General features: G+C 63.1%; 53 protein-coding genes, 1 tRNA gene and 1 rRNA gene (1 of these 55 cut by a window edge). 31 read left to right on the top strand and 24 right to left on the bottom strand.

The window, feature by feature from the left end; genetic code table 11:
• The first annotated feature begins 208 nt into the window (after positions 1-208).
• Positions 209-325: ribosomal RNA gene (gene rrf, locus HAV21_RS05700) — 5S ribosomal RNA — on the top strand.
• A 163-nt stretch (positions 326-488) separates the two neighbouring features.
• Here the strand turns inward: rrf and HAV21_RS05705 are convergent.
• From HAV21_RS05705 to HAV21_RS05720, 4 genes are all read right to left on the bottom strand, one after another.
• The gene (locus tag HAV21_RS05705; protein ID WP_166840948.1) at positions 489-1382 is read right to left on the bottom strand and encodes a glucose 1-dehydrogenase; all 894 of its coding nucleotides are present in this window, start codon (positions 1380-1382) and stop codon (positions 489-491) included.
• Positions 1383-1560: 178 nt separating this feature from the next.
• On the bottom strand, positions 1561-2394 hold the full coding sequence (locus tag HAV21_RS05710; RefSeq protein WP_166840950.1) for an alpha/beta hydrolase: 834 nt from the start codon (positions 2392-2394) through the stop codon (positions 1561-1563).
• Positions 2395-2465: 71 nt separating this feature from the next.
• On the bottom strand, positions 2466-3320 hold the full coding sequence (locus HAV21_RS05715) for an alpha/beta hydrolase (RefSeq protein ID WP_166840952.1): 855 nt from the start codon (positions 3318-3320) through the stop codon (positions 2466-2468).
• A gap of 9 nt (positions 3321-3329) precedes the next feature.
• Entirely contained in the window at positions 3330-4241 is a 912-nt protein-coding gene (locus HAV21_RS05720; protein WP_166840954.1) for an alpha/beta hydrolase, read from the bottom strand.
• A 75-nt stretch (positions 4242-4316) separates the two neighbouring features.
• Between HAV21_RS05720 and lysS the strand changes: the two genes are divergently transcribed.
• The 6 genes from lysS (at position 4317) to HAV21_RS05750 (ending at position 12949) form a co-directional block, all read left to right on the top strand.
• The gene (lysS, locus tag HAV21_RS05725) at positions 4317-5846 is read left to right on the top strand and encodes a lysine--tRNA ligase (protein WP_166840956.1); all 1530 of its coding nucleotides are present in this window, start codon (positions 4317-4319) and stop codon (positions 5844-5846) included.
• Positions 5847-5848: 2 nt separating this feature from the next.
• On the top strand, positions 5849-6022 hold the full coding sequence (locus HAV21_RS05730) for a hypothetical protein (RefSeq protein ID WP_011772935.1): 174 nt from the start codon (positions 5849-5851) through the stop codon (positions 6020-6022).
• A 128-nt stretch (positions 6023-6150) separates the two neighbouring features.
• Entirely contained in the window at positions 6151-6477 is a 327-nt protein-coding gene (locus tag HAV21_RS05735) for an Lsr2 family protein (RefSeq protein ID WP_014920382.1), read from the top strand.
• A gap of 362 nt (positions 6478-6839) precedes the next feature.
• Positions 6840-9332 carry an ATP-dependent Clp protease ATP-binding subunit gene (locus HAV21_RS05740; RefSeq protein WP_026541632.1) on the top strand — a complete coding sequence of 831 codons (2493 nt, stop codon included), beginning with the start codon at positions 6840-6842 and terminating at the stop codon, positions 9330-9332.
• Between the two features lie 167 nt (positions 9333-9499).
• Positions 9500-10717, top strand: a complete 1218-nt coding sequence (locus tag HAV21_RS05745) for a glycosyltransferase (RefSeq protein ID WP_166840958.1) — start codon at positions 9500-9502, stop codon at positions 10715-10717.
• A 129-nt stretch (positions 10718-10846) separates the two neighbouring features.
• Entirely contained in the window at positions 10847-12949 is a 2103-nt protein-coding gene (locus HAV21_RS05750) for an alpha/beta fold hydrolase (RefSeq protein ID WP_208096345.1), read from the top strand.
• A 51-nt stretch (positions 12950-13000) separates the two neighbouring features.
• On the opposite strand, the gene HAV21_RS05755 is transcribed toward HAV21_RS05750, so the two are convergent.
• Positions 13001-13867 carry a hypothetical protein gene (locus HAV21_RS05755; RefSeq protein ID WP_142937171.1) on the bottom strand — a complete coding sequence of 289 codons (867 nt, stop codon included), beginning with the start codon at positions 13865-13867 and terminating at the stop codon, positions 13001-13003.
• Positions 13868-14014: 147 nt separating this feature from the next.
• Here HAV21_RS05755 and HAV21_RS05760 point away from each other — a divergent pair, with 147 nt between their 5' ends.
• From HAV21_RS05760 to HAV21_RS05800, 8 genes are all read left to right on the top strand, one after another.
• Positions 14015-14524, top strand: a complete 510-nt coding sequence (locus HAV21_RS05760; protein WP_166840962.1) for an amino-acid N-acetyltransferase — start codon at positions 14015-14017, stop codon at positions 14522-14524.
• Between the two features lie 169 nt (positions 14525-14693).
• The gene (locus tag HAV21_RS05765; protein WP_166840964.1) at positions 14694-16142 is read left to right on the top strand and encodes an FAD-binding oxidoreductase; all 1449 of its coding nucleotides are present in this window, start codon (positions 14694-14696) and stop codon (positions 16140-16142) included.
• Between the two features lie 376 nt (positions 16143-16518).
• Positions 16519-17520: a dihydroxyacetone kinase subunit DhaK gene (gene dhaK / locus HAV21_RS05775; RefSeq protein ID WP_142937167.1), complete on the top strand. Its 1002-nt coding sequence runs from the start codon at positions 16519-16521 to the stop codon at positions 17518-17520.
• Positions 17521-17522: 2 nt separating this feature from the next.
• Positions 17523-18185, top strand: a complete 663-nt coding sequence (dhaL, locus tag HAV21_RS05780) for a dihydroxyacetone kinase subunit DhaL (RefSeq protein ID WP_166840966.1) — start codon at positions 17523-17525, stop codon at positions 18183-18185.
• The gene (gene dhaM, locus HAV21_RS05785; RefSeq protein WP_166840968.1) at positions 18182-18874 is read left to right on the top strand and encodes a dihydroxyacetone kinase phosphoryl donor subunit DhaM; all 693 of its coding nucleotides are present in this window, start codon (positions 18182-18184) and stop codon (positions 18872-18874) included. Before dhaL ends, dhaM begins: the two co-directional genes overlap by 4 nt.
• 90 nt (positions 18875-18964) lie before the next feature.
• Positions 18965-19141, top strand: coding sequence for a CsbD family protein (locus HAV21_RS05790; protein ID WP_035760998.1), 177 nt, complete (start codon positions 18965-18967; stop codon positions 19139-19141).
• 104 nt (positions 19142-19245) lie between these two features.
• Complete coding sequence (locus tag HAV21_RS05795; protein ID WP_142937164.1) at positions 19246-19506, top strand: DUF4235 domain-containing protein; 261 nt, start codon at positions 19246-19248, stop codon at positions 19504-19506.
• A gap of 3 nt (positions 19507-19509) precedes the next feature.
• Positions 19510-19869 carry a VOC family protein gene (locus HAV21_RS05800; protein ID WP_166840969.1) on the top strand — a complete coding sequence of 120 codons (360 nt, stop codon included), beginning with the start codon at positions 19510-19512 and terminating at the stop codon, positions 19867-19869.
• Positions 19870-19898: 29 nt separating this feature from the next.
• Here the strand turns inward: HAV21_RS05800 and HAV21_RS05805 are convergent, their stop codons facing one another.
• Positions 19899-20411, bottom strand: a complete 513-nt coding sequence (locus HAV21_RS05805; protein ID WP_142937162.1) for a VOC family protein — start codon at positions 20409-20411, stop codon at positions 19899-19901.
• Positions 20412-20489: 78 nt separating this feature from the next.
• Between HAV21_RS05805 and HAV21_RS05810 the strand changes: the two genes are divergently transcribed.
• Complete coding sequence (locus HAV21_RS05810; protein WP_166840971.1) at positions 20490-21302, top strand: helix-turn-helix domain-containing protein; 813 nt, start codon at positions 20490-20492, stop codon at positions 21300-21302.
• Positions 21303-21441: 139 nt separating this feature from the next.
• On the opposite strand, the gene HAV21_RS05815 is transcribed toward HAV21_RS05810, so the two are convergent.
• Together HAV21_RS05815 and HAV21_RS05820 are read right to left on the bottom strand one after the other, a co-directional pair.
• The gene (locus HAV21_RS05815; protein WP_166840972.1) at positions 21442-21924 is read right to left on the bottom strand and encodes a hypothetical protein; all 483 of its coding nucleotides are present in this window, start codon (positions 21922-21924) and stop codon (positions 21442-21444) included.
• Positions 21925-22047: 123 nt separating this feature from the next.
• Positions 22048-22998 carry an A/G-specific adenine glycosylase gene (locus HAV21_RS05820; protein WP_166840974.1) on the bottom strand — a complete coding sequence of 317 codons (951 nt, stop codon included), beginning with the start codon at positions 22996-22998 and terminating at the stop codon, positions 22048-22050.
• Between the two features lie 135 nt (positions 22999-23133).
• Here HAV21_RS05820 and HAV21_RS05825 point away from each other — a divergent pair, with 135 nt between their 5' ends.
• Positions 23134-23817, top strand: coding sequence for a hypothetical protein (locus HAV21_RS05825; protein ID WP_166840975.1), 684 nt, complete (start codon positions 23134-23136; stop codon positions 23815-23817).
• A gap of 39 nt (positions 23818-23856) precedes the next feature.
• On the opposite strand, the gene disA is transcribed toward HAV21_RS05825, so the two are convergent.
• The 6 genes from disA to HAV21_RS05855 form a co-directional block, all read right to left on the bottom strand.
• A complete protein-coding gene (disA, locus tag HAV21_RS05830; protein ID WP_011772955.1) occupies positions 23857-24933 on the bottom strand; it encodes a DNA integrity scanning diadenylate cyclase DisA in 1077 nt (358 codons plus the stop codon).
• A gap of 233 nt (positions 24934-25166) precedes the next feature.
• Positions 25167-27011 carry an allophanate hydrolase gene (atzF, locus tag HAV21_RS05835; protein WP_166840976.1) on the bottom strand — a complete coding sequence of 615 codons (1845 nt, stop codon included), beginning with the start codon at positions 27009-27011 and terminating at the stop codon, positions 25167-25169.
• The gene (gene uca / locus HAV21_RS05840) at positions 27008-30682 is read right to left on the bottom strand and encodes an urea carboxylase (RefSeq protein ID WP_166840977.1); all 3675 of its coding nucleotides are present in this window, start codon (positions 30680-30682) and stop codon (positions 27008-27010) included. The genes atzF and uca overlap by 4 nt, the downstream gene beginning before the upstream one ends.
• Complete coding sequence (locus tag HAV21_RS05845) at positions 30679-31335, bottom strand: urea amidolyase associated protein UAAP2 (protein ID WP_166840979.1); 657 nt, start codon at positions 31333-31335, stop codon at positions 30679-30681. Before HAV21_RS05845 ends, uca begins: the two co-directional genes overlap by 4 nt.
• Positions 31332-32216 (bottom strand): urea amidolyase associated protein UAAP1, encoded by an 885-nt coding sequence (locus HAV21_RS05850; RefSeq protein ID WP_243753149.1) that lies wholly within the window; start codon positions 32214-32216, stop codon positions 31332-31334. The genes HAV21_RS05845 and HAV21_RS05850 overlap by 4 nt, the downstream gene beginning before the upstream one ends.
• Positions 32217-32279: 63 nt before the next feature.
• Entirely contained in the window at positions 32280-33821 is a 1542-nt protein-coding gene (locus HAV21_RS05855) for an amino acid permease (RefSeq protein WP_166840981.1), read from the bottom strand.
• Positions 33822-34048: 227 nt separating this feature from the next.
• Between HAV21_RS05855 and HAV21_RS05860 the strand changes: the two genes are divergently transcribed.
• Complete coding sequence (locus HAV21_RS05860) at positions 34049-34750, top strand: TetR/AcrR family transcriptional regulator (protein ID WP_166840983.1); 702 nt, start codon at positions 34049-34051, stop codon at positions 34748-34750.
• Here the strand turns inward: HAV21_RS05860 and HAV21_RS05865 are convergent.
• The 5 genes from HAV21_RS05865 to HAV21_RS05885 form a co-directional block, all read right to left on the bottom strand.
• Positions 34747-35655, bottom strand: coding sequence for a zeta toxin family protein (locus tag HAV21_RS05865; protein WP_160147618.1), 909 nt, complete (start codon positions 35653-35655; stop codon positions 34747-34749). The genes HAV21_RS05860 and HAV21_RS05865 overlap by 4 nt on opposite strands.
• The gene (locus HAV21_RS05870) at positions 35579-36106 is read right to left on the bottom strand and encodes a hypothetical protein (RefSeq protein ID WP_142937150.1); all 528 of its coding nucleotides are present in this window, start codon (positions 36104-36106) and stop codon (positions 35579-35581) included. Before HAV21_RS05870 ends, HAV21_RS05865 begins: the two co-directional genes overlap by 77 nt.
• 133 nt (positions 36107-36239) lie before the next feature.
• Positions 36240-36863, bottom strand: coding sequence for a Pr6Pr family membrane protein (locus HAV21_RS05875; protein ID WP_142937149.1), 624 nt, complete (start codon positions 36861-36863; stop codon positions 36240-36242).
• 56 nt (positions 36864-36919) lie between these two features.
• A complete protein-coding gene (radA, locus tag HAV21_RS05880) occupies positions 36920-38293 on the bottom strand; it encodes a DNA repair protein RadA (protein WP_166840984.1) in 1374 nt (457 codons plus the stop codon).
• 50 nt (positions 38294-38343) lie between these two features.
• Positions 38344-39471, bottom strand: coding sequence for an FUSC family protein (locus HAV21_RS05885; protein WP_142937147.1), 1128 nt, complete (start codon positions 39469-39471; stop codon positions 38344-38346).
• A gap of 237 nt (positions 39472-39708) precedes the next feature.
• Between HAV21_RS05885 and pstS the strand changes: the two genes are divergently transcribed.
• The 4 genes from pstS to pstB all read left to right on the top strand — a co-directional run bounded on the left by pstS (position 39709) and on the right by pstB (position 43852).
• Positions 39709-40830 (top strand): phosphate ABC transporter substrate-binding protein PstS, encoded by a 1122-nt coding sequence (gene pstS, locus HAV21_RS05890; RefSeq protein WP_166840986.1) that lies wholly within the window; start codon positions 39709-39711, stop codon positions 40828-40830.
• A 138-nt stretch (positions 40831-40968) separates the two neighbouring features.
• The gene (gene pstC / locus HAV21_RS05895) at positions 40969-41901 is read left to right on the top strand and encodes a phosphate ABC transporter permease subunit PstC (protein ID WP_024819033.1); all 933 of its coding nucleotides are present in this window, start codon (positions 40969-40971) and stop codon (positions 41899-41901) included.
• Complete coding sequence (pstA, locus tag HAV21_RS05900) at positions 41902-43005, top strand: phosphate ABC transporter permease PstA (RefSeq protein WP_166840987.1); 1104 nt, start codon at positions 41902-41904, stop codon at positions 43003-43005. It begins immediately after the preceding gene.
• A gap of 67 nt (positions 43006-43072) precedes the next feature.
• On the top strand, positions 43073-43852 hold the full coding sequence (gene pstB / locus HAV21_RS05905) for a phosphate ABC transporter ATP-binding protein PstB (protein ID WP_017197024.1): 780 nt from the start codon (positions 43073-43075) through the stop codon (positions 43850-43852).
• A 112-nt stretch (positions 43853-43964) separates the two neighbouring features.
• Here pstB and HAV21_RS05910 read toward each other — a convergent pair whose 3' ends face one another.
• Both HAV21_RS05910 and HAV21_RS05915 read right to left on the bottom strand, forming a co-directional pair.
• Positions 43965-44981: an inorganic phosphate transporter gene (locus HAV21_RS05910; RefSeq protein ID WP_166840988.1), complete on the bottom strand. Its 1017-nt coding sequence runs from the start codon at positions 44979-44981 to the stop codon at positions 43965-43967.
• Position 44982: 1 nt separating this feature from the next.
• Positions 44983-45600 (bottom strand): hypothetical protein, encoded by a 618-nt coding sequence (locus HAV21_RS05915; protein WP_043469600.1) that lies wholly within the window; start codon positions 45598-45600, stop codon positions 44983-44985.
• A gap of 211 nt (positions 45601-45811) precedes the next feature.
• On the opposite strand from HAV21_RS05915, the gene HAV21_RS05920 reads away from it, so the two are divergent.
• Complete coding sequence (locus tag HAV21_RS05920) at positions 45812-46522, top strand: hypothetical protein (RefSeq protein ID WP_166840990.1); 711 nt, start codon at positions 45812-45814, stop codon at positions 46520-46522.
• A gap of 234 nt (positions 46523-46756) precedes the next feature.
• Here HAV21_RS05920 and HAV21_RS05925 read toward each other — a convergent pair whose 3' ends face one another.
• A complete protein-coding gene (locus HAV21_RS05925) occupies positions 46757-47416 on the bottom strand; it encodes a hypothetical protein (RefSeq protein ID WP_142937142.1) in 660 nt (219 codons plus the stop codon).
• Between the two features lie 240 nt (positions 47417-47656).
• Between HAV21_RS05925 and HAV21_RS05930 the strand changes: the two genes are divergently transcribed.
• Positions 47657-47729 (top strand) — tRNA-Lys (locus HAV21_RS05930).
• 235 nt (positions 47730-47964) lie between these two features.
• Entirely contained in the window at positions 47965-49491 is a 1527-nt protein-coding gene (locus HAV21_RS05935) for an alpha-N-arabinofuranosidase (protein WP_166840991.1), read from the top strand.
• Positions 49492-49507: 16 nt separating this feature from the next.
• Here HAV21_RS05935 and HAV21_RS05940 read toward each other — a convergent pair whose 3' ends face one another.
• On the bottom strand, positions 49508-49882 hold the full coding sequence (locus HAV21_RS05940; protein ID WP_166840993.1) for a hypothetical protein: 375 nt from the start codon (positions 49880-49882) through the stop codon (positions 49508-49510).
• A gap of 173 nt (positions 49883-50055) precedes the next feature.
• Between HAV21_RS05940 and HAV21_RS05945 the strand changes: the two genes are divergently transcribed.
• The 3 genes from HAV21_RS05945 (at position 50056) to HAV21_RS05955 (ending at position 54147) form a co-directional block, all read left to right on the top strand.
• Complete coding sequence (locus tag HAV21_RS05945) at positions 50056-51060, top strand: LacI family DNA-binding transcriptional regulator (protein ID WP_166840994.1); 1005 nt, start codon at positions 50056-50058, stop codon at positions 51058-51060.
• A 33-nt stretch (positions 51061-51093) separates the two neighbouring features.
• Positions 51094-52194, top strand: a complete 1101-nt coding sequence (locus tag HAV21_RS05950) for a D-TA family PLP-dependent enzyme (protein WP_166840996.1) — start codon at positions 51094-51096, stop codon at positions 52192-52194.
• A gap of 132 nt (positions 52195-52326) precedes the next feature.
• Positions 52327-54147, top strand: a complete 1821-nt coding sequence (locus HAV21_RS05955; protein WP_166841353.1) for a sugar-binding domain-containing protein — start codon at positions 52327-52329, stop codon at positions 54145-54147.
• 51 nt (positions 54148-54198) lie between these two features.
• Here HAV21_RS05955 and HAV21_RS05960 read toward each other — a convergent pair whose 3' ends face one another.
• Positions 54199-54720 carry a flavin reductase family protein gene (locus HAV21_RS05960; protein ID WP_166840997.1) on the bottom strand — a complete coding sequence of 174 codons (522 nt, stop codon included), beginning with the start codon at positions 54718-54720 and terminating at the stop codon, positions 54199-54201.
• A 194-nt stretch (positions 54721-54914) separates the two neighbouring features.
• Between HAV21_RS05960 and HAV21_RS05965 the strand changes: the two genes are divergently transcribed.
• The 3 genes in view from HAV21_RS05965 to ureC are tightly spaced (at most 8 nt apart) and all read left to right on the top strand, a layout consistent with a single transcriptional unit that may run on beyond the window.
• Positions 54915-55217, top strand: coding sequence for an urease subunit gamma (locus HAV21_RS05965; RefSeq protein WP_142937136.1), 303 nt, complete (start codon positions 54915-54917; stop codon positions 55215-55217).
• 8 nt (positions 55218-55225) lie between these two features.
• Positions 55226-55594 carry an urease subunit beta gene (locus HAV21_RS05970; protein ID WP_166840999.1) on the top strand — a complete coding sequence of 123 codons (369 nt, stop codon included), beginning with the start codon at positions 55226-55228 and terminating at the stop codon, positions 55592-55594.
• Positions 55591-56536, top strand: the 5' portion of a protein-coding gene (ureC, locus tag HAV21_RS05975) for an urease subunit alpha (RefSeq protein ID WP_166841000.1). Its footprint extends 785 nt past the window's final position; the window shows 946 of its 1731 coding nt (coding positions 1-946); its start codon is at positions 55591-55593; the stop codon falls past the right edge of the window. Before HAV21_RS05970 ends, ureC begins: the two co-directional genes overlap by 4 nt.

Raw genomic sequence — 56536 nt, forward strand, 5'->3', positions numbered from 1 at the left:
GCGAGGACTAAAGACTCGTGAAGCTGACCGGTACTAATAGGCCAACAACTTACACCACACAACACACACTGCACGCGTCCACTATGTGGTTCCCGAACAACAACCGTTCGAACCAGGAACCAACAACTAAATAACAACACCACAGTTGTAACCACAGTCTTCCCACCCCCACCCCAGAACAACCTGGACGGGGGACGGGTAACAGAGTTACGGCGGTCATAGCGTGGGGGAAACGCCCGGTCCCATTCCGAACCCGGAAGCTAAGACCCACAGCGCCGATGGTACTGCACCCGGGAGGGTGTGGGAGAGTAGGACACCGCCGGACAACCATTCACGGAGGAGCCCCGACCAACACGGTCGGGGCTCTTCGACTTTAACCGACCCACAACCAGGCTGAGCAGCCCGCCCCGGGAGCGAGCCTGCCCCGAATAGGCGGTGACAAGCTCGCCCCCTAAGAAGCCGCACCCGAATAGGTGAGCGGCCGCTAATTATGGCGTGGGGCTGCCGCCGTTGACGTTGAGCGTTTCACCGACAACGTAGCTGGATTCCGCTGAGGCAAGGAACACGTAGGCCGGAGCCAGTTCGGCGGGCTGGCCTGCGCGGCCCAGGGGTGTGGATTGCCCGAATTCCGGAAGTTCTTCCTTCGGCTGACCACTGCTGACCTGTAGGGGGGTCCAGATAGGGCCGGGTGCTACGGCATTGACCCGGATGCCTTTGGGCGCCAGCTGCTGCGCGAGTCCCTTGGTGAAGTTGTTGATGCTCGCCTTGGTGGTGGCGTAGTCCACCAGTGTTGGTGACGGGTTGTAGGCCTGGATGGATGTGGTGTTGATGATGGTGGATCCGGCAGGCAAGTGGGGGAGCGCTGCCTTGGTCAGCCAGAACATGGCGTACACGTTGGTCTTCTGCGTGTGGTCGAACTGTTCGTCGGTGATCTCGGTGAGATCTTCCTGCGCCACTTGCTTGCCTGCGTTGTTGACCAGGATGTCCACACCGCCGAGGACAGCAATTGCGGTGTCCACCACTTCCTGGCACATGGCAGAGTCTTTGAGGTCTCCGGGCACCTTCACGGCCTTGCGGCCTGCGGCCTCGATGATGCCGGCAATTCGGGCTGCGTCTTCTTCCTCTTCGGGCAGGTACGAAAGAACGACGTCTGCCCCTTCCCGGGCAAAGGCGATGGCCGTGGCGGCACCAATTCCCGAGTCCGCGCCGGTGACGATCGCCTTCCGGCCTTCCAGCCGTCCCGTTCCGCGGTAGCTTTCTTCACCCAGGTCGGCTTGGGGCGTCAGTTCAGCGTCGAGGCCGGGCTCGGGCTGGTGCTGTTTGGGTGGTGAGATTTTTTCGTAGGCCGTGACGGGGTTTCGGAATGTGTACTGATCAGTCATGGTGGTCCTCCTGTTGCCGAGGTCTGGAACACGTCATGCAGCTGCCGGGAATCTGAACCGGTCAACGCACGCCCCATAAAAGGTAAGGGGGCTTAGTATTAACAGCCTAAGCGGGGGACAAGTTTCTGCCAAACCACGGTCCAAGGACGTAGAGCCCGCCCGAATGCCGGCGAAGGTCCTAGCCCGAGAAGAACTCTGACAACTCCGAGATCAGCTTTTCCGGAGCCTTGATAGGCCCGTCATGCCCCGAGCCGGGCAGGATGGTGTAGCTGGATCCGGAAAGGATGTCGTGGATCTGGCCGCACGCAACGCCGAAGTATGCGGGGCTCTTTTCGCCCACCACAATCAAGGTCTCCAAAGGCAGTTCAACGAACGGCTCGGCCGGCATGTCCGCAGCGATGACCGCCTTGATCTCGCGGACACCGCAGCTCATCAGCTCACGCATCTGCTTGCCCAGTGGCGTTCCGGCGGCAAGTTTGTTTGCCAAGGTCAGCATGGACAGGGGCATGCGGGCGAAGGCGCCGCCGGTCTCAACTCCCTTGATGAGGATGGCGAGGGCGCGATCATAGTCACCGGCCGCCGTCGCGCGTTCATAATCCGGTGTCCAATCAGCTTTGACACTGTGGTTAACGGACACGGCGGGGTCGTACACCGCCAGGCGTTCCACCGGAAGGGTCCGGGCCGCGTGCAGCGCCACTGCGCCGCCGAAGCTGTGACCAAACACATCAGTGCTGGACGTGTGCTTCATGACGTCGTGGAGGTCCCGGATATCCGCTTCAAGCGTGTAGTCCTCCGACTGCGGGGACGAATCCCCGCGCCCACGGCGATTGAACGTGTGGACCGGGCGGCCAAGGGCCTCGCTGAGTTTCTGAGCGAAACGCTGGTAGTCAGTGGCAGTCACCATTGATGCAGGAACGACGACGACGCCGGAGCCTGCTGCTGCCAGTTCACCGCCGGTGGTGAGTACTTCGAGGTGTCCGCCGTCGTGGGTCATGATGATGTCGCGCGTCATAACTCGAGCCTAACCGAGCGACCTGAATGCAGGCAGCATGCCGCCCCTTATGTGTATAACCAGGGAACGGATCAGCTCTTGAAATAGTCCGAGATGTCGGAAACCAATTCATTGACCGCGGCCGGAACAGAGCCGTGAAAGCCTTTGGGCGAGACTTCCAAGGTGCTGCCTGGAACGGCCCTGTTAAGGCGCGCTGCGGTGACCTTATAGAATTGCGGGCTCTTCTTACCCACCATGAAGTGCGTGTTGGGAGGAAGGACGGAGAAATCCCGCGGAGTGTCGGACTCATCGAAGGCTGCTTTGAGTTCCCCCACGCCAGTGGGCAGCAAGTCGCGGAAGAGCTTGTTGACTTTGGTTCGTGACACCACGGCCATGAGCCCGACCAGAATGGGTTCCGGTACGCGGGCAAGTGCTGTACCAGCCTCCATACCCCGCTTCACCTTTGCCATGGCCTGATTGATGTCACCGGCATTGACGGAGTCCTCGAACCCTTTGATCCAACCGGTGTCCATGCTGCCGTCAATGTTTACGGCGGCGTCGTACACGGCAAGTTTGTCCGGCTGGTGGGGCGTGCCTGCGAAGGCTTGGGCTGCGTTGAGCGCCACGGCGCCGCCCAAACTATGGCCCATGATGTTACGGGCGCCCGTGGCGTCCATGATGGTGCGGACATCGGCGATTTCCGTCGCCATGGAGTAATTGTGGGGTTGCTCGCTTGACTGGCCCCGGCCGCGGCGATCGTACACATCCACGGCCCAGCCTTCGCCCAGTCCCTTGGATAGAGCTATGGAAAAAGGACGGTAGATCTGAGCAGTGAGGAATGCGCCTCCAATGAGCACCACACGGCGCTCCCCGGGCGCTTCTTCCGTGCCGTAGCTGTACAAGGCGAGATTGCCGCCGTCGTGCGTTTTGATGTCCCGTTCCCTCACCGGAACATCCTAGGGGGCGCTGTCGGTTTCGTCCTCCACGGGACTACCGGGACTACCCGACAGGAACCGGGCGATCCGCGACGCGAGCCGTTTCCCGGGCCGGAGCGGACCCTCATGGAACTGAAGCGGCACCACCGCGAAGGTGATGGCCGGCACGGCACCGGCCAGAATCCGGCCGGTCTCGGCGAAATACGACGGACTCCACCCACCGCTGAGCATGAGAGTAGGGGTGGAGAGCTGCATGAAATCGTGAAGGTGGGCGTCCGCGTCCAGTACCGCACGCATTTCCGTGACGGCGGTGGGTAGGAGGGAGCGCATCTCCAAACCCAGCCGGGTCCGGGCGGAGAGGACACTGAGCGCACGCAGCGCACCCATGGGCAGATAGGAAATCGGCCCCGCCGTTCCCAGTCCTTGCACCAGGTGGGCCCAAGCGTGATCCAGCTGGCCGGAGGTTACAGCTTCCTCGAGCTCGGGCCGCCACCGGCTGCTGAGGTTGCCTGAGAGCGACACGGCGGCGTCGTACGTCACCAGCTTGTTGATTCTGGCTTGGCGCGCGGCCTGCAGTGCTACGAATCCGCCATAGCTGTGTGCCACCACATCCGTGGAGCCGGTGCGTTCCATGACGGTTTGAAGGTCCGCGATCTCAGTGCCCACAGAATAGTCGGGCGGCTGCGGTGTGGAATGTCCCCTCCCGCGCCGGTTATAACTGTGCACCGGACGTCCCAGCATGACGCTCAGCGTCCGCGCGAACGGCCAGTACAGGGCGTCAGTCACCAAGGTGCCATGAACAAGTACGACGCCGGCTGGTTCAGCAGGTGCCTTCGAACCCGGAAGGGAAGCACCTGCAGAATCGGCAGGCCGAAAGGTGTGCACCTCAAGCTGCCCGCCGCCGTCGTTCGTTTCAACCGTCCACGTTTCCACAGCCTGAGTCTATGCGTTTCCCCGATCTGGGCCCCCGGAAGTAAAGGCCCGTAATCACCGGTAAACTTAAGGATTGTGACTTCCGCAAACACCCCCGCCCAGAACACCTCCGCAGAGCCCATCGATGCCAGCGAGCAAATGCGCATCCGTATGGAGAAGCGCGCCAAGCTGATGGAGCGCGGCACCGAGGCCTATCCGGTGGGTGTTGAACGGACCCATTCCCTCAGCGAGATCCGCGAGAAGTACGCACACCTTGAAGCCGATGAAACCACGGGAGACACCGTGGGCATCACCGGCCGCGTCGTCTTCGTCCGCAATACCGGCAAGCTGTGCTTCGCCACGCTCCAGGAGGGCGGGGTGGACGGCAAGGGGGTGCGCCTCCAGGCAATGCTGAGCCTGGCCAATGTCGGTGAGGAAGCGCTCGCTGACTGGAAGGCCCTTGTTGACCTTGGAGACCACGTCTTTATCAAGGGCGAGGTCATCTCTTCCCGCCGCGGTGAGCTGTCTGTCATGGCCGACTCCTGGTCCATGGCATCCAAGGCCTTGCGCCCGCTCCCGGTCCTGCACGCGGAACTGAATGAGGAAACCCGTGTTCGCCAGCGCTACGTTGACCTCATGGTCCGCGACGAAGCCCGCGAAATGGTCTACAAGCGTGCAGCCATCACCCGCTCGGTCCGCGACACCCTTGACCGCCACGGTTACGTGGAGGTGGAGACTCCCATCCTGCAGCTGGTCCACGGCGGAGCTACCGCACGTCCGTTCGAGACGCACATGAACGCTTTCGACCAGAAGATGACCTTGCGCATCGCCACTGAGCTCTTCCTCAAGCGCGCTGTTGTTGGCGGCATTGACCGCGTCTATGACATGGGCCGGGTCTTCCGCAACGAAGGCGTGGACTCCACGCACAGCCCCGAATTCACCACCCTCGAATGCTACGAAGCGTGGGCGGACCAGTTCGTCATGGCCGAGCGCATGAAGGAAATCATCCTGAACGTGGCCGACGTCGTGGGGACGCGCACCATCCAGACGGACGCCGGGGAAATTAACCTCGACGGCGAATGGGCGTGGATTTCGGTGTACCCGGGTATTTCCGAAGCTGTGGGGATTGAAATTACTCCGGACACCACGGTGGATGAACTGCTGGCAATTGCTGCCAAGCACGAGGTCAAGGTGGACCCCAAATGGGACGCCGAGAAGATCGTTGTGGAACTGTTCGGCGAGATCGTGGAACCAACCCTGCTGAACCCCACATTTGTTTACGACTACCCGCCGTCCGCCCAGCCGCTGGCTCGCCCGCACCGTGAAGACGGCCGGCTCATTGAGGCCTGGGACCTGATTATTGGCGGCATGGAGCGGGGAACGGCGTTCTCTGAGCTCATTGATCCCGTGATCCAGCGTGAGCGCCTCACAGAGCAGTCCCGTCGCTCCGCTGCAGGCGACGAGGAAGCCATGCAGCTGGACGAGGACTTCCTGAGGGCCCTTGAATACGGTGCACCACCCATGGGTGGCATCGGGTTGGGTATTGACCGCCTGGTGATGCTGTTTACCGGTGCTGGTATCCGCGAAACCATCCTGTTCCCGTTGTTGAAGCCTGAAGGTCACTGATTATGGAGTACATCGCAGTCCTGGCGCCATCCATTGTGGTGGGATTGATCTTCTGGTTTGCCATGAAGTCGATCTTCAATGCGGACAAATCAGAACGTCAGGCGGAAGCCAAGGCGCAGGCCGAAGCGAATTTGAAAAACTCGGGACCTGCCTCCGAGGGGCCGGCAGCTAAATAGCTCAATTGGGTTCAGCTAACTGAAGAGAATCCAATTACGCTTTGACGTGCATGCTTGCCGTGAACGATAATCATCAAAGGAATCCGGGGAATTTCTGAATATCCAACCCTCCAAATGAGAGGCACCTCATGGCACAGAAAGTAAAAATCATCCTCGTCGATGACCTGGATGAAGGCGCCGCGGACGAAACTGTCCGTTTTGGCCTCGATGGCGTGAGCTACGAGATGGACCTGTCCACTGCCAACGCAGCCTCGCTGCGCAAGGCATTGGAGCCCTACGTCGCAAAGGCTAGGAAGACTTCTTCCGGCCGCGCAACCAGGGGCCGTGCAACAGCCGCACGTAACCAGGATTCCGCGCAAATCCGCCAGTGGGCCCGTGACAACGGCTACACCGTCAACAGCCGCGGTCGTATTCAGGCTGAAATTCAGGAAGCCTACCAAAAGGCCAATTCCTGATTAACCGCTGCAATGCCCCGGCAGTCTCTTGCCGGGGCATTGGCGTTTAAGTCGGAAGTTTGCGGGAGTCCCTCCCAAGCCTTGGAATATCCTGTGAATCCCCAGGAGTAGCAAGGTTCGAATACCGGCATGAATGGGGTTTCAACTAACTCGCGGCCAAGGGCGGCCGGAAATGCTTCCGGCCGGCGCCACTGTGTGATGCCCGGCAAGGCGACAGGGTGACACCGGCGGCTGGCCGAGGTCAAGGGCTGGAGCCGGATTTATTCCGCAATCACGTCATGTTTCCCCTGTGGCGAACACGCCCCAAAAGTGCTTCTCAGACACGTAGCATCAAAGTACGTCGTAGCTAGGAGTGTGGCGAAATGTTTGAGAGATTTACGGACCGTGCCCGTCGCGTGGTCGTCCTTGCCCAAGAAGAGGCACGGATGCTCAACCACAATTACATCGGTACCGAGCACATCCTCTTGGGTCTTATCCACGAGGGTGAAGGCGTTGCTGCCAAGGCGCTCGAGTCCCTGAGCATTTCGCTCGATGGCGTTCGTGAGCAGGTGCAGGAGATCATCGGTCAGGGCCAGCAAGCCCCGTCCGGTCACATCCCCTTCACGCCGCGCGCCAAGAAGGTGCTCGAGCTTTCCCTCCGCGAAGCACTGCAGCTCGGCCACAACTACATCGGTACTGAGCACATCCTGCTCGGCCTCATTCGCGAAGGCGAAGGCGTGGCCGCCCAGGTGCTGGTGAAGCTTGGGGCGGACCTGAACCGGGTCCGTCAGCAGGTTATCCAGTTGCTCTCCGGCTACCAGGGCAAGGAGACCGCTGGCAGCGGCTCGGGCCAGGGCCAGCCGGAAGGTACTCCTGCCGGTTCGGTGGTGCTTGACCAGTTCGGACGCAACCTCACCCAGGCTGCCCGCGAGAACAAGCTCGATCCCGTGATCGGCCGCGAGCAGGAGATGGAACGCGTCATGCAGGTCCTCTCCCGCCGTACCAAGAACAACCCGGTCCTGATCGGTGAGCCCGGCGTCGGTAAGACTGCCGTCGTCGAAGGCCTCGCCCAGGCGATCGTTCGCGGCGATGTCCCGGAGACCATCAAGGACAAGCAGCTGTACACGCTTGACCTCGGTTCCCTTGTTGCCGGTTCGCGCTACCGCGGTGACTTTGAAGAGCGCCTGAAGAAGGTTCTCAAGGAAATCCGCACCCGCGGCGACATCATCCTCTTCATCGACGAGATTCACACCCTCGTTGGTGCAGGTGCTGCCGAGGGTGCCATCGATGCTGCATCCATCCTCAAGCCGATGCTGGCCCGTGGTGAACTCCAGACCATCGGTGCTACCACCCTTGACGAGTACCGCAAGCACATTGAGAAGGACGCTGCGCTTGAGCGTCGTTTCCAGCCCATCCAGGTCAAGGAACCCTCTGTTGCGCACGCGATCGAGATCCTCAAGGGCCTGCGTGACCGCTACGAGGCACACCACCGCGTAACGATCACCGACGGCGCCCTCGCCTCGGCGGCGCAGCTGGCCGAGCGTTACATCTCGGACCGCTTCCTTCCGGACAAGGCGATCGACCTCATCGATGAAGCCGGCGCACGCCTGCGCATCCGCCGCATGACCGCTCCGCCGGAGCTCAAGGCCATGGACGAGCGCATTGCTGACGTCAAGATGGAGAAGGAATCGGCAATCGACGCCCAGGACTTCGAGGGTGCTGCCTCGCTGCGCGACAAGGAGCAGAAGCTCATTGCCGAACGCGCAGAGAAGGAACGCACGTGGAAGTCCGGCGGCATGGACGACATCTCCGAGGTTGACGAGGACTTGATCGCGGAAGTTCTTGCGAACTCCACGGGCATTCCGGTCTTCAAGCTCACCGAGGAAGAGTCCTCGCGCCTGCTCAAGATGGAAGACGAACTGCACAAGCGCGTTGTGGGCCAGGACGAGGCCATCAAGGCTCTGTCCCAGGCCATCCGCCGTACCCGTGCAGGCCTGAAGGACCCCAAGCGTCCGGGTGGCTCGTTCATCTTCGCCGGCCCCACCGGCGTCGGCAAGACCGAGCTCGCCAAGGCCCTTGCCGAGTTCCTGTTCGGTGAAGAGGACGCCCTCATCACGCTGGACATGTCCGAGTACTCCGAGAAGCACACGGTTTCGCGTCTCTTCGGTGCACCTCCGGGCTATGTCGGCTACGAAGAAGGCGGCCAGCTGACCGAGAAGGTCCGCAGGCGTCCGTTCTCCGTGGTCCTGTTCGACGAAGTGGAAAAGGCCCACGCGGACCTCTTCAACTCACTGCTGCAGATTCTGGAAGACGGCCGACTGACCGACTCCCAGGGCCGAGTGGTGGACTTCAAGAACACGGTGATCATCATGACCACCAACCTTGGTACCCGCGATATCTCCAAGAGCGTGGCCACTGGCTTCCAGTCCGGTACAGACACCCAGACCGGCTACAACCGGATGCGGGCCCGCGTGACGGAGGAGCTCAAGCAGCACTTCCGCCCCGAGTTCCTCAACCGTGTTGACGACGTCGTGGTGTTCCCGCAGCTGACGCAGGACGAGATCATCGAGATCGTGGACCTGTTCGTGACCCGCTTGGAGCGTCGCCTCAAGGACAAGGACATGGGCATCGAGCTCACGCCCGCCGCCAAGGTTCTCCTGGCCACGCGTGGTTACGATCCCGCCATGGGCGCCCGGCCTCTGCGCCGGACCATCCAGCGCGAGATCGAGGACCAGCTGTCCGAGAAGATCCTGTTCGGCGAACTCCACTCCGGCGACATTGTTGTGGTGGACGTTGACGGCGAAGGTGACGACGCCAAGTTCACATTCGAAGGCAACGCCAAGCCGCGAATCCCGGAGATCGCTCCGACCGCGTAGTCTCTACAGCACAAAGCGCACCAGCACTAAGCCCCGCCCGCTCCAACAAAGAGCGGGCGGGGCTTTTGCGTTGGCGCGTGCCGAGTTTTTGTACAGATAATGCCCATAAGGTGGCTTCATAAGGGCGTTATCTGTACAAAAACTCCGAAGAAGGGAGGTGGGACCGCATGCGCGTTCTCATGGTGGCTCCGGGGACTCGGGGAGATGTCGCGCCCATGGCGGGGCTGGGAAACCGTCTACAAAACCTGGGCTATGAGGTGGCCATCGCGTCCAACCCTGCCTACGCCCCTCTTGTTGTCGAGTCCGGCTGCGAGTTCAGGCCGCTGCCCGGGGATCTGGCCGGGTTGATCAGGCAACCAGCCCCCGGCGCCAAGGCGTCATCCGCGGGCGTGCCCACTTTCTGGCGAAAGCTCACTGAATACATGGATGACGCCGCCACCGGAACCCTGGCTGCGGCTGAGGCCGGGGCTGACGTGATCTTGGCCAATTCGGTGGCGCCCTATGCGTACGACATCGCAGAAGCATTGGGCATTCCGGCCATCGGCGCACATTTGCAGCCCACGGAGCCGAGCGCGGCATATCCGCCGGTTCTCATGAATTCTGCCCGGAGCCTTGGCGCTCTGGGAAACAAGATCATCGGTGAGCGCGCAGCTGCGGGTCCAGCTCCCTATGACGCGCCCAGTGCACGCTTGCGCAAGGAGTTGGGGCTCGGCAAGCAGAGTCGCGCGGCCGGTGAGCGCCGTCGTCGAAAAGCGCACGCCACTATTCTTCACGGCATCAGTCCTTCAGTTCTGCCAAGGCCTGCAGATTGGCACTCGGGCTTGGTGATGGCTGGATACTGGTGGCCGGCCGTGAAGGCGGACTGGCAGCCTTCGGCGGAACTCGTGGCTTTCCTTGCCGCAGGCCCACCGCCCGTTTTTGTCGGTTTTGGAAGCAGCGCCCACATCGATCCCGCCTTCATCCTCGAGGCCACCCGCCGTGCCGGAGTGCGGGCTGTTGTACAGGGAGCGGACGGAGCCCTGGGTGACGATGCGATTGGCATTGGGGGCGTTCCGCATGAGTGGCTGTTCCCGCAGATGGCGGCAGTGGTACATCACGCCGGGGCGGGAACCACGGCGGCCGGCTTTCGTGCAGGGGTGCCTGCCATCGGCGTCCCGGTCTACACGGACCAGCCGCTGTGGGCGGCCCGCATTGCATCACTCGGAGCGGGTCCCCAGCCGATGCCCTATAAGAAGCTGACTCCGGAGCGCCTTGGTGACGCGATCACTCAAGCCGTCAGCACGCCGTCGTACGCGCACCGCGCCGCGGAAGTGGCGGCGGCCATCGCAGCGGAGGACGGAACCGCGCCTGTGCTCGGAGCCCTGGAAGACCTCCCAAGTAAGTAGCAGCAGAGCGCGTTTTGAGCGTTCAAAACGCGCTCTGCTGCGACTCAGTTGGGTGAATATGTGAAAGTACTGTTTCACTGTGAGTGAACCACTCTGTGATCTGGTGCACAATCCGTGTTGAATCGGACCATGGACTCTGCTGACACTCATACACGGGCCGAGCAGCCCGAAACCCCGTTCCATGACATTGACCACTACCTCGCCATCCCCCGGGTCGGTGGCCTCACCCTCAGTCCGGACGGCAAGCGACTGGTCACCACCGTGACCACGCTAAACGGCAAAGGAACCGAGTTCGCCACTGCGCTCTGGGAGCTGGACCCCAGCGGCCGGAAACACGCGCGCCGCATCACCCGCAGCTCAAAAGGCGAATCCGGTGCCGTCTTCGCTGCCAACGGCGACCTGTACTTCACCTCGGCCCGTCCCGATCCGGAAAGCCCCGACGCGGACCCCGTGAATGCACTGTGGCTGCTGCCCGCGGACGGGGGAGAGGCCCGCGTGGTCCACTCACGTTCGGGTGGCATCGGCTCGGTCATGGCCGCCCGGGACGCCCATGCCACCTTCGTCAACGCTGAGGTCCTGGCTGGATCCGCGGACGAGGAGAACGACGAGGAACGACGCAAAGCCCGCAAGGACAACAAGGTCTCGGCCATTCTGCACAGCGGCTACCCGGTCCGCTACTGGGATGCCGACCTCGGTCCGGCCGAGCCGCGGATCTTCGCTGTGGAGCAGGGTGAAGACGAAGCCCCCGGTAAGCCGTCCACCGTGGATGCGTCAACGCCGCTGCACCTCCGGAACTTGACACCCGGGGTCGGCGGATCGCTGCGCGAAGCCAAGACAGTGGTGAGCCCGGACGGCAAGACCATCTACACCAGCATGACCAAAGCGCTCGCTAAGGCTGACAGCCGCGAGGTGCTTGCCGCCGTCGACGTCGCGACCGGGACAGTCAAGGTCCTGCTGGACCACCCGGGAATGAGCTACTTCCCCGGTCCGGTGAGCCCGGACAACCGGACATTGGTGGTGCAGAGCGAGAGCGACACAACACCCGCGCAGGCTCCCCAAGTGAAACTCCACATGCTCAACGTCGCCGGCGGCGAGACCATCGACTTGGAGCCGCTCGCGCACCAATGGGACCGCTGGGCCAACCCCGTCGCCTGGCTCCCCGACGGCAGCGCCGTGCTGGTAACAGCGGACGACGACGGCGCGTCGCCGGTTTTCCGGATCAGCGTCGCGGATGGAGCAGTCACTCGGGTGACGGAAGACGCCTCCGCCTATTCCGACGTCGTGGTTTCCCCGGACGGAACCACGGCGTATGCGCTCCGAAGCTCGTACGAGTTCCCCGCCGAGGCTGTACGGATTAATGTCTCCACCGGTGAGGTGGTCCGGTTGCAGGCGCCGGCGGAGCGGCCGGTTTTCAAGGGCAAGTTGGAGCGCGTGGAAACGACTGCCGAAGATGGCTCCCGTATTCCTGCATACCTGGCGCTCCCTGAGAGCGCGTCCAAGGACAACCCGGCACCGCTCCTGCTGTGGATCCACGGCGGGCCATTGGGTTCGTGGAATGCCTGGACGTGGCGCTGGAACCCGTGGCTGCTTGTAGCCAAGGGCTATGCCGTTCTCCTTCCCGACCCCGCCCTGTCCACCGGGTACGGCCAGGAGTTCATCCAGCGCGGGTGGGGCGAATGGGGAAAGAAGCCCTTCACGGACCTCATGGCCATTACGGACGCCGTGGCTGCCCGCCCGGACGTTGACGAATCGCGGACCGCGGCAATGGGCGGGTCCTTCGGCGGATACATGGCCAACTGGGTTGCCGGGCAAACCGACCGCTTCAAGGCAATCGTCACCCACGCCAGCCTGTGGGCACTGGACCAATTCGGCCCCACCACCGACGCCGCCCAGTACTGGCTCAAGGAAATGACCGTGGAAATGGCGATGGAAAACTCGCCGCACCGGAACGTGGGCAATATCAACACTCCCATGCTGGTCATCCACGGTGACAAGGATTATCGCGTTCCCATCGGCGAAGGCCTCCGCCTCTGGTACGAGCTACTGTCCTCATCCCAGCTGCCGGCCGATGAGAACGGCCAAAGCCCGCACCGCTTCCTGTACTTCCCCGACGAGAACCACTGGATCCTGCAGCCTCAGCACGCGAAGGTTTGGTACGGAGTGGTTGAGAGCTTCCTGGCCAAGCAGGTGCTGGGCGAGGACGTTCCTTTGCCGGTGGAGCTGGGAGTGTAGATCCGGTGACGCGGGAACCCTCATTGGCCGCCGCTACCGTTTGTCTTGGTGTTATCGGGACAGGATTCTGCGCAGGTCCCCGTTGAAATCGCCGCCGTAGACAAACCGGGCAAGCCATGCGATCGGCCCGATCGCTTGTGCCTGAGCGATGACATGCGAGGGTGTCCCTTGTTGCTCCAGCTGCTTCAGTTGTGCCTTCCATGCCGCTGATACCGAGCCGCTGGCTCCTCGGTCCCAATGTTCAACCGACGTTGCCGCAAGGTGTTCAGCCGCCGACCGTAAGTTTCGCATAGCCTCTTTGCGAGCTGCGGGACTGAGGTCCCGCTGGAGTTCCAGCAATCGTTTGCGGTTCAGGCGCCAAGCGAGGAGGGCCAGGAGTGCAAGTGTCAGCGTCATCTTGATGAGCCACGGTGCGACCTGCCCGGTATCAAATCCTCGATCATCGGCGACGCCCGTGGCAGCCCTGAAGGTCACGAGGCCGACGACGAAAAGTCCCACAATCAGTGTGCACACGGTTCCGTATCGTGCTGCCGGCCTTGCGGGCACCGGGAGGAAGAGTGCAACTGCCAGGAGCACGATTCCGATCACCGCGGCAGGGGAGGCTACCGAAGCTGCCTGCTCCGCGGTGATATAGGTGCTCTTGCGATCTGAAGGACCGAACATCACGGCTGCTGTCAGTGCGGCCGACAAGCCGGCGCTGAGGAGGAAGCCCCACAATGCCTGCCACAGGATTCGCTTTCGTCCCCTCGTAATGTCGGGGGCTTTTGCTAATGCACCACGACGCTCGTGCAGCCTATGCAACTCGCGGTACAGCCGCTGCCGAACCCTGTCATTTACGGCAATGGCCTTCGCTGCCGCTTCCGAGACGGCGACAACATCGCTGAGGGTGCCCTCCAGAGTGAGAACGGCCTTCTTCATCTCAATACCTTTCCAGTTGGGTGGCACCACTTGAGACTAGTTCCTCCCTGGCGTCCTGTCCGACGACCGGACTCCGGATCATCCGTTCGCGAACCATGTGGTGCTGTGTGCGCGGCCGGGACCTGTTTGCCTCGTTAGGATGGGGGAGTGAATTCGACCTTCAGCCTCCGCCCTGCCCGCACCAGCGACGTGGCGGCGATCAAGAGGCTTGTGGCCCCCTTGGCCGAGGAGCGGATCCTCATGGCCAAGGAGACTGTGGCGTACTACGAGAGCCTCCAGGAATTTCGGATTGCTGAATCCGACGATGGCGAAGTGATCGGCTGCGGGGCCCTGCACGTCATGTGGGAAGACTTGGCGGAAATCCGCACCCTTGCCGCAGCCGACTCCTGGCGCGGGCGCGGAGTGGGTCACGTCCTTGTGGAGAACCTGCTGGAAGAAGCGCGGGCGCTTGGCGTGAGCCGTGTGTTCTGCTTGACCTTTGAAGTGGACTTCTTCAGGCGCCACGGATTCGAAGTCATGGCGGACCAGTCGGCCGTGGATCCCCAGGTGTACTCGGAGCTGCTGCGCTCGCATGACGAAGGCGTTGCCGAGTTCCTTGACCTTGCCCGCGTAAAGCCCAACACCCTGGGCAACACGCGCATGATCAAGCAGCTCTAACACCCGCCGCAGCACTCTTGCGGTTTAATTTTCGCCACCAAGGCCAAGTGGCTCAGGCCTGCCCGATTATGCGTGATTTATTTTCCCTTCTCTTATATCCACTTGATGGATAAACTGATGGTGGCTTGCTGGGGAAGCTTCCACCACATCGGTCAATTGAGAGAAGATCATGCAGTCCCTCGCGTCCTTTTCAGATGTTTCAGAACTCCAACTCAGCGTGCACGGCCCCGTGTTCACGCCTGCCGATCCGGGGTTCGCTCCCGAAGTAGCGGCTTTCAACCTCTCTACACAGCACCAACCTGATCTTGCCTTCGGCGCCCTCGATGCTGAGGACGTTTCCGCGGCTGTTCGCTGGGCGGCTGAGCGCGGTATGCCCGTCTCCGTCCAGTCCACCGGTCACGGCGCCACCAATGCCATTGAGGGCGGCCTGCTCATCAGCACCCGCCGGATGCTGGAGCTGAGCATTGACCCCATCGAGAAAACTGCCCGCGTTGGTGCGGGCGTCCGTTGGAAGGCCGTGGTGGATCTCGCCGCGACCTTCGGTTTGATGGGCCTCTGCGGTTCCACTACCGACGTTGGGGTGGTGGGCTACACCCTGGGCGGCGGCCTGCCCATCCTGGGCCGCAAATATGGTTTCGCCTCAGATCACGTCATTGCCTTTGAACTCGTCACCGCCGACGGCACGCAGCGCCGGGTGACCAAAGACGAGAACCCGGAGTTGTTCTACCTTCTCCGTGGCGGCAAAGGAAACCTTGGCATCGTCACGGCCATGGAATTCCATCTCTTCCCGGCGGACGATCTTTACGCCGGCGGGTTGTACTTCGACGGCGGACATGCGCCTGAGGTCCTGCGGGCATTCCGGGAGTGGGTGCCTTCGCTGCCGGTGGAGGCATCAGCGTCCATGGCGTTCCTGCGCCTCCCGGAGATGGAAATGATTCCGGAGCCACTGCGTGGAAAGTTCGTCATCCATCTCCGCTACGCCTATCAAGGTGATCCGGCAACCGCCTCGGAAGTCCTGGAGCCAATGCGCACTTGCGCACCCTTTATGATGGACGCCACCGGGCCTTTGAGCCCCACCCAATTCGACACCATTCACCAGGACCCGGACCAGCCGGTGCCTGTGCGGGAGCATGGCTTCCTGCTGGATCGTCTGGACGAACAAACCGAAGATGCCCTGTTGCGGCACTTTGGTCCCGGGGTGGACAGTCCTGTGTTGTTGGCGGAACTGCGGCTCCTGGGCGGCGCCCTGGCAAAGAGTGCGGACGGAGAAGACATTGTGGGTGGCCGTGACGCAGCGTTCAGCTTCTTTATGGGAGCCATTGCTGTCCCGCCGGTCCTGGACATCCTGCCAACAGTCTTTAGCTCGGTTCATGAAGACCTTCGTCCGGCTGCCAATGCGGGGACGTTCGTGAATCTGCACGGCCACTTTGTGGATGCTGAGGACAGGGAAAGGCCGTGGCTGCCCGGTGCACGCGAACGGCTCAGGAAGGCGAAAGCGGAGCTGGATCCGAAGAATATGTTTAGCTTCGGTCACGTTGTAGGGCTTCCGGTCATCGATCAGACGGTGCTGCTGCAGGACGTTGTCTCTACCGGCGGCGACGCCGTCCTGAATAGCTAAGGGGGATGCGAACAATGGACCCCAGGGTCACGTTCCCCGATTTCTCCGCATTCCAGATCGATATGCCTTACGGATCATGGCCCCACGAAACCTCTTGGCAGGACGCGGGCCACTCGAACCCTGATCTGTACTCTGCCTTCTGGCCCGAGTATCAGGCCGGAAGTAAACCCGAGGCGGTGACAACCCAAGCGGCCGAGGATTAGCGGACCGAAAAGCAGCATCACCGGAAGGGACAGTCATTGGGGGCTGTCCCTTCCGGTCATTAAGAGGGTGATCCTAGCGCTATTTATGCACAACCGGCGCTTCAGGCCTACCGTGCCAACAGCCCCCGGTAGTAGGGTCAGAGCACCAGCCACAGCACGCCCAGGAGCATCACATGAAAAAGCTCATTAATGATCCACGCGCCGTGGTGGACGAGTCCGTCGAAGGTTTCGGCATGGCCCATGCCGACATCGTGGACGTCCATCCCGACCCCAAATACGTCGTCCGGAAAGGCGCTCCCGTAGCGGGCAAAGTAGCCCTTGTCTCCGGTGGCGGCAGTGGCCACGAGCCCCTGCACGCGGGCTTCGTAGGCCTCGGCATGTTGGACGCCGCGGTCCCCGGCGCAGTTTTCACCTCGCCCACACCGGACCAAATCATCCCGGCAACCGTCGCCGTGGACTCAGGCGCCGGCGTCGTCCATATTGTGAAGAACTACACCGGCGATGTCCTGAATTTCGAAACGGCCGCCGAAATGGCGCAGGCTGAAGGCGTGCGCGTTCGTTCAGTGTTGGTCAACGACGACGTCGCGGTGGAAGACTCGCTGTACACGGCTGGCAGGCGCGGGGTTGGTGGAACGGTCCTGGTGGAGAAGATCGCCGGTGCATCCGCCCAGCGAGGCGACGACCTTGACGCTGTCACCGCCATCGCTGAGCGCGTAGTGGCCAATGTGCGGACCATGGGTGTTGCCCTGTCCGGCTGCACGGTTCCGCACGCCGGTACGCCGAGTTTTGAACTCGCGGAGAATGAGATTGAGATCGGCATCGGCATTCATGGCGAACCTGGACGGCACAAGATTGCGATGGAAAGTGCTGACGCCATCACGGACCGCCTCCTGGAGCCTGTGCTGGAGGACCTGGCCCTCGCGTCAGGCGAGAAGGTCCTGCTCTTCGTCAATGGCATGGGCGGCACCCCGCAGAGCGAGTTGTACATCGTGTACCGACGCGCTGCCCAAGTTCTGGCCGAGCGCGGCGCCACCGTGGAGCGCTCGCTGGTGGGGAACTACGTGACCTCCCTGGAGATGCAAGGGTGCTCAGTGTCCGTGCTGCGCCTCGATGACGAACTGACCAGGCTGTGGGACGCGCCCGTCCACACTGCAGCCCTGCGGTGGGGAGCCTGAGCATGGGTTTGGACGTTCAGTGGGCGCTGGAATGGTTGAAACTCTCCGCTAAAGCCATGGACGAACATCGGGTTGAGCTCATTGAGCTGGACCGGGCGATCGGCGACTCTGATCACGGCGAGAACATGGACCGGGGATTCCAAGCTGTGCTACAGAAGCTCGACGAGACCCCGCCCGATACTCCTGGAGCGGCGTTGAAGGCTGCAGCGATGGCGCTCATGTCCAAGGTGGGCGGAGCTGCCGGACCGCTTTACGGCACGGCGTATCTGCGGGCAGCAACCTCCCTGGGGGACGCGAACGACATTGAAGCGGAGGCGTTAGCCGCAGCCCTCGTGGCCGCCCGTGATGGCGTGGTGGCCCGGGGCAAAGCCGAGCTCGGCGACAAGACAATGATCGACGCCTGGACGCCGGCGGTTGAAGCTGCCCAAAAGGCGGCCGCGAGCGGTGCAGGCGTGCTGGCGGTTCTGGAAGCGGCTGCGGACGCTGCCGAAACCGGGGCCGTGGCCACCGATCCTTTGGTGGCACGCAAGGGGCGGGCCAGCTACCTGGGGGAGCGCAGTGCAGGCCATCGCGACCCCGGCGCCGCTTCCACCGCGCTGCTCCTCCGCGCGGCCGCAGCAGCTGCCGCCGGTTCCACTGGCGATACAGGAATCGACGCCGTATGACCGTGGGGATTGTGGTGGTGTCGCACAGCAGCAAGATTGCTGAGGGTGCGGTGGAACTCGCCGCGCAGATGGCACCCGACGTCGAACTCGCCGCCGCCGGGGGAACTGACGACGATCGAATCGGAACCAGCCTGGAGAAGGTGCTGGCCGCCGTCGAGCAGTCCCTGGTTGATTCCGGGGGTGACGGCGTGGTGGTGCTGACCGATCTTGGTTCTGCTGTGATGACAGCCGAGTCAGCGGTGGAGTTCGCCAGCGATCCCGATGCTGTCCTCCTCGCCGATGCGCCGCTGATTGAGGGGCTCGTTGCTGCGGCCGTCGCCGCTCAGGGAGGTGCCGGCGTCGAGGATGTCCGCAAAGCAGCCGAAGCTGTGGCGTTCGGCAACACGCCCGCAGGTGATGCGGGCCCGGAGGCCCCTGATGTCAAGGATGAGCCGGATGCAAGCGGTGAATTCGAGCTCATCAATCCCTTGGGAATGCATGCCAGGCCGGCGGCTAAAATCGCCGGCGGGCTGTCCGGGCTGGATGTGGAGGTGACGGTCAACGGCGTTGATGGCATGTCCATCATGGCGCTCATGGCATTGGCCGCCGGCAAGGGTTCCACCCTGCGCGTTGAAGCGAGCGGCAAGGACGCTTCGAAGGCCGTGGAGTACGTGGGGCGGCTTGTGGAGGAAGGGTTTGGAGAACTCTAGGTTCTGACAATTTTCTCCGAAATATTGCTAAGTACACTGATTAGTGATGTTGTAGAGGTACAGGTTCACTACAAGGAAGAGGTACGAAACATGGGTGCTGACGACAAGATGGAGAACGCTGGCGAGAAGCTGGGCGGCAAGGCTAAGGAAGCTGCCGGAAAGCTGACGGACAACGAGCGTCTGGAAGCCGAAGGCAAGGGCGACCAGACGAAAGCCGACCTCAAAGGTGCCGGCGAGAAGCTGAAAGATGCCTTCAAGAAGGATTAAGAATCCAGGCAGGGCCGCTGCAATTGCAGCGGCCCTGCCTTGTTTCTGAGGCGGTTGTTGTGTGAGACGTCGCTTGGCGGCGCCCTATCTTATGGAGGATCTTGGTGAACATACTGGTAAAAGTGTTTGGCCTGGCAATTGGCCTTGGAGCCGGCACGCTCGCAAACAAAACGCTCGAAGGCCTCTGGGAGAAGAAGACCGGCAAACCTGCCCCCAAAGACAGCACGGACCTCAACGATTCACTACCGGGCGTGCTTGTGTTCGCCGTTGTTTCCGCAGGCGTGGGCGCAATAGTTCACGTTCTCACCCAGCGCGGCACCAAGAGCGCCATTGCCCGCATGAAGAAAACTGCTGACGAGGTTTAACACATGGCTATAGCTAAATACCCGAGTGTGGTTATCGATTGTCCTGATGCCGGCGCCTTGGCCGCCTTTTATGGCGAGCTCTTCGGCTGGGAAGTGGAGGACAAAGGTGACTGGTTTGATATCCGACCCAGCGATGGCAGCAACTGCATCTCCTTCCAACAAGTGGAGGTGTACCAGGCGCCCAAATGGCCCGGCCAGACCATCCCGCAGCAAATGCACCTGGACATGATCGTGGAGGACTTGGACAAGGGCGAGGAAGTTGCCCTTTCCCTAGGCGCCAGCAAATCCGACCACCAGCCAGGCGAAACGTTCAGGGTACTCCTTGATCCGGCCGGGCACCCTTTCTGCCTCTGCCTCACATAAGGCATTCACGAAAGCCGGGCCTCCAAGGCTCAGCCCTGCTGCGCGGCCCATTCATCAACGCGGCGGTTGCTCTCCTCCTCGGAGATGTCCTCAACCCGCGTCATGATGGACCAGCGCACGCCGAACGGATCGCGGATGCTCGCGTAACGGTCACCTGAGACGAACGTGGACAGCGGCTCGCGGATAGTTGCCCCAGCATGTTCGGCCTTCTTGACCAGTCCGTCCGCGTCCTGGCAATACAGGCCGAGGGAGTAGCAATCGTCCTCGCCGCTTGGCGCCGGCACCAGATGGTATTCCGGGTTGGGCTCGCCGAGTTGAAGGTGGCCGTTGCCGAAGTCGAGTTCGGCGTGGACAACCACCCCTCCCATCTCGGTCTCGCCCACAACCCTGGCCCCGAACACATCACGGTAGAACGCAATGGCTTCCTTGGCGTTGGGCACCGAGAGGAACGGCGTCAGGCTTGTCAGGCCGATCGGGATGCCATGTGTGGTGTGCTCGCCGTGGGCTGCTGTGATGGACTCTGTGCTTGTAGTATCTGTCATGGTTATGACGCTACGGGCACCTTGCCCTGTTGCGCTTGGAGATTTGCGACAGCTTTGATCCTCAGTGGAGAGGCTCCAATGGAAGGTTCGTTCAAGGGCATCCTGTATCCGGCGCGACTGCCCACCTTCCATCGCATCCCGGCTCCGGCTTCTGTGTCCCATTTGGTGCAGTGGTTCTGGATTCCGGAGTGGGACATCGAACCCGGCCGGTCATCACGGCAACATGTGATCGCCTACCCCACATCCAACCTGGTGGTGCAAGGCGATGCGGTGGAGTTCTCCGGGCCAACCACCCGCGCCGCCTACCGCGACCTGACAGGCCAGGGCTGGGCCGTGGGCGCACTACTCCGGCCCGCAGCAGTGCCGCTTTTCACCGACAACCCCGCCGCTCTCCGCGATCAGGAAGTGGTGCTGGACTTCGCCCACCTTCAGAAGGCAGTGTCGGCAGCCATGACGGCCACTTCAGGTGGCAACACGCACGACGGCGGCGCTCGCCGAGAGCGGGCAGTGGAAGCCTTTGTTGCGTGGCTGGTTTCGCGGGAGTGCGTTGCTGACGAAGAAGCCCTGCTCGCGAACCGGATGATGGATGTGATCGCATCCGAGCCCGATGTGTTCTTGATTGAGGATGTGGCGTCCCGTCTTGCCGTATCACCCAGAACCCTGCAAAGAATCGCTGCAAAGTACGTCGGGTTGAGCCCTTCCGCCCTCATACGGCGCCGCAGATTGCAGGATGCCGCAGAGCGTGCCCGGTCCAACCCAACAGCGGACCTTGCGGCGATCGCCGTCGAACTTGGCTACGCAGATCATGCGCACCTAACGAACGACTTCCGTAAGTACCTGGGGTTCACGCCAAGTGGTTACCGGAAGGCTGTTGGGGGACCACCGGGCTAGTCTTCGCCCGATCCCGGCTCGCTCATGGTGACTAGGAGCCGGTTCACGTGGCAGCTGCAGGCGCTGCACACGTTGCGGGAAGGACGAAGACGACTCCGGCGGTTCGAGGCTCATCATCGACGCAGGTGCATAGCCAGCACTACCGCTGCCGCAAACCTGCTCCGTCCAGCGTCAGGCCAGCCGAAATGACCCGCCCACACTGCTCGCCGTAGGGGTACTCACCTCGGGGAGTGAAGGTCAGGGTACGCGTCGGCAACGCGACACCGGCCGGGGAAAAGCCAGTCACGGTTGCCTCAAGAGGACTTTCGGACAGTGCGGGGAGCTCCATAAACCCGTGAAGCGTCCCGTCAGGCGAGGATGTCGCGGAGCACACGCCATCCGGGGTGCAGCCCTGGTCCACGGAGGTGGCCCCGGGGTTCAGCATCAGTTCCTTTTCAGTGCAGATGCCATCCTGGCATGCCTTCAATCGAAGCGAAGCGACGTCCGGGGCATAGTCCGCCGCCACGGTCAGGGATACGCCGGCCACGTGTCCGATCGCCGGGCAGCCCACTGGTTCGGCCAAGCAACCGGGAAGCAATGCTGCGGTCCCGGCAAGGGTCAACGCCAATCCGATTCTGCCCATGCTTCAGGGTAGTGCTGCACTTAGTGGGTGTCGCGGGAATGCCGCCGCAGCAGCGCAAAAGGCGCCTGCATTGTTATTGATCCTGGAAGCCTGTTGCCCAACCGATACCGCACCCGGCCAAAGCTACGCCGGAAGCCGCAAACCGCCGTCGTGCATTTCAGCCAGACCGTCCAATAACAGGCCCTCAAGGGCGCGCTCGAGTTGCTCGGGCGCGGAGTTGAGCCGGTGCAGTGCGGCGAGCGGGATTCCGACGCCGGACGGCGCGAACCCGAGATCCGCCGGTGCTTGCTGGAACATTTCGCGGGGCACCGGGGTGGCCGCCTCGCGGAGGACGGCCATCACGGCACCGCGCACCTGGCGGTCCGTGCCGTGCCAGGACTGCCCCTTTGGAGTGTACGACGGCGGCGGCTCGCCGGCGGCGAGCCAGGCGCAACTGGAACGGACCGGGCATTCAGCGCACTTGGGACTGCGGGCGGTGCACACCATGGCGCCGAGTTCCATGACCGAAGCGTTCCAGTGCACGGACAACTCCTGGTCCTCGGGCATGAGGGCCGCGGCCAGCCGCATCTCCGCAGCGGTCAAGGCCGGCGCCGGGAGCGCGCTGCCGGAGATGAGCCGCGCGTGGACGCGCCGGATGTTGGTGTCCACCACTGTTTCGCGCCGGCCGAACGCAAAAGCCGCGACGGCGGCCGCCGTGTAGTTGCCTACACCCGGCAAGTCCAGGAGCTCGTCAAAAGTGTCAGGAACCTTGCCGCCGTGCTGATCACGGATTGCGACGGCGGCCGCGTGCAGCCGCAGAGCCCGGCGTGGATAACCGAGCCGCCCCCAATGGCGGACGGCTGCGCCCGACGGTTCGTCGGCAAGGTGGGCGGGTGTGGGCCAGCGTTCCATCCAGTCGAGCCAGACCGGCAGCACGCGGACAACGGGTGTTTGCTGAAGCATCACTTCGCTAACCAGGATGCCCCACGCGCTGCAATCCGGCTCGCGCCACGGGAGGTCGCGGGCCGTCTCAGCGAACCACTGATCAAGGGCTTGGTGGAGGCCTGCCAGCTGGCCTGAATCGGGAAGTGTCATGCTGCCATCCACTGTAGTGGAATCCGGAGGTAGGGCCGTCCGGGAGTGCCCATGGCCGACGTCACACAGGCCGGCATGAGGCTCTTTCGGCGTGGAGGTTAGGTCCCCATGCGGCTGCGAGCCTAGCCTAGAACCATGGCCAACAAGGGTAAGCAGACGCCGACCGCGCGCACATCAGCGGCGGCGAAGGGCGCTTCCCCCAGCGCAAAGCGACGGCCGAGCCCTGCCGTGTACCGGCGTCGTCGGCAAGTGTTTTTCGGCGCCCTGCTGCTGGTTATCGTAGTGGTTATCGGCGGCGTCGTGGCCCTCACCGGCGCGCTTTCCGGGAGTCCGGAGCCGCAGGCCGTCAGCACGTCCCAGGCATCAACGGCGCCGACGCCGGGAAGTACACCGACGGGCACAGCGGCGGCATCGCCGTCGCCCACACCCGTATGCGACTTGAACTTGATGACTGTCGCCGCCAAGACCGATAAGCCCGCTTACGGTCCGGAGGAAAAGCCGCTGCTGACCATGACCATCACCAATGGCGGCACGGCCCCGTGTGAGGTCAACGTGGGCACCTCCCAAATGGAGTACCTGCTGATGAGCGGCTCGGACCGGATCTTCTCCTCCAAGGACTGCCAGACGGGCGGCGAGGATCTCATCAAGACCATCCAGCCCGGCAAGAGCGAGACGGCGAACTTCCCGTGGCAGCGCAACCGGACGCTGGAAGGCTGTGCCAGCATCGCGGCCACGCCGGGCGCGGGCGGCGCCTACTACACGTTCGAAGCTCGTCTGGGGAACAAGGCGAGCCCCAAGGTCGCGTTCCAGCTGAATTAGTTTTCGTCCGAAAATAGGGCGCGACGGCGGCAGTCGCCTTTAGAGGAAACGGTCCAGCAGGCTCGCTTCGGCCATGCGGCTCAATCCTTCGCGGACTGTGCGGGCTCGCTGATCGCCGATTCCGTCCACGGTCATGAGGTCGTCAATGGTGGCAGCCATGAGGTTCTGGAGTCCGCCGAAGTAGTCCACCAAACGGTCGGCCACTGCCTTGGGAACGGACTTGAGGCCGGACAGGAGGCGGTACCCGCGCGGCTGAACCACGGCGTCCAGCTGCTCTACTCCGCCGGCGAAGCCAATGATGTGGGCAATGCGGCTGAGGTCGATAAGCTCCGTGGGGCCAAGGTTGAGGAGAGCCTGGACGGCTTCCTCGATCTGCTCAGGAGTGGCGTCGGGATCGGAGTAGTCGCGGATGATGACTTCGCTCCCCGGGCCGCGGCCTACGGTGAGTTCTTCCACCTGGAGGGAGAGCAGTCGGCCGTCTTCACCGAGTTCCAGCACGTACTGGGCGATTTCCTCGGAGATACGGCGGACCATTTCCTGGCGCTGCAGGGTGACCGCAACGTCCCTGACCGTGACCAGTGCTTCGATCTCCAGGGCCGAAAGTGAGCTGGTGACCTGGTCCAGTCTGGCGCTGTACCGCTCTAAGGTTGCCAGGGCCTGGTTTGCGCGGGCGAGGACCTTTTCGGAGCCTTCCAGGACGTGGCGCAAACCGTTTACGTAGAGGGCGATGATTTGCATGGATTGGCTGACGGAAATAACGGGTACGCCGGTCTGGATGGCTACACGTTCTGCGGTGCGGTGCCTGGTGCCTGATTCCTGGGTTTCGATGCTGGAATCGGGAACCAACTGCACGGCGGCCCGGACAATGTTGCTGGCATCCTTGTCACAGATGATGGCGCCGTCCATCTTGGCCAGTTCGCGCAGACGTGTTGGGGAGAAATCGATGCCGATGTCGAATCCGCCGGAACAGATGGAGTCGATGGTGCGGTCGTAGCCGAGCACGATCAACGCACCAGTGCGTCCACGAAGAATGCGTTCAAGGCCGTCACGCAGCGGAGTTCCGGGTGCGACTCTGGCAAGGGTCGCCTTGAGCGACTCTTCCGGGCTCCGGGCCATAGGGTTTCCCTTCGAAGGTGCAAGCCATGGCTCACAGACAAGCTGAATCCGGCGTCAGTGCGCTCAACAAAAATGCCCACATGACGACAAGCACAATGATAGGGCTTCCAGGCGCCGTTAACCGCACCAGCAAGCCCCAAAGTGGGTCATTTCGTGATGTTCAGCTGTGCCTTGAAAGTGCTTTGGCGGCCGTTTGTTGGAAACCCTATTTCCCTCAACCGGCCGCCATGGCGCTAGCGCTGGCCGCGGCCAAGGCCTGTCAGCAAGGCGCTGCCCGCCTCCCGCCACAGTCCTTGGTTGCCCGGCAAGGAGGTACTTTCTTCCAGATATTTAATCCAATCGCCGTATTCGCTGATGTCCCGCGCGCTTGCCGCAGCTACGGCATCGCATGCGAATCCCACTGCCGTGCTCCTATCGTCCAAGGTGATGGACCCCAGCAGCATGGGTTCGGGCAAGTCAGCGAGGAAAGACCCTAGGGCGGACTCGGACAGCAACCACCTCTCTGCAACCAGCCCGGTTCCCTGTTCAGATCGAACTACGCCCGGCTTAGGGGGTGTGGTTTCCAGAGCCACCATGCGGTACCTCGCCGCAGTGGCTACCAGGCCATCCCAGAAAGCTCCACGCCGCTCAAGTTCCGCCGCCAACGGCTGGCCCTTCCGGTGGGCGCCCACCACCACAAGAGGTACGACGGCGGCGCCCGCGGCAACCGGCCAGGGAACCTTTGGCTCGGCGTCGTTGGCAGCGGCAGCTCCGGCGGCGAACAGTTCGGGGTGCTCGGGGGTCAGTTCGATTCGCCGGGCAATGTCCGCGGCCACGCCGTCCTCGAAAGTTCGGGCCACCACAGTGAGGCCGAACTGGGAGATGCCGTCTGTGTCACGAACAGTCCCGGCCGGCACTGCCACAGCGCTGAGGTCGAAAAGGTTGCAGAAATTGGTATACGTACCCATCCGGGAATTGACCCCCACGGGATCGGCCGCGACCTCGGCCAGTGTTGGATGGAAAGGTGCGGTTGGCACGATCAGGGCATCGAAGCCCTCCAGTCGCAGCATGGCCTCACGGCGGAGCTTCTCCAGGGCCCCGGTGTCAGTCAAGTATTTGTGCGCAGGGACCTTGCCCGCGGCTGTGATGATCCCGGCCACGGTGGGGTCGAGCGTGGCGGAAACCCCTCCGTCCTGCACCGTGTCAACAAAGCTGCCAACGGCGGCATAGCGTTCGGCCACCAATCCGCCGTCGTACAGCAGCCGTGCAGCCTCAAGGAAGACGTCCAGCTCGATGGCTTCGGCCACCACGCCCGTGGAGCGCAGCCGTTCGATCTGTGCCTTGAACTCGAGCGCCCACGCGTCCGGGAGGGCAGGCAGGGCAGCGGGGTAGGCCACCCGCGGTGTGGCTGGCGCAGCGAGCTTGACGTCCGCGGGCCAGCTGCGCCCCTCACCGGCCATGATGCCCATGGCGAGCTCGGCCGTGGCGAGGTCGCGCGCGAAAATCGTGGCGGTGTCCCAGGAACGGCACGCCGGAACTACGCCGTCGGTGGACACCACGCCTAGGGTTGGTTTGATCCCCACAATTCCTTGCAGCGCCGCGGGAATCCGGCCCGAACCGGCGGTGTCCGTCCCGATGGCAAGGTCCACCAGGCCCAAGGCCACTGCCACGGCAGAACCCGAACTCGAACCGCCGGAAATCCGCTCAGGACGCCGCGAATCGCGCACAGCTCCATACGGGCTGCGGGTACCCACCAGTCCCGTGGCGAACTGGTCCAGGTTGGTAGCTCCCAGCACCAACGCCCCCGCAGCGCGGAGCCTCGCAACCGGCACCGCATCCCGGGCGGGCACCTCGCCAAAACCGGGGCACGCCGCCGTCGTCATCACACCGGCAACGTCCACGTTGTTCTTCACGGCGAGCAGGAGACCCGCAAGCGGCAGGTCCTCCCCGGCGGCAGTCGCGGCGTCGATCCGTGCCGCCTCTGCGAGCAGTTCATCCCGCCCGCGGAGGTGGATCCAGATTTCGGGACGGTCGACGGCGTCAATCGCCTCAAGCGCGGCAAGGACGCGTTCCGCAGTGGTGACTTTGGGGCTGATCATAGTGCGCTTCCTTCCAGCACAAGTGCCGGTTCCCGGACATCCACAGGCTCAAGCACCACCAAAGCCTCGCCTGCTACCACCTGCGCGCCGGCCGTGGGCAGGACTCGTTGGACCACACCATCCACCGGAGCCTGGATGACCGTCTCCATCTTCATGGCCTCCAGGGAAACCAACGACTGGCCGGCTACCACCACGTCGCCGGGTTCCACGTCCACTTTCCACACACTCGCGGCGAACGGGGACGTGACCAAGGTGCCGCCGTCGGGAATCACCACGTCGTCCGCCGGCGGGGCCAAAGAAACAGCCTGCTCTGCGCGATCGAACTCGCCGGCTTCCTCCCACGCCTGACGTTCAACGGCAAACGCGGCCGACTGTGTTTCACGGAACTCCGCTATGGAGACGCTGTTGCGTTCCAGGAATTCCTCGTGCTCGGCCAGCGAGAAGGTGCCGTCCTCAATCTCCACTCCCCGGCCCCTGCCAGCCGCCATGTCCGCCCGCAGATCCAGGAGTTCCTCAGGGCTGACGGGGTACCAGGAAATACGGTCGAAGAACCGGAGCAGCCACGGGGAGCCCGGCTCAAAGGGTGCGGCGTCCGCGTAGCGTGACCAGACTTGCGTGGTCCGTCCAACAAACTGGTAACCGCCAGGACCTTCCATGCCGTAAATGCACATGTAGGCACCGCCAATGCCCACGGCGTTCTCCGGGGTCCACGTGCGGGCGGGGTTGTACTTGGTGGTGACCAGCCGGTGCCGCGGATCCAAGGGCGTTGCCACCGGAGCTCCCAAGTACACGTCGCCCAGTCCCAACACGAGGTACTCGGCGTTGAAGACGGTATCAAAAACGTCGTTCACGGAGTCCAAGCCGTTGATGCGGCGGATGAACTCGATGTTCCACGGGCACCATGGGGCGTCGTCGCGGACACCGGCCATGTACCGCTCAATGGCTTCACGGGTGGCGGGATCATCCCAGGACAACGGGAGCCGGACGCTGCGGCTGGGCACCACCAGCTCCGAACTAGCAGGCAGTGAAGCATCCACCTCGCGCACCAGGCCCAGCAGTTTGGACGTGGGCAGGAGGGACGGATCGGCCTTGATCTGCAAGGAACGGATGCCCGGAGTCAGATCCACGATGCCAGGAACACCAAGGCGTTCGAGTTCCTGGTGCAGGGCGTGGACGCGGGCGCGGAGGCCCAGGTCCAGCACCATATCCCCGTACTCCACCAGAAGGTTGTCATCACCCGAACGGCGGAAGGTGACCGCAGGCCGGCCCTCGCCTTCGGGCACCCGGCCCAGCACGCCGTCGTCGCCGTCTCCGCGCAGCACCCCGGCGGCGCTGCTGCTGAAGTCCGTTCCGCCCGGCAGAATCAGCTGCCGCGCAGCGCCGAGTTCCTTCACGGACGGCGCCTCAACCGAGCGGATCGGCGCGAAACGGACCTTGTCGCCGGGCCGCAACTGCCCCAACTTCCAGCGCTCGCCGGTCACCACGGTGACGGGGCAGACAAAACCGCCAAGGCTGGGACCATCCGGGCCCAGAAGGATGGGGGTGTCACCGGTGAAGTCCAGGGCGCCTACCGAGTAGGCGGTGTCGTGAATATTGGAGGGGTGCAGTCCGGCCTCGCCGCCATCATTGCGTGCCCAGCGCGGTTTGGGCCCGATCAGGCGGACGCCGGTGCGGGCGGAGTTGAAGTGGACCTCATATTCGGCGGAATAGAGCTCCTCTATGTCTTCGCGTTGGAAGAATTCCGGTGCGCCATGCGGCCCTTCCACCACTTTCAGCTCCCATTCCGAGGTGAGTGCCGGGCGGCTCTCCGCCGGAACTACGCCGGGGACGGTTTCGGGCAGGTACCCGGTGACCGTTCGGAGCACATCGCTGGCCCGCAGCACACGGCCGCCGTGGCCGCCGAACTGGCCCAAGGTGAAAGTGGACGCGCTGCCAAGGTACTGGGGAACATCCAGCCCGCCTTCAAACAGGATGTAACCCCGCAGCCCGGAACCGTCAGCCGAGCCGACATCCAACAGGCCGTTCCCGGGGACGGTGATGGGCTCCCACGTGTTAGCCGCGACGCCGTTGACGGTGACGGCGACGTCAGCGCCGGTGACGCACACCGTGGTGGCGTGGGTGAACCGGAGCGCCGGCCCGGCCATGGTGAACTCCAACCCGGGCGCGCCCTCGGGGTTACCCAGGGCGGTGTTGCCCAGCCGGAACGACAAGTCATCCATGGGACCACTGGGCGGCACGCCGATCTGCCACAGTCCGGTCCTGCCCGGCCAGTCCTGCACGCTGGTCTGGAGGCCCGGCCGCTCAACGGTGATCCGCGGTTCCGGATCGCCTACGGTGTCCAGGGTTCCGGTGGAATGCCCGGCCGAGCGGACCACGTCCATTCCGGCCACGGCACGCAGCATGCCCAGGTTCGTCTCAATGCCATCAATGCGGGTCTCTGCCAGCGCAGCGGCCAGGGCGTCGAAAGCGGCGTCGCGGGTGCTGCCGGACGTGATGACCTTGCCCAGCAGGGGATCGTAGCTGGTGGAGACTTCGCTTCCGGTTTCCACCCAGGCGTCAATGCGTACGACGTCGGAGGCCGGGTACTGCGCGTTGGTGACGGTTCCGGCGCTGGGCTGGAAATTGCGGGCAGGGTCTTCTGCGTAGATGCGGGCTTCCACGGCATGGCCTGAGATGGGCACACTGTCCGGCACGCCATCAAGCACTGGCTCCTGCTGGGCGAGGTTCAGCATCCACTCCACCAGGTCCACGCCGGTGATGGCTTCGGTGACGGGGTGCTCAACTTGCAGCCGGGCGTTGACTTCCAGGAAGGATGCTTCCTGGCGGACGGGGTCGTAGACGAACTCCACTGTGCCTGCAGAGCGGTAGCCCACGGAGGCGCAGAGCGCACGGGAGCTCCGGTGTAGTTCCTCCCGCAAAGCGTCCGGGAGATCCGGCGCGGGCGCTTCTTCGAGTACTTTCTGGTGGCGTCGTTGCAGCGAGCAGTCACGGTCACCGAGGCTTACGACGCGGCCCTCACCGTCGCCGAATACCTGGACTTCCACGTGGCGGGCGTGCTCGATGTACCTCTCAGCGAAGACCCCGGCGGTCCCGAAGCTGGAGCTGGCCAAGCGGGCCACCCGGGAGTAATTGCTGCGGAGGTCCGCTTCGTCGCGGCACACTGCCATGCCGATTCCGCCGCCACCGCCGGTTGCTTTGAGCATGAGCGGGTAGCCGATGGTTTCCGCTGCTGCCACGGCCTCGTCCACGTCTTCCAGCAGGCCGGATCCCGCGATCATGGGAACCCCGGCGCGCTGGGCTGCATCCCGCGCGGTGTGCTTGGTCCCGAAGATTCGGAGCTGTTGGGGGGTAGGCCCCACAAAGACGAGCCCTGCTGCCTCCACAGCTTCGGCGAAAGCAGCATCTTCGGACAAGAACCCGTAGCCGGGGTGAATGGCGCCGGCACCGGTGGCAGCCGCCGCACTGAGGATGGATTCAACCTTCAGGTAGGACTCCTTGGCCGGTGCTGGTCCCAGCAGGACGGCCTCATCTGCGAGCTTCACATGCTTGGCGCCACGGTCAGCCTCGGAGAAAACGGCGACAGTGCGCAGCCCCGCCTTGCGTGCCGATTCGATGATCCGGCAGGCGATCTCGCCGCGGTTGGCAATGAGGAGGGTGTCGAAACGGGTCATGCGCGGGCCTCCGGACGTGTGACGATCATGCGCACCGGCGTGGGGTTGAAACCGTTGCAAGGGTTGTTGATTTGAGGGCAGTTGGACACCAGCACCAGGGTGTCCACCTCGGCGCGGAGTGCCACCCGCTTACCCGGTGCGGACAACCCGTCCACGATGCCCAGGGCACCATCCGGGTCCACCGGCACGTTCATGAACCAGTTGATGTTGGACACCAGGTCCTTCTTGCCCAGGTCCCACTTGGCGCCTTCAATGAGGAAGTTCTCCACGCAGGCGTGCTGTTCATGGGTGTGCTGCCCGTAGCGGAGGGTGTTGGATTCCTGCGAGCAGGCGCCGCCGATGGTGTCGTGGATGCCCACTTCATCGGCCACCACGGTCATGAGTTCCTGGCCGCTGTCCGAACGGAGAACCGAGCCGGTGGTGAGGAAGATCGAGCCCTGGCTGGCGATGGTTACGGCGGCGGAGTATCGCGTGCCGGTGTCATGTGCTGCGTAGAGGATGCAATCCACGGCCTGGTTACCGTCCAGGTCCACGATGGTGAGCACGTCGCCGGCAGCCACTACGGCCGACCATGGGCCGCGGACTTCCACCAGCTCGTCCAGTACCACTTTCCCGGCTATGAGCGCGGGGCTGATTTCTGCGATGGCGTTCATGCGGAAGTCCTTGCGTTGTAGTCGAGTTCAGTGTTGTGGAGGGCAAGACGCCCTTCCGGGCCAAGGTCAACAGTGGAGGTTCCGTCCACCAGGGCTGCGAGGTCCTGCGGCGCACGCCACGCGACGATGTCCACAGCGCTGCCTGTGAACTCCGGACGCGGGTCCAGCGGGTGCGCGGTATTGGCCAGTACCAGCACAGAGTCCATGTGGAGGAGAAGTTCGACGGCGGCTCCGGCGCCGGCGCTCCCGGCGAACTGAAGGCGGCCGTCCGGGTCCACGGTGACGCCCTTGAAGAACGACAACGACGGCGGTAGTTGCCTTTGGCTGACTCCGTGCTTCATGCCGCCGAGGGTGAGGAGTTCGCGGCCTGCCGGTGACGGACTGTGGGCTGATCCGGCACCGTACTTGGCGGTGTTACCGGCCAGGCTGGTGGTGCCGGTGAGGGCATCGTGCTTGCCGGAGGAATCAGCCACCACGGTTGCCATCAGACGGCCGGCGTCGGAGAGAAGCGGGTGGCCCGTGGTTATGTAGGCCTGCCAAGGGACTTTTACGGTGTCCGCAACGTTGAGCCGCTCATGCTGGGCACCGCTTCGGAGGATGACAGCGTGAACGCAAGCATCGCCGTCGAGGTCCGTGAGCCTCAAGCGCGTCCCGCGGGCCAGTTCCATATGGGTGTAGCGGCCGAAGGCGAGGGTCTCCGCCCAGGTCAGCGAGTCCTTCGCCTCGGCAGGGAGGTTTTCGATCAGGCGGGCCGGGGCAGAAGCTGGCGGGACGTGGATCATGGTTTCGGCCGTGCGCCCGTGCTGGGCTCGTGCGTGCAGCTTGGCGCCGGCTGTTGTGGCGGTGCCTTCAGGGGTCTGTGTTTCAAGAGTCTGTGTCATGGCAATCATTTCTGTGCTTGAACTGTCTGTGCTTGAACGTGAAGTGGTCTGATGTTGGGCGGGTCAGCCCGCGTTGGCGGATTCCGCGGCCAGCGCCGCCTTGTTCTCCCGGACCCGGATGTTCCGCCGGACCCAGATACCCAGGAGCAGGACGGCGCCCACCATGATGGGGGCGGAGAAGAGCAGGATCCCGTGTTCACCGGAGGGGTCGTACACTTCGGGGCGGGGCCAGGACAGGTTGATGACCATCAGGGCGCCATACATGACGGCGAGGATGTTGACCGGCAAGCCCCAACGGCCCAGGGAGAAGAGCCCGGCCGGCATGGTCTGACCCACCCGGTTCCAATCGCCGCGGAAACGGCTGAGCAGCTGCGGAACCGTGACCATCAGGTACGCCAGGTACACCATCACGATGCACACACTGCAGAGAGTGGTGAAGAGTGCGGAGTTGCCGATGTTGATGGCTAGGATGCCCACCGCCAGGGCGCCAATCGCGATGGAGGGCCACATGGGGGTTCCACGCTGCGGGTGGACCGTGGAGAGCAGGGCCGAGGCCGGAAGTTTGCCATCGCGGGCCATGGAGAAGACCAGCCGCGAACCCGCCGTTTGGATTGCCAAAGTGCACACGAAGATGGCGATTGCCACGTCAACCAGCAGCACTTTGCCCCAGAACGTACCCAGCACGGCAGTGAGCACATAGGGCAGCCCCTCGGTGGCGAGCCGGCCGTCGTCCAGACTTGGCGCTGCCATCAGAGCGGCGATGATCATGAGTCCGCCGCCAATACCGGAGATGATCAGTGCCGAGAGGATGGTGCGCGGGGCCGTCTTGCGGGGGTTCTTGGTTTCCTCCGAGAGCTCCCCGGCGGAGTTGAAGCCCACCATGACGTACGCGGCCATCAACCCGGACACCAGGAAGGCGCCGACGGCGCCCAGGTCCGAGGTTGTGACAACACTGACGTCCGCTACCACCTCCGGGCCGCGCTGCGCTGCTGAGAACAGGGCAAGAATTACCGCAGCGACGCCCACGATCTCGCAGGTGACGCCGATGGAGTTGACGTGAGACATGAGCTTCACGCCCAGGCAATTAATCACGGTAGTAACCACCAGGAGTATGGCGCCAAGGATGACGGCGTTCGCCGCACCCGTGGTGGAGGTCAGAGAGGGGTCGCCGCCCACCAACTGGAAGCCATCCCACAGCTGGGGAAGGACCACTTGGAGTGCGATGGCTGCTGCGGCAGCAGTGATGACCTGGGCGATGGACATGAACCAGCCGGCGAACCAGCCCACCACTTCACCGCCCATGCGGCGCGACCACTGATAGACGGCGCCGGACAACGGGTACCGGGCGGCGAGCTCTGCAAAGTTCAATGCCACAAGGAGCTGGCCCACCAGCACCACCGGCCAGGTCCAGAAGAAAGCAGGACCGGCGAAGGAGTAGCCAAAGGCGAAGAGCTGGAAGATGGTGGTGAGGATGGAGACGAACGAAAAACCTGCGGCGAACGATGCGTAGCGGCCCAGCTTGCGATGCAGGGTGGGCTGGTAGCCGAGTGCTGTCAGGTCTGCATCATCAGTGCGGCCGGCCGCCGTCGAAAGGGTGGAAGTCATCGGTTTCTCCGTGTCTGGAACGGGATGTGGAACCAGCCCGGAGAGGCTTATGATCACCCGTCCGGAATATCGGTCACTTGATAGTTTTCCAGCGCGGTGTCCCCGCAGCGTTTCGCCTGTGTAAAGCCTTGGTTACCGCGTATTTCCGAGGTGTAAATGAAAACTCACCACCACGGGAGGCGGCCGTGAATGGGAACTTTGGGGTTGGCGCGATGCAAGAATGAAGGGTGACTACAGCCGGACCGGGACGCCCCCGCAAGCAGCAGGCGGTGCGCCCTGGAGCCACCGCCCGTGACGAAATACTGGACGCGGCAGCCGAGCTTTTCACGGGGCAAGGGTTCGCGAACACCTCCACGCGGGCCATCGCCGATGCCGTGGGAATCCGGCAATCGTCGCTGTATCACCACTTCTCCACCAAGGACGAAATCCTGGGTGAGCTGCTCGGCGGGACGGTGTCCACCAGCCTGGCGTTTGCCCGGGCTGTGCGGGATCATTCCGACGACGCCGGCCTGGCTGCGGCACGGTTGCACGCGGTGGTGTCGTTTGACGGTTCACAGCTGTGCAGTTCGCGCTGGAACCTGGGGGTGCTCTACCACCTCCCGGAAGCCAGGGCAGAGATCTTCCGACCCTTCATGGCAGCCCGCAAGGAACTCAGGACTATCTACGGCGAGTTGGGGCGGGAACTGGCGGCCATCTGTGACGCCGACCCGGGCCTGGGAGACACCGCGTTCCGGCTGGTGGAGTCCTTGATCAACCTCCGCGCGGACGGGCTGATCGCAAAAGATTCGGCATCCACCACCGCCGATACCGTGTTGACGCTGGCCGGGCTGAGGCGCGATCTCCCGGCAGTGAGGGCTGCAGGCAAGGAGCTCATCCTCCGCTTTGGAGGGGTTGCCTTGCGGGCGCCAGCCGAATCTCTCGCCGGCTAAGTCGTTCTTGGTGCCACATCCAGAGGAACGGGAGCGTCTCCCTCCTTGACTCCGTTTCTTGCGACGTAAGTACTGCGTTCATCACTGATGCCCGTCCTGTCATAGACGTACAGCGTTACTTCGTCGAAGAGGTCGGCAAGGGGGTCGTTGAATAGGGCCACGGCATTGGCATTGCACGTGCTGGCTGTCGTCGCGCCAGCTACATAGAGGCCGTCGATCGCCTCCGGAGGTGTAAACCGTCCGCCAAGATGGGAGCCCGTGCCCGCAAACGCTTGCTCGCGACCACCCCACCAGCGTTCGCGGGCCTGCGCTTTAGCAGTCTCGCGGCTCACTTCTACGTCGACGACAGTGAGATGGCTATAGTCGCCGGTCAGGAGCCATTTGAGGTAGCGGTCTTTGAGGTTTGGCCACGAAAAAGTGCCCTCAATGGCAACGTTCACGCCGTCTTCAATCGATCGCCGCAAAACCGCGTTCGCTAGATCGGCAGATTCCGTGTGGACAAGCGAGGCCAACTCATTGGGCAATAGCGCGCGCCCGTCCGGCAGCTGAAGATCGAGGAGATCGTCAAATATGCCGTCGGTGCAAGCAGTTTCAAGAAGATGCTCCTTGATGACATCCGGGTCGATGACCCGATATCCCGTAAGCCCAAGCTTTTTCACCTCGGTTGACTTCCCGGCGCCGGGTGGACCAGCAGTGATGAGAGCCGCAGACCCATCCTTACCAAGGTCTGCGGCGTCTGATGTGTAGCTCTCGATCAGCTCAGAATGGAATTTACGGCGCAACTTATCCCGTGCGTCATAAAAGACCGCTGTTGATCGGTGGGAGTCCTTATGAAGAAAGGACCCAAGCTGTGACAGACGAATCAACTCGCGCTCGGTGCGCAACCGCGCGTCCATTGCCGTCATCCAGGTCCCCCTTGGTAGTGTCCGCGGAGGACCTGCGAACATGCTCCAAGAGGTAGTCGAAGTCGTCGTCACTCAGCAGGCCTCTGTGAAGCGCATCTGTGACTTGCTCCCAAGAGCCTGAGGTTCGAACGCTCAGCGGATTTTCCGGCTGAGCATCCTGCGCGAAACTGTAGTTCCAGCTTACAAGCTCTGTCAGCATGGACGCGTGATCCAACTGGCCAGCAGCGTGCCGCAGGATCACCTCACGAGGAGACCTGGCGATCGCGGCAGGCACTGCCTCAACACGCCGCAGTATTCTGGAAACTTCTGCCTGCGAAATCCCGGCATCGTTGGCTATTGCCGTTTGGGAGGCGCCGTCCTTGTGCGCTGCCATCACCGCGCGAATGTGATCCAAGCGCGCCAGTTCCTTCTGCGCGTAGGCGATCTGAAGAGGCCTCAGGGTCGTCGGCATGATTGGGTTTCTCCTTCCGCCGAAGGCTATACCAAATGTATAGCTGTACCTCAGTCTTGTCCTGCGGCTGCGCACTGTCAACACGAGCTACGTCACTTTGCTCGTCCCGGGAGCGGAGTCTTGCCTCGGTTGTTTAGTAATCCACCTGGCGCTTCATCTTGTTCCCCAGCCACAGCATCGCCAGGCTCACCACCAGGAAACCGACGGAAATAGCGAGGGCAAACACCACCACGCCACCCCAACCGCCGGCCCGGGCAGGGTCAATGAACCAGTACGGGTACCAGTTGACCAAAGCCCCGCGAATGAGGCTGTAAACCAGGTAGCCAACAGGGTAGAGCAGCCAATACCAAATGTGCTTGGGGCGCAGGGTGGCGCGCGGCGGTTGAAACAGCCAGTCCGCAACCATCACCACTGGCATCAGGTAGTGCACCACAAAGTTGACCCACGGAAGCAGCGAGCCGAGGTCCTCACCCGCCAATAGCGCACCAAAGACGAGCCCCACCACGGCCATGGCGATGGTGGCCGTGCCGCGCGTAACATCGTCCGCCTCAGTAGGCCGTTTCCGGACCAACACCCGGTACCCACTGATCAGGAGCACCAACGCAGCGAAGATATTGGACAGGTTGGTGAAGTAGCTGAAGAAGTTCCACAGGTCATAGCCCAGGCCAAGATGAACCGTCAGCTGTGTTCCCACCGCCACCAACGTCAGAAGGCCAAAGAAAAAGCGTCCCCCGATAAGCACATTCCGTTTGGTCATGCCTCTCATCCTCGCTGACTGCACACCCTGAACCGCCCCGACACCCCGGGGCGGGATCAGGTGATCAGCAGTTCCAGGGCCTCGGCCAAGTGGCCCACTTCGCGCACCGAGAAGCCCTCCGGGATTACACCTGCACCCGCCGGGCTCGCCGGGACAATGGCGTGCGTGAAGCCGAGCCGGTGGGCTTCCTGGATGCGCTGGTTGATCCCCGGCACTGGGCGCACCTCGCCCGCCAAGCCAACCTCGCCGAAAGCAATGAGTCGTTGGGGGAGTGCCTTGCGGGACTTCGCCGAAGCTACGGCCAAAGCAACAGCCAGGTCCGTGGCCGGTTCGGTCAGCTTCACACCGCCCACGGTCGCCACATAGGAATCGTCCTTGTGCAACATGCAGCCGGCACGTTGCTGAAGAACTGCCAGCAGCATGGCCACCCTGGAGCTTTCCAGCCCGCTGGTAGCGCGGCGGGGTTGCGAGTTGGGACTCTCGGCAAGGAGCGACTGCACCTCTGCAAGCAGCGGCCTGCGACCCTCCATGGTCACAGTGATGCAGGTGCCCGAAACGGGCTCACGGGTCCGTGAAACGAACAAACCGCTGGGATCAGCCAACCCCTCGATGCCCGTTTCGTTGAGGTCGAAGCATCCGACGTCGTCCGTGGCACCGTAGCGGTTCTTCACGGCGCGGAGCAGGCGTAGTCGGGAGTGGCGCTCGCCTTCGAACTGGCACACCACATCTACCAGGTGTTCCAACAAACGCGGGCCGGCGATGGTGCCTTCCTTGGTCACGTGGCCCACCAGCAGCGTGGTCATGTTGCGTCGCTTGGCCGCTGAGATGATGGACGCCGCCACCTCACGAACCTGGGACACACCGCCCGCGCTGCCCTCCACGTCCGCGCTGCTTAGCGTCTGCACGGAGTCCACAATCAGCAACTTGGGTTCAAGCTTCTCCACTTGGCCCAGTGCCTGGCCAAGATCTGTTTCAGCCGAAAGATAAAGGGTGTGGGCCACGGCGTCGATCCGCTCGGCGCGCAACTTCACCTGCGCCGCCGACTCCTCGCCCGTGATGTAGAGGACATCCTGTCCCGTGCGCGCGAACTTCGCAGCTACATCCAGCAGCAGCGTGGACTTCCCGACGCCGGGTTCCCCAGCCAGCAGGATGACGGCACCGGGGACCAACCCTCCTCCCAGGACGCGGTCCAACTCGTCCACTCCCGTGGGCAGGAACGCCGCGGTGGTCCCATCCACCTCAGCGATCCGGCGGGCCGGCTCCAAAACTGTTGCGGCCGCCGTCGTACGCGCTACCGTGGCGCCGTACTCCTCCACGGTTCCCCAGGCCTGGCACTCACCGCAGCGGCCCACCCACTTGATGGCGGTCCAGCCGCATTCGGCGCATTTGTAAGCGGGTGTCTTGGAAGCGCGGGAGGTCTTGGAAGCCATGGGTTCCAGCGTAGTGGCGGGGACTGACAGTATTAGCCACCGGGTGGACGCTACAGCGCCGGGAGCACCGCCCGGGCCTCGTCCGGTTCCATGCCGCTCGCCTCCAGCAGATCAACCATGAGTGGCCGGAACAGCATCACCACGGTTTCTCCCTCGAGCCTTTGCACGTCCAGCATCTTGGGATGCAGGCGCGCCGCAATGTCTGAAAGTTCGTTCCGGGCCCGGCGCAGATGCACCCGCCGTGTGCCCTCGCTCTGCTCCGACAACCCAATGGTCATCTCGTCGATCGCCGCGGCAGTTTCCTGAAGGACTTCGGAGATGCTCTCGATCGCTTCGTCGGACAACGCGGCATGGTTGATTGCGCTGGTGAGGCGCCGGGCAAACACCCGGCTGTTACGCAACGCCAGGTCGATGTACTCCAGGGAGTGCTCCAGGTCGGCAAGCTCATCACGGTGCCTCCGATGTGCCGGTGCCAGTGTGGCGACCTCGCCGGAGGCCCGCAGAGTCTGCCGCATCCGATCCACCAAGGGCTGGCAGTTCCGGCCACGGATCAGGGCATGCCAGGCCTGGGTGGAATCGCTGTCGATCATGGCCTTGGCACACTCACGCAGCACCTCCGAAAGCTCATGCAGGATCTTCTGGACATCCTTACGGGGCTCCCGGCGCGGGTCCTTCGGCACCAGGAACGTCACCAGAAGCGCAAAAACGCCACCCACCACGGCATCCAGGCTTCGGGTAAACGGCCCACCTGCCGGCGCCGGCAGCAGCACCACCAGCAACGACTGCAAGCCCAGTTGGGTAGTGAAGATGGTGCCGCTGTCCAGGAACCTGGCCAGCAGGATGGAAAAAAGAAGGACGACGGCGGCCTGCCAGATCCCAGCGCCCAGCCAGTGAAGCAGCAGGTCACCAACAACAATCCCCAGGGTGCAGCCAAGACCCACCTCGATCACCCGGCGCAACCGGGGATCCCGGGAGAAACCGAGGGCAATCAAGGAGGAAGTAGCGGCAAACAAAGGACCCTGGTGGCCCAGCACGTACTCAGCGAAAGCGTAGGCACCCACGGCGCACACCGTCATCTGGATGGCCGGCGTCAACGAATTCCGGCTGCGAACCAATCCGGTCCTGACTCTTGCGCGCAGGAACCTCTTGCTTGCAGTAAATCCCTTTGCGGCAGCCATGCCTCCAAGTGTATTTGGCCAACCCCTCCCAACTACCTCAAGCCAGGTACCCCTCAAGGTGGCGCGCGCCACATAACCCAATGGTCCGCCGTCGTTCATCTTCCGTTCACCTTGCACCGCAGATCCCGTTACCTGCGCTCCTTACCTTCAGTAAAGGAACACATTGGTCCACAGCTCGCGCACGCCGAAATCTCCGTTCGGCCCGCATCGAAGAATCCCTGGAAGGGGCACATCCAAGTGAAGGCAACTCACTTCGGCCGCAAGGCGGCAATCGCGGTCATCGCAGCCGGCGCTCTCGCGCTCACTGCTTGCGGTTCAGACAACGCAACCGGCACCACTGGCGGCACCCAGTCGGCAGCTACCGGCCCCAAGGTCACCGGCACCCTGACCGGCATCGGCGCGTCCTCCACCGGCGCAGCAATGGATGCTTGGAAGGCCGGCTTCTCCGCCGCGAACTCCGGCGCGACTGTTCAGTACTCCCCCGACGGTTCCGGTGCAGGCCGTAAGGCCATCATCGACGGCTCGGCACAGTTCGCCGGCTCCGATGCCTACCTGAAGGACGAAGAGCTTGAGAGCTCCAAGGCCAAGTGCGGCCCCGACGGCGCCATCAACATCCCGGTGTACATCTCCCCGATCGCTGTTGCCTTCAACGTCCCCGGCGTCACGGACCTCAAGCTCGACGCCGCGACCGTCGCCAAGATTTTCCGCGGCGAAATCGCCAAGTGGAACGATCCCGCAATCGCCGCCCTCAACGAAGGCGTCACCCTGCCGGACCTCAAGGTCACCCCCGTGAACCGCTCTGACGACTCCGGCACCACCACCAACTTCACCGACTACCTCGCAGCTGCTGCTCCCGAGGTTTGGACGGACAAGGCTGCCGGCATCTGGCCCGCAACCCTGGCAGGCGAGAACGCCAAGGGCACCTCCGGTGTGGTCAAGACCGTCACCGACACCCCGGGCGCCGTGACCTACGCTGATGACTCCGCAGTTTCCGGCAAGCTGGGCACCGCCTCCATCAAGGTGGGCGACGAATTCGTCAAGATCTCCGCTGAAGCCGCTGCCAAGGCCGTTGAAGCCGGCAAGCCCGTTGACGGCCGCGCCGCCAACGATGTTGCCATCAAGCTGGACCGCAAGACCACCGCATCGGGCGCCTACCCCGTAGTCCTGGTCTCGTACCACGTTGTCTGCACCACCTACGAGACCAAGGAAGTTGCTGATCTGGTCAAGGGCTTCGAAAGCTACGTCGTTTCTGACGAAGGACAGAAGACCGCAGCTGACGCCGCGAAGTCCGCACCGCTCTCCAAGGCGCTGCAGGACAAGGCGAAGGCCGCTATCGAAACCATCAAGGCCAAGGCCTAAGGTTTCCCGGCGGGTTTGCTGAACCCGGCTGAACACTGAAGTTCCCTGTCCCGCTCTCCGGTGGCCACCGCGGCACCGGCGCGGGGCAGGGAACTTAGCCATGTAAGACCAGTTCACTCCAGACTGAAGGAACGTGAAGTGACCACCAACTCCCTGACAACCTCCCAAGGCGCAGGACGCGCCGGGGACAAGGTTTTCTCCGGGGCCGCCATGGCCGCAGGGTGCCTGATTCTCGCGGTCCTCTTCGGAGTCGCGTTGTTCCTTGTGGTGCAGGCAATCCCTGCCCTGACCGCTCCGGCTGAGGACATCCAGGGCGGCAACGGCTTCTTCGCCTACATCGCCCCGATCGTGGTGGGCACACTGATTGCCGCCGTGATCGCCCTCGTCATCGCCACCCCCGTGGCAATCGGCGTGGCACTGTTCATCTCCCACTACGCTCCGCGCCGGCTCGCTGCCGGCCTGGGCTACGTGGTGGACCTGCTCGCAGCCATCCCCTCCGTCGTCTACGGCGCCTGGGGTGCGGCTTTCCTGGCCAAGGAGATCTCCCCGGCATATGACTGGCTGGCCACTTACCTCGGCTGGATCCCCATCTTCGAAGGACCGGCGTCCGCCACCGGCAAGACCATCCTGACCGCCGGCATCGTCCTGTCCGTCATGGTCCTGCCCATCATCACCTCCCTGTCCCGCGAAATCTTCCTGCAGACCCCCAAGCTGCACGAGGAAGCCGCGCTGGCACTCGGAGCCACCCGCTGGGAAATGATCAAGATGGCCGTGCTGCCCTTCGGCCGTCCGGGCATCATCAGCGCCATCATGCTGGGCTTGGGCCGGGCACTTGGCGAGACCATGGCCGTTGCCCTGGTGCTCTCCTCCGGTGTCCTCACTGCCAGTCTCATCCAGTCCGGCAACCAGACCATCGCCGCGGAAATCGCACTGAACTTCCCGGAAGCCAGCGGTATCAAGGTCAACACGTTGATCGCCGCCGGCCTGGTGCTGTTCGTCATCACCCTGGGCGTGAACATGATCGCCCGCTGGATCATCACCCGGCACAAAGAATTCTCGGGAGCCAACTAAATGTCCGCCACAGTAGTCCGCAAGCGCTCAGCGCTCACCAAGGGCCAGCTGCCCAAGTTCGCGCCCTACATTGTCCTGGCCGTCGCACTCATTGTGGGCGCGGCCATCATGGCGCTCATCGGCTTCAACGCCTTCGGCTGGGGCATCGTCTCCGCCATCCTGTTTGCCGTGGTCCTGGTTTCCTGGAGCGGGGCCGTTGAAGGCTCCAGGAAGGCCAAGGACAAGCTCGCCACGTGCCTTGTGGTGGGCTCGTTCCTGATTGCACTCCTGCCCCTGATCTCGGTGATCTTCACCGTGCTGGTCAACGGCATTCCCGGCCTCATCACTCCCGGCTTCCTGGGCACGTCCATGAACGGTGTCACCGGCGCGTATGACAACAAGGCAGTGGAGGAAGGCGCCCCGGTCCTGGGCGGTATCTACCACGCACTGCTGGGCACCATCCAGATCACGCTCCTTGCCACGGTCATCTCCGTACCCGTGGGTCTTCTCACCTCCATCTACCTGGTGGAATACGGCAACGGCCGTCCGTTGGCCCGCGCCATCACGTTCTTCGTGGATGTCATGACCGGCATCCCCTCGATCGTGGCCGGCCTCTTCGCGGCAGCGTTCTTCTTCGCCATCGTGGGCCCCGGCACCAAGACCGGTGCGGTAGCCGCCGTCGCGCTTTCAGTCCTGATGATCCCTGTTGTTGTCCGCTCCAGCGAGGAAATGCTCAAGATCGTCCCCAACGAGCTCCGCGAAGCCTCCTACGCCCTGGGCGTCCGGAAATGGCGCACCATCACCAAAGTGGTTATCCCGACGGCGATCTCCGGCATCGCGTCCGGCGTCACCCTGGCGATCGCCCGCGTGATCGGTGAAACCGCGCCCATCCTGGTGACCGCCGGCTTCGCCACCACCATCAACAACAACGTCTTCAGCGGCTGGATGGCCTCGCTGCCCACGTTCATTTATACGCAGATCCTCAACCCGACGTCGCCGTCCAACCCTGAGCCGTCGGATCAGCGGGCCTGGGGCGCGGCGCTGGTGCTGATCATCCTGGTGATGCTCCTGAACCTCGGAGCCCGCCTCATCGCCCGTCTGTTCGCGCCCAAAACGGGCCGCTAGCCGGGCCAGCCGCCGTTTGACGGCGGCCCCTTCACACTTCCAAACCCCCAAGGAACAAAGGAACACCATGTCCAAGCGCATCGACGTCAAAGACCTCAATGTCTACTACGGCAACTTCCTGGCCGTCGAGGACGTCAACATCAACATTCAGGCCAAGTCCGTTACGGCCTTCATCGGCCCGTCCGGCTGCGGCAAGTCCACCTTCCTCCGCACGCTGAACCGCATGCACGAGGTCCTCCCCGGCGCACGCGTCGAGGGCGAGGTCCTCCTGGATGGCGACAACCTCTACGGCCCCGGCGTGGACCCCGTAACGGTCCGCACCCAGGTGGGCATGGTCTTCCAGCGGCCCAACCCGTTCCCCACCATGTCCATCCGCGACAACGTGCTGGCCGGCGTGAAGCTGAACAACAAGAAGATCTCCAAGGGTGCAGCCGATGCCCTGGTGGAGAAGTCCCTGGTGGGCGCCAACCTGTGGAACGAGGTCAAGGACCGCCTGGACAAGCCCGGCTCCGGCCTTTCCGGTGGTCAGCAGCAGCGCCTGTGCATCGCCCGCGCCATCGCCGTTGAGCCCCAGGTGATCCTCATGGACGAGCCCTGCTCCGCCCTGGACCCCATCTCCACGCTGGCTGTTGAGGACCTCATCAACGAGCTCAAGGACCAGTACACCGTGGTGATCGTTACCCACAACATGCAGCAGGCTGCGCGCGTGTCCGACAAGACCGCGTTCTTCAACATCGCAGGCACGGGCAAGCCCGGCAAGCTCATCGAGTTCGCTGACACCACCAGCATCTTCAACAACCCCGCACAGAAGGCCACGGAAGACTACGTCTCCGGCCGTTTCGGATAAGGGGTCCTGCAGGTTCCGGCTTCTATGGGGGGAGTCGGCACAGAACGACGGCGGCCGTCGCCTTGGGGGTACGGCCGCCGTCGTTTTTTCTAGATGGGTTCGCCCGTGAAGGTCAGAGCTCCGCCAGGGGCGAGAACGCCAGCTCCAGGATGAAGGCCGCCGCGGCCGTGATCAACGGCGTTGCCACCCAGAACAACAGGATTCTCCGGACCAGGCGCCTATTCACAGCGTGGAACCGCTGGTTCACGCCGGCGCCCAGCACGGACGCGGTCAGCGTGTGCGTCGTGGAGAGTGGCAGGTGAAGACCGATGGCGCCCACGAACAGCATCACGGACGTCAAGGTTTGTGCCACGAAACCTCGCAGTGGATCAACCCGAATCAGTTTGTGTCCAAGGGTGTGGGAGATCCGCCAGCCGCCGAACATGGTGCCGGCGGTGAGCATGATGGCTGTGAGCAGCAGGATCCAGAGCGGCACGTCGCTGCCGCCGGACAATCCGGCCGCCACCACGGCCAACACCATGACGGCAGCCGTTCGCTGACCGTCCTGGAGGCCATGGCCGAAGGCCACAGCTGCGGTGGAGACGGCCTGCGCCCGGCGGAACCGCCGGTTGACCACGTTCGGTTGCGTGTAGCGTGCAGCCCACGTCACTGGCCAAACCAGCAGGTACGCAGCCACGAACGCGATCACGGGCGAGAGCAGCAGGGGCAGGGCAACTTGGGCCAGCAGCACGTTGTCCATGCCGCCCACCGCGTTCCCGCCCACAAGAATGCTCGCGGCGCCGGCACCAATCAGGCCGCCAACCAGCGAGTTCGTCGAAGACAAGGGAATGCCGCGCCACCACGCGTAGACGCCCCACAAGATAGCGGCGGTGAGCGCGGAGGCCAGCATGGTGAGGCCGCTGGTCCCACTGGGCAGAGTGATCCACGACTGCGTGAAGGCGAGAATGAACGTGCCGCTGAGCATGGCACCCACAAAATTGAAGATGGCCGCCAGGAGCACAGCGATCGACGGCGTGAGGGCGCGGGTCCGGGTGGAAAGCGCGACGGCGTTGGAGACGTCGCGGAAGCCGTTGAGGAACGCGAACCCGGAGGCCAAAGCAACGACGAGGACCAGGAAGGCGAGGGTCACGTCATGATTCCTTGACGATGATGCTGCCCACCTGAGTGGCGACCTTCCGCATGTCCTTGGTAACTTCCACCAATTGGTTGGCGATGTCGCGATGCCGGGCGTACTGCGTGGACTTCATGTCCTTGAGCATCTCGGCCACCCAGATCCGGTGGGAGCGTTCTGCACGCTTGGCGAGCCTCAGGATTTCGATCCAGTAGTCCTCAAGCTCGTCCAGGTCCTCGAGCTTTCGCATCGCATCCACGGTGAGCTCGGCCTGCCGGCTGATGATCTCCAACTGGTCTGCGGCACGTTTGGGGAGGCGATCCAGCTTGTAGAGCGCTACGAGGTCCCCGGCTGCGTCGAGCTTCTCCATGGCCTCGTTGAGGTGGCGGGAGAGGGTGTACATGTCCTCGCGGGGGAGCGGGTTCACGAAGCTGGTCCGCATGTGCGTCAGCAGCGCGAAATGGAGGTCCAAGGATTTGGATTCGTGCTCGTGCAGCTCTTCGGCGAGGCGCTGGTGTTCACTGGCCGGCGCGCCGAGTATTTCGGAGAGCGTTCCAGTCGCGGCAACAATGACGCCGGCCATCTGCGCGAGCAGTACGAGCCCGGCAGGTTCCTGGGGAAAAAGGCGCAGCTTCATGTCGCTTCCGGGCTGGGGACGGGTGGGCACGGGCAGTTTGACTTGACGCCGCCCGTTTCGGTCCCAACTTTACCGGCACTGCCGCGGGGTCTGCGAAGTTCACGCAGCGTTGCGGGTACTTCTCCCCATCGCTGTGCCTCCGCAACCATGCGACACTTGGTCAAGTACCAATTAATCCACTCAATGGGGGAAGCATGCGCTTGAACTTGTCATGAAGATTTCCGGTATCGCCGCGGCCGGCCTGTTGGCCCTGACGGCTTGTGGTGGCACCACAGCAGGCTCCACGACGGGTTCCGAACCGTCGTCGTCCTCCTCCGCCGCGGCTTCACCGTCCGCGTCTGCGTCCCCGCTGGCCTCCACCTCGTCCGAGGGCGCCGGCACTTCCTCCGGCTCGTACAAGGTAGCCGCCTGGGCGCTGCCCATCTCCGAGGCCGGGGACAAACTGGGCACCATCAAGGGCGACAGCTTCAGTGTGGATGTCTACCAGGTTGCCACTGACGTTGCATCCAAGGACAGCATGTTCGTGGACAAGGAAACCAAGGAAAACCTGCTCAAGAAGGGCGACCCCGTGGTGTACCTGAACTACGTGGTGACCAACACCTCTTCAGCTGATATCCCCCTGAGCCACTCGCTGATCACTCCCAACGCAAAGTACACGGACTGGAAGTACCTCGGCGGAATGCCTTCGGACTCCAGCAGCGATGGGTACAAGAAGCACGGACTTTCCAGCTCCGGCGTGAAGCTGAAGGAGAAGGACCCGTTCGTGCTGAAGCCGGGTGAGTCCTTCAACATCGCGGAGAACTTTGCCTACACGGCCGGTAAGGAAACCGAAATCAAGGTGACCATGACGCCGCAGGATGCTGCCGGCGACCTTGATCATGACAAGAAGGAAACAGCTGAGACCACGGTCACGCTGAAGTAGTTAATACCGCGAAGGCCCGGGCCGGCATCACTGCCAGTCCGGGCCTTCGGCGTTTAAGCATAAAAATGGTGCCGAACCGGATACGCCTCTCGGCGGTAGGCCGCTCGAAGCGGCTATATGTTGAAGCCCGGGGGTTTCGCGGTTCGACACCAGCTTTAGTTTTCACCGTCAGGCGGGCTAAGTCAACATTGACAGGCCGGGCCCGACGTGGGTAGGTTTGGCCCCTTTTTCCGGCTAGTCCAGCTCACCCAGGCGCCACGCATTGGCCGCGTGCTCAAGGTCTTCGGCGGTCTTCACCAGCTGGTGTGAATTGCGGGTTAGCTTGCTGGCATGGCCCTCGTTGCTGTGCTCCGCGCCGTCGGCAAGAGTCGCCTGGCCCAGCGCCACTACGCGGCAGAAAGCGGCGGAACGTTCCAGCGCGACGTCGAACTCGCCGTCGAAAGCGCCGGACAAGATGGCGTCAGCCATGGTCTTCATTTCCTCGGCTCCCGGCGGCTCAGCGGCACCTGCCACCACATTGGACACCTGCGCGGTGTCGCGACCGGCTCTGAAGTAGACGGAGATCCTCTCAGGATTCTGAATGGTGGCGGCGCGGAGGGCATAGAGCCTCCAGAGCGCGCCGGGCAACGAGCGCGCGGGACTTTCGGCCCACATCTCGGCGATGGCTTCGAGGCCCTGCTCGTCAGCCAGCTTCACCAGCCGGCTTGTGACCGTGGGATCGTCGCTGTCGCGGCCGCGTCTGACCAGGGCCTGGGCGGCGAGGTGGGCTGCTTCCGAGACCCGCGCGGGGTCGGCACCACCTGCGAACGGTTCGAAATCGATGGGCGCGAAGGGCTTGGGCTTGTGGTGCCTGTTCGCTCCGCCGTACGCACGTGATCCTGGCTGTTCACTCATGAGTTCACCGTACTCCTGTGCTCTGGTGGGGTCGAGTAACGCTTGCCGGTGCCGTGGTTCCCGCTGTGGGCGTTGCTTCCCGACCCTCTTTGCCGCAGCACTTGCCGCGACACGCCGCTGACGCCGCGCGCCGCCGTCGTGTTTCTCCTCAAAGAAGGTCACGACGGCGCACGTCACCTTCAGTTCCTCGCTGGCCTTGACCTTGGGGTACAGTATTCATGGCTGTTTCAACAGCTGGAGGGGCCTTTAGCTCAGTTGGTAGAGCATCGGACTTTTAATCCGTGGGTCGTGGGTTCGATCCCCACAGGGCCCACCCTCCTAGACAGGCCGGAGACCTTGAGTCTCCGGCCTGTTTTTTGTCTCCGCCCGGACGCACGGGCGCTCTGACCCCCGTCGACGGACAAATCACCGCCGCGTGCCAGGGTGAATTGTCCGTTGGGCGGGGTTTCCCGAAAAAAAATCTCTTGACTCCCACCCCTGCGTAACGCCAGCATGGTTTCTATAACGTTGTAGAAACCCGAAATAACCAGCAGACAAGGACCCACCCTTTGGGAAACCCAGAAAACTCCACGGCCAAAATCACCATCGACCCCGCGTTCGTCGTGGGCCCTGTCAGGAGGAAGACGTTCGGCGCTTTCGTGGAGCACCTGGGCAGGTGTGTGTACACGGGCATCTTCGAACCCGGGCACCCCAAGGCCGACGACGACGGTTTCCGCACCGACGTCCTGGAACTCACCAAGGAACTCGGCGTCTCCACTGTCCGCTATCCGGGCGGCAACTTCGTCTCCGGCTACCGCTGGGAAGACGGGGTAGGGCCCAAGGAGGACCGCCCCACGCGCCTCGACCTCGCATGGCACTCAAGCGACCCCAATTTGGTGGGTGTGGACGAGTTCGCCAAATGGTCAGCGAAGGCCGGGGTGGAGCCCATGATGGCCGTCAACCTCGGCACAAGGGGAACCCAGGAAGCCCTTGACCTGTTGGAATACTCCAACATCAAGGGTGGGACGGCCCTGTCCGAACAGCGCAAGGCGAATGGCGCCGTCGAGCCTCACAACATCACCATGTGGTGCCTCGGGAATGAGATGGACGGCTTCTGGCAGATCGGCCACAAAAAGGCCGGCGAGTACGCACGGGTCGCGGCGGAGACTGCCCGGGCCATGCGGATGGTCAACCCGGCCCTGGAACTCGTGGCCTGCGGGAGTTCGGCGCCCACCATGCCCACGTTCGGCGAATGGGAGCGTGTGGTCCTCAATGAGACGTACGAGCTGGTGGATCTGATTTCCGCGCACCAGTACTTCGAGGACTTCGGGGACCTGCAGGAACACCTGTCTGCCGGGCACCGGATGGAGGCCTTTATCAAGGACCTGGTTTCACACATCGATCATGTGAAGTCGTCCACCAAGTCCGAAAAGCAGGTCAATATTTCCTTTGATGAGTGGAACGTCTGGCACATGTCGCGCGACGAATCCAAGGCACCCACAGGGGATGACTGGCCTGTGGCACCGGTGCTGCTCGAGGACCGCTACACCGTGGCGGACGCCGTGGTGGTGGGCGATCTCCTCATTACGCTGCTGCGGAACACGGACCGGGTGCATTCTGCCAGCCTGGCCCAGTTGGTCAACGTGATCGCACCGATCATGACCGAGCCGGGTGGCCGAGCCTGGAAGCAGACCACGTTCCACCCGTTCGCGCTTACCTCCCAGCATGCCTCGGGCACGGTGCTGAATCTGGCCGTCGAGTCCCCGCTGCTGGACAGTGAAAAGACGTCCGGTTTCACGTCACTGTCAGCTGTGGGGACCTATAACGCTGAAGCCAACGAGGCCGTGGTCTTCGCTGTGAACCGCTCGGCGACGGACGCGCTGACGCTGGATGCCGCCGTCGGAAGCCTCGGCGCAAACAGAGTCATCCAGGCCGTGACCTACACGAACAAGGACCCGTACTGGCAGGCAACGGCTGACGACTCGACGTCAGTCTTGCCGTCCGAAAACGTCAGTACAAAGCTCGACGGCGGTCGGCTCACCGCAGAGCTTCCGGCCGTGAGCTGGACCATGATCCGGTTGTCGCTGGGCTCCTAGGCGAATCCCCAGAGAGCTAGGCGATCTGCTGCGTGCCGTCGTGGAACATGGGGTACGCAGAAATTGGTGTCACAGTGGCTGACAGGGTCGGCTCCGGTGCTTGCGTTGAGGGCGCCGGGGCAGGCTGCTCACCGGTCACGATCTCCATGGAATCCATGTCCAGCAGGCGTCGGCTGCCGGTTTCGTCCTGGAGCCAAAAGAGGTCCGTGCCCGCTACGGTTTTGACCACGGTGCCCCGGTGATAGAGGCGGCCGTTGTGCCAAGCCTCAACGTATTCACCCGGCTTCAGCGCGTGTGGCTCGTCCTGGCTACCCGGCATGGTGCCGAATGCCTGCGCCAGGCTTGCCTGCGTCTTCAGTGCCTGAAATAGATCCCTGTTTGCAATGCTCATGTCTGCTCCCCTCAGCTGTATCCGTCCGTTGCCCCCAGCATTGCGCATCTATGTTGCAGGCGCGTTGCACGGGGATGAGCGGAATGTGACAGGTGACGGGGCACAGGCGCGGACACCTCGCTACATCTGCAACGATGTATGCCGAGCCGGAAATGAACCAGAAGGAGCCCTGCATGGCCGTGACCATGAACGACGTCGCACGCGCGGCAGGAGTGTCCTTGAAGACGGTCTCCAATGTCATCAACAACTACGAGTTCATCCGGCCCGCCACCAAGCAGCGGGTCCTTGATGCTATTGATGAGCTCGGGTACCAAACAAACCTGACGGCCCGAAGCCTCCGCTCCGGGAAGACCAACATGCTCGGGCTGGTGCTGGCCGACCTCTCCATCCCGTACTACGCCGAGCTGGCCTCGGACATCATGAAGGCCGCTTGGGCCCGCGGTTACCGGGTCTTGGTGGAGCAATCCGGCAACGAGGCAGAGCACGAGAAAGCTGCGCTTCAGGGCCAGTTCCGCAGCCTCACCGACGGCCTCCTGTTCATCCCACTGGCCTTGCAAGCCGAGCAGATCATCGCCTCCGCTGGCAAGAAACCGTTGGTCCTCCTGGGCGAATTCGTGCAGGACCCCCGGCTGGACATGGTCCTCATCCAAAACCAAGAGGCTGCCGCCGCCGTCACCACGCACCTGCTGGCGGGCGGCCGCCGTCGTATAGCCGTCCTGGGCGCGCACGACGGCGACGAAGCCGGCAGCAACGGCCTCCGCCTTCGCGGTTACCGGGCTGCGCTCGCTGCCGCCGGGGTGGAGCATGACCCGGCGCTGGTGGTCCCCTGCGATTGGAGGCGCGACGGCGGTGCTGACGCCACCGCGCGGTTGCTGGACAGCGGCGTGGAATTCGACGCCGTTTTCGGGCTCAACGATGCCCTCGCTTTAGGGGCGATGCACGAACTCCTGCTCCGTGGCCGGAAAGTCCCCGAGGAGATTGCCGTGGCTGGCTTCGATGACATTGACGAGTCGCGGTTCGCGTCGCCGTCGTTGACTACTGTGGCGCCGGGGCGGGCGGAAATTGCGGAGCGCGCCGTCGAACTCCTCATCCAGCGGATCGAAAGCAAAGATGCGCTGCGTGCCGTCCAGCAGCCGGCGGCGGCATTCGAAATGCGGGTCAGGCAGTCCGCTCCGTAGGGCGTCATTGTCCCGGCCGCTAGGGTTTTATGAATGAACGCTATTCCAGCCGCCCTCATCACCCCTGCCGTCATGATCGACCCCGATGTCCTGGACCGGAACATCGAACGGATGGCGGCGAGCATGCGCGGGCGCGGGCTGGGACTCCGTCCGCACGTGAAGACGCACAAGACGCTGGAAATTGCGCGCAAGCAGCTCGCCGCGGGAGCCGTTGGCATCACTGTGGCCACGATCGGGGAGGCCGAGGTCTTCGCTGCGGACGGCGTGAAGGACATCTTCATCGCTTACCCCCTCTGGGTTGAAGCGCCGCATGCGGAACGTCTTCGCGCGTTGACGGCCACGTGCCGCCTCGCCGTCGGCGTGGATTCGGCGGAAAGCGCGACGGCGATGGGCGGCCAACTTGGCGCGGATGCCGGCAGTATTGAGGTGCTGATCGAAGTGGACAGCGGGCACCACCGAAGCGGAGTCCTGCCGGACGAGGTGGTGGATGTTGCCAGGGCAGCCACGGCGGCGGGTTTGGCCGTGGCCGGTGTTTTCACCTTCCCGGGGCATAGCTACAAGCCCGGAATGCCCACAGGTGCTGCGGGTAACGAGAATGAAGCGCTGGGTCTTGCGGCAACGGCGCTGACTTCCGCTGGTTTCCACGTGAGGACCATCAGCGGGGGGTCCACGCCCACGGCCCTGATCACCGGCGAATCCGCAGCTACGGAACTGCGTCCTGGAGTTTACGTGTTCGGCGACGCCCAGCAACTGGAACTGGAGCGCTGCGGCTGGGATGACATCGCTCTGACGGTCGCGGCCACCGTGGTCAGCAGGCACGAAGCCCGTGGCGGGAACGTGCGCCGGGTTGTGGTGGACGCCGGCAGCAAGATCCTGGGCAGTGACCGCCCGGACTGGGCTACCGGGTACGGGCGGCTCCCCGAATTCCCTGAGGCTCGCGTCACGGCGTTGTCCGAGCACCACGCCACGGTTGCGTGGCCGGACTCCTCGGAACTGCCGCCCCTGGGCACACGGCTCCGAGTCATCCCCAACCATGTGTGCCTCACTATGAATCTGGTGGACGAGGTCACTGTGGTGCGCGGCGGGGCCGTGGTGGAGCAGTGGAGCGTTGCGGCTCGGGGCCGAAACAACTAAGCCGATTCTTGACCAGGACGAAGTGGAGGAATGGCACGATTTCCGGTGCCAGTGCAAATTTCCATGGCATGCGCTTCACTGGAATGACTCCTCCATCCCGCTCTTGAAGGACAGGCCTTGACGTACTCTGATCTGATTCCCTCCCTCCCCAAGCCCGAGCACCCCCGTCCCCAGCTGGTCCGTGACAAATGGCTGAACCTCAACGGCACCTGGGAATTTGAGATCGACGCCGGTGACTCCGGTTTGGAGCGCGGACTCACCACGCGTGAACTCAACAGCCGGATCCTGGTTCCGTTCGCACCGGAGTCCGCCCTTTCGGGGATTGAGCACGTAGATTTCATGGAAGCCGTCTGGTATCGGCGCACCGTGTCCATCCCTCAGGAGTGGGCCGGACAGAACGTCCTTTTGCATTTTGGCGCGGTGGATCACGACGCCACGGTGTGGGTAAACGGCGTGGAAGTAGCCCGTCACCGTGGTGGCTTCACGCCTTTCACGGCAGACCTCGGAGGAGTGGCAGAGCCCGGCACTGACGCAGTGGTTGTGGTTCGAGCCAGAGACTCACGGCACGAGATGCAGGCCCGGGGCAAGCAAGCCACTTGGTACAACAACACGCACTGCCAATACACGCGGACCACCGGAATTTGGCAGACCGTCTGGATGGAAGCGGTGCCTGAGATTCACATCAAACGCCTCCGCATGACGCCCAACCTTGCCGATTCCAGCATCACCCTGGAGGTGCCGGTCAGCCAGAACCGAAGTGGACATTCTGTCGCCGCCGTCCTCAGCGATGGCAGCGAGCTGCGTGTAGAAGCCACGGCCAAAGCCGACCTGGATCTCACGCCCTCCCTTCGACTGGAAATCCCTGCAGAATCACTGCGCGCTTGGTCCATCGAAGATCCTTTCCTCTATGACCTGGAGGTCAGTGTCCGCGACTCCTCCGGCAATGTGATTGATCAGGTCAGCAGCTACGCAGCGGTTCGATCGGTTGCCTTGGACGGCAAAGTGGTCCGCATCAACGGCAAAGCAGTCTTCCAACGGCTGATCCTGGATCAGGGCTACTGGCCGGAGTCCTTGATGACGTCGCCGGACGATGCTGCCCTCGTCAAGGACATTGAATTGTCCATGGCCGCAGGCTTCAATGGTGCCCGGCTGCACCAGAAGGTCTTTGAGGAACGCTTCCTCTATCACGCCGATCGCCTGGGTTACCTGGTGTGGGGCGAGTTCGGCGACTGGGGTGTCTCCGGTGGCGGAACGGTGGGTCACAATCAAAAGCCCACAGCGAGCTTCGTGGCGCAATGGCTGGAGGTGCTCAAGCGCGATTTAAACCACCCCTCCATCATTGGTTGGTGCCCTCTCAACGAGACCTACCAAGTGATGCACGATCGCCCCACGATACTTGATGACGTCACGGAAGCCATGTTCCTTGCCACCAAGCTCGCTGATCCTACCCGTCCGGTCATTGATGCCTCCGGTTACTCACATCGCATTCGGGAGACCGACATTTACGACTCGCACTCGTATGAACAGGATCCGGACCGGTTCCGCATGGAACAACAGGGCCTTGCGGACGGAAAGCCGTACATCAACCGCACGGCGGACGGCCAGGAGTATTCAGTGCCTTATGCAGGCCAGCCCTACTTCGTCTCCGAATTCGGCGGGATCTGGTGGAACGAACTTGAGGCCCGCCAGGCCGTGGACGGAAGCGACGTCGCCTCTTCATGGGGCTACGGCCAGCGCGTCAGCAGTGAGGAAGAGTTCTACACCCGATTCGATGGACTCTGTGCCGTATTGCTGGAGAACGAGGATATGTTCGGTTACTGCTACACGCAGCTGACGGATGTGTTCCAGGAGAAGAACGGCATCTTCAACTTCGACCGCAGCAATAAGTTCGATCTGGACAGGATCCGCGCCAGCCAGCTCCGGCCTGCCGCGATCGAAACCCGATGGGCGTAGGCTGCGTGGCACTCATGAAGCTGAGGATCTAACCTCGCAGCTATGCCGCAGCTATGCCCCGGCTGGAACACCCGCGAGCAGCGTGTGGAACTCCCGGTTGTGATAAACCAGTGGAGCTGAACCGGACGGGTTAGCCCGGATGTCCACAACTTTCGCTGCCAGCAGCACTGAGCCCCCCAGCGGTGCACGATGGATGATTTCGCACCGTAATGCCCAGATGGCCTCCTTGAGCAGGGGCTCTCCTGTGGGCAGGACCTCCCATTCCATGGTGTCCGTGAATCGCGGGGCGGATGGGTCCGCGAAGGCGCGGACGAGCTCCAGCTGATCGGCGCCCACCAGATGGACCACGATTGTTTGCGCGGCTGCGATGACGGAAGCTGATCGCCCGCCGGTCACAGAGAAAGCGAGTATCGCCGGATCCACGGCCACAGATGCCACCGATGATGCCGTCAGCCCCACTGCTCCCTCTGGTCCCGTTGCTGTGACAATCGAGACTCCTGCCGGATGGGCGCGGAACGCGGCCCTGAAAAGTTCGCCGACTGGTTCGGATGGCACGGGCTTGGGATGGGTCATTAACGCACTTTCATGGGGCTGGTGGGGATGGCGGCCTCTCAGACGCGCACCTCATTGATGCTAGAACCTCAACAATGGTTGAGGTCAATTCTTGAGATTTCGACCCCCGCCCGTGACGCCGTGGAAACGTAGCCGAAACTTCCGCTCCCTACGCTGAACACAATGTCCAAGTGCCCGGCGTCCCAGGAGTAACCATGCATCTTTTGCCCCGTGAGCAGGAGAAACTCATGATCGTGGTGGCCGCCGACCTCGCACGTCGTCGCCAAGGGAGGGGGCTCAAACTGAACTACCCCGAAGCTGTGGCGATCATCAGCTACGAGCTCATCGAAGGTGCCCGCGACGGCAAGTCAGTCGCCCAACTCATGAGCTACGGAAGCACCCTGTTGCGCCGCGAAGACGTGATGGAAGGCGTGCCTGAGATGATCCACGACGTCCAGATCGAAGCCACTTTTCCCGACGGCACCAAGCTGGTCACCGTCCACAACCCCATCCGTTAGGAGCCCCCATGATCCCCGGTGAATACAGGCTCCAGCCAGGTTCCGTCGTGTGTAACAGCGGCCGCCAGGCGATCGCCGTCGAGGTTGTGAACCGCGGCGACCGCCCCGTGCAGGTCGGTTCGCACTATCACTTTGCCGAGGCCAACAGGGCCCTGGAATTCGACCGCGAAGCCGCCTATGGCCGTCGGCTGGACATCCCCGCGGGTACTGCCGCACGGTTCGAGCCGGGGGACAGGAAGACGGTCCAACTGATCGAACTCGCGGGGACGCGCGAGGTGCACGGCCTCAGCAATGCAGTTAACGGAAAGCTCGACGGCGGAACTTCAGTAACCGGGGAACCCCGCCCGGGCGTCGCAGCGGAGAGGGACCACCAATGAGCTTCGAGATTCCCCGCAAGCAGTACGCCGAACTCTACGGCCCCACCACCGGCGACGCCATCCGTCTTGCCGACACAGAGCTGTTCCTGGAGATTGAGAAGGACTACACGGCTTACGGCGAAGAAGTGGTGTTCGGCGGCGGCAAAGTGATTCGCGACGGAATGGGTCAGAACGGCCAGCTCACGCGGGCTGAAGACATCCCGGACACCGTGATCACCAACGTGATCGTCCTGGACTACACGGGTATCTACAAAGCCGACGTCGCCCTCAAAGACGGCCACATCTTCAAAATCGGCAAGGCCGGCAACCCACAGATCGCCGACGGCGTGGACATCGTGATCGGTGCCAGCACGGAAATCATCGCGGGCGAACGGAAGATCCTCACAGCCGGCGGCATCGATACCCACATCCACTTCATCTCCCCGGAGCAGGTCCCCGCAGCCCTGTGCAACGGAATCACCACCATGGTGGGCGGCGGCACCGGCCCCGCCGAAGGAACCAAAGCCACCACCATCACCCCCGGCGCCTGGCACATCTCGCGCATGCTGCAGGCCGCCGAGGGGCTCCCTGTCAACATCGGCCTGTTCGGGAAGGGCCACGCATCCGCCGTCGAGCCCCTCGCGGAGCAGATCCGCGCCGGTGCCGTAGGACTCAAAGTCCACGAGGACTGGGGCTCCACCACGTCCTCCATTGACATGTCCCTGCGGGTGGCCGACGAATACGACGTCCAGGTAGCCATCCACACGGACACCCTCAACGAATGCGGCTTCGTGGAAGACACCATTCGCGCGATCGATGGACGGGTCATCCACACGTTCCATACCGAAGGCGCGGGCGGCGGGCACGCCCCGGACATCATCAAGATCGCCGGGCTGCCCAACGTGCTTCCTGCCTCCACCAACCCCACGCTGCCCTACACTAAAAACACCATCGAAGAGCACC

The sequence above is a fragment of the Paenarthrobacter sp. MSM-2-10-13 genome, from assembly GCF_011605365.1.
Lineage (GTDB): Bacteria > Actinomycetota > Actinomycetes > Actinomycetales > Micrococcaceae > Arthrobacter.

What these genes read in the sequence shown, in the direction of transcription:
- HAV21_RS05705 (WP_166840948.1), bottom strand. Translation starts at nt 1,382, where the DNA reads ATGACTGATCAGTACACATTCCGAAACCCCGTCACGGCCTACGAAAAA.
- pstA (WP_166840987.1), top strand. Translation starts at nt 41,902, where the DNA reads ATGTCCGCCACAGTAGTCCGCAAGCGCTCAGCGCTCACCAAGGGCCAG.
- HAV21_RS05925 (WP_142937142.1), bottom strand. Translation starts at nt 47,416, where the DNA reads ATGAGTGAACAGCCAGGATCACGTGCGTACGGCGGAGCGAACAGGCAC.
- HAV21_RS05965 (WP_142937136.1), top strand. Translation starts at nt 54,915, where the DNA reads ATGCATCTTTTGCCCCGTGAGCAGGAGAAACTCATGATCGTGGTGGCC.
- HAV21_RS05950 (WP_166840996.1), top strand. Translation starts at nt 51,094, where the DNA reads ATGAACGCTATTCCAGCCGCCCTCATCACCCCTGCCGTCATGATCGAC.
- HAV21_RS05810 (WP_166840971.1), top strand. Translation starts at nt 20,490, where the DNA reads ATGGAAGGTTCGTTCAAGGGCATCCTGTATCCGGCGCGACTGCCCACC.
- radA (WP_166840984.1), bottom strand. Translation starts at nt 38,293, where the DNA reads ATGGCTTCCAAGACCTCCCGCGCTTCCAAGACACCCGCTTACAAATGC.
- HAV21_RS05815 (WP_166840972.1), bottom strand. Translation starts at nt 21,924, where the DNA reads ATGGGCAGAATCGGATTGGCGTTGACCCTTGCCGGGACCGCAGCATTG.
- HAV21_RS05745 (WP_166840958.1), top strand. Translation starts at nt 9,500, where the DNA reads ATGCGCGTTCTCATGGTGGCTCCGGGGACTCGGGGAGATGTCGCGCCC.
- HAV21_RS05940 (WP_166840993.1), bottom strand. Translation starts at nt 49,882, where the DNA reads ATGAGCATTGCAAACAGGGATCTATTTCAGGCACTGAAGACGCAGGCA.
- HAV21_RS05765 (WP_166840964.1), top strand. Translation starts at nt 14,694, where the DNA reads ATGCAGTCCCTCGCGTCCTTTTCAGATGTTTCAGAACTCCAACTCAGC.
- HAV21_RS05865 (WP_160147618.1), bottom strand. Translation starts at nt 35,655, where the DNA reads ATGACGGCAATGGACGCGCGGTTGCGCACCGAGCGCGAGTTGATTCGT.
- HAV21_RS05915 (WP_043469600.1), bottom strand. Translation starts at nt 45,600, where the DNA reads ATGAAGCTGCGCCTTTTTCCCCAGGAACCTGCCGGGCTCGTACTGCTC.
- HAV21_RS05800 (WP_166840969.1), top strand. Translation starts at nt 19,510, where the DNA reads ATGGCTATAGCTAAATACCCGAGTGTGGTTATCGATTGTCCTGATGCC.
- HAV21_RS05750 (WP_208096345.1), top strand. Translation starts at nt 10,847, where the DNA reads ATGGACTCTGCTGACACTCATACACGGGCCGAGCAGCCCGAAACCCCG.
- HAV21_RS05740 (WP_026541632.1), top strand. Translation starts at nt 6,840, where the DNA reads ATGTTTGAGAGATTTACGGACCGTGCCCGTCGCGTGGTCGTCCTTGCC.
- HAV21_RS05790 (WP_035760998.1), top strand. Translation starts at nt 18,965, where the DNA reads ATGGGTGCTGACGACAAGATGGAGAACGCTGGCGAGAAGCTGGGCGGC.
- HAV21_RS05970 (WP_166840999.1), top strand. Translation starts at nt 55,226, where the DNA reads ATGATCCCCGGTGAATACAGGCTCCAGCCAGGTTCCGTCGTGTGTAAC.
- dhaK (WP_142937167.1), top strand. Translation starts at nt 16,519, where the DNA reads ATGAAAAAGCTCATTAATGATCCACGCGCCGTGGTGGACGAGTCCGTC.
- HAV21_RS05805 (WP_142937162.1), bottom strand. Translation starts at nt 20,411, where the DNA reads ATGACAGATACTACAAGCACAGAGTCCATCACAGCAGCCCACGGCGAG.
- HAV21_RS05825 (WP_166840975.1), top strand. Translation starts at nt 23,134, where the DNA reads ATGGCCAACAAGGGTAAGCAGACGCCGACCGCGCGCACATCAGCGGCG.
- HAV21_RS05945 (WP_166840994.1), top strand. Translation starts at nt 50,056, where the DNA reads ATGGCCGTGACCATGAACGACGTCGCACGCGCGGCAGGAGTGTCCTTG.
- HAV21_RS05960 (WP_166840997.1), bottom strand. Translation starts at nt 54,720, where the DNA reads ATGACCCATCCCAAGCCCGTGCCATCCGAACCAGTCGGCGAACTTTTC.
- pstB (WP_017197024.1), top strand. Translation starts at nt 43,073, where the DNA reads ATGTCCAAGCGCATCGACGTCAAAGACCTCAATGTCTACTACGGCAAC.
- HAV21_RS05730 (WP_011772935.1), top strand. Translation starts at nt 5,849, where the DNA reads ATGGAGTACATCGCAGTCCTGGCGCCATCCATTGTGGTGGGATTGATC.
- HAV21_RS05885 (WP_142937147.1), bottom strand. Translation starts at nt 39,471, where the DNA reads ATGGCTGCCGCAAAGGGATTTACTGCAAGCAAGAGGTTCCTGCGCGCA.
- HAV21_RS05735 (WP_014920382.1), top strand. Translation starts at nt 6,151, where the DNA reads ATGGCACAGAAAGTAAAAATCATCCTCGTCGATGACCTGGATGAAGGC.
- HAV21_RS05755 (WP_142937171.1), bottom strand. Translation starts at nt 13,867, where the DNA reads ATGAAGAAGGCCGTTCTCACTCTGGAGGGCACCCTCAGCGATGTTGTC.
- atzF (WP_166840976.1), bottom strand. Translation starts at nt 27,011, where the DNA reads ATGATCAGCCCCAAAGTCACCACTGCGGAACGCGTCCTTGCCGCGCTT.
- HAV21_RS05870 (WP_142937150.1), bottom strand. Translation starts at nt 36,106, where the DNA reads ATGCCGACGACCCTGAGGCCTCTTCAGATCGCCTACGCGCAGAAGGAA.
- dhaM (WP_166840968.1), top strand. Translation starts at nt 18,182, where the DNA reads ATGACCGTGGGGATTGTGGTGGTGTCGCACAGCAGCAAGATTGCTGAG.
- dhaL (WP_166840966.1), top strand. Translation starts at nt 17,523, where the DNA reads ATGGGTTTGGACGTTCAGTGGGCGCTGGAATGGTTGAAACTCTCCGCT.
- disA (WP_011772955.1), bottom strand. Translation starts at nt 24,933, where the DNA reads ATGGCCCGGAGCCCGGAAGAGTCGCTCAAGGCGACCCTTGCCAGAGTC.
- HAV21_RS05875 (WP_142937149.1), bottom strand. Translation starts at nt 36,863, where the DNA reads ATGACCAAACGGAATGTGCTTATCGGGGGACGCTTTTTCTTTGGCCTT.
- HAV21_RS05855 (WP_166840981.1), bottom strand. Translation starts at nt 33,821, where the DNA reads ATGACTTCCACCCTTTCGACGGCGGCCGGCCGCACTGATGATGCAGAC.
- HAV21_RS05920 (WP_166840990.1), top strand. Translation starts at nt 45,812, where the DNA reads ATGAAGATTTCCGGTATCGCCGCGGCCGGCCTGTTGGCCCTGACGGCT.
- HAV21_RS05845 (WP_166840979.1), bottom strand. Translation starts at nt 31,335, where the DNA reads ATGAACGCCATCGCAGAAATCAGCCCCGCGCTCATAGCCGGGAAAGTG.
- HAV21_RS05850 (WP_243753149.1), bottom strand. Translation starts at nt 32,216, where the DNA reads ATGACACAGACTCTTGAAACACAGACCCCTGAAGGCACCGCCACAACA.
- uca (WP_166840977.1), bottom strand. Translation starts at nt 30,682, where the DNA reads ATGACCCGTTTCGACACCCTCCTCATTGCCAACCGCGGCGAGATCGCC.
- HAV21_RS05820 (WP_166840974.1), bottom strand. Translation starts at nt 22,998, where the DNA reads ATGACACTTCCCGATTCAGGCCAGCTGGCAGGCCTCCACCAAGCCCTT.
- HAV21_RS05710 (WP_166840950.1), bottom strand. Translation starts at nt 2,394, where the DNA reads ATGACGCGCGACATCATCATGACCCACGACGGCGGACACCTCGAAGTA.